Origin of the sequence: Pseudoalteromonas ardens, from assembly GCF_030125445.1 — a bacterium.
GTDB classification, from domain to species: domain Bacteria; phylum Pseudomonadota; class Gammaproteobacteria; order Enterobacterales; family Alteromonadaceae; genus Pseudoalteromonas; species Pseudoalteromonas ardens.
The window spans coordinates 1-57,671 of sequence record NZ_JASJUV010000001.1 but is presented as its reverse complement, the minus strand read 5'-3'; the positions used below and the strand labels follow the sequence as shown (position 1 = coordinate 57,671).

Annotated in this window: 51 protein-coding genes (1 of these 51 running past the window's edge); 19 read left to right on the top strand and 32 right to left on the bottom strand. The window is 47.3% G+C overall.

The features are described 5' to 3' along the window. Positions 1-203: the start of a DUF4920 domain-containing protein gene (locus QNM19_RS00255; protein ID WP_284026147.1), read on the bottom strand. 256 nt of this gene lie to the left of the window's left edge; only the first 203 of its 459 coding nucleotides appear in the window; the start codon lies at positions 201-203; its stop codon lies beyond the left edge, outside the window. A 227-nt stretch (positions 204-430) separates the two neighbouring features. Here QNM19_RS00255 and QNM19_RS00250 point away from each other — a divergent pair, with 227 nt between their 5' ends. Next, positions 431-949, top strand: a complete 519-nt coding sequence (locus QNM19_RS00250; protein WP_284026146.1) for a hypothetical protein — start codon at positions 431-433, stop codon at positions 947-949. A gap of 297 nt (positions 950-1,246) precedes the next feature. Here QNM19_RS00250 and QNM19_RS00245 read toward each other — a convergent pair whose 3' ends face one another. After that, positions 1,247-3,223 (bottom strand): hypothetical protein, encoded by a 1,977-nt coding sequence (locus tag QNM19_RS00245; RefSeq protein WP_284026145.1) that lies wholly within the window; start codon positions 3,221-3,223, stop codon positions 1,247-1,249. A 134-nt stretch (positions 3,224-3,357) separates the two neighbouring features. After that, entirely contained in the window at positions 3,358-3,819 is a 462-nt protein-coding gene (locus QNM19_RS00240) for a flavodoxin family protein (RefSeq protein WP_049863993.1), read from the bottom strand. 68 nt (positions 3,820-3,887) lie between these two features. On the opposite strand from QNM19_RS00240, the gene soxR reads away from it, so the two are divergent. The 4 genes from soxR (at position 3,888) to QNM19_RS00220 (ending at position 8,267) form a co-directional block, all read left to right on the top strand. Continuing rightward, positions 3,888-4,415: a redox-sensitive transcriptional activator SoxR gene (gene soxR / locus QNM19_RS00235; RefSeq protein ID WP_156202226.1), complete on the top strand. Its 528-nt coding sequence runs from the start codon at positions 3,888-3,890 to the stop codon at positions 4,413-4,415. Continuing rightward, positions 4,412-6,199, top strand: a complete 1,788-nt coding sequence (locus QNM19_RS00230; RefSeq protein ID WP_049863994.1) for a DUF885 domain-containing protein — start codon at positions 4,412-4,414, stop codon at positions 6,197-6,199. The genes soxR and QNM19_RS00230 overlap by 4 nt, the downstream gene beginning before the upstream one ends. Before the next feature lie 172 nt (positions 6,200-6,371). Further along, positions 6,372-7,346 (top strand): hypothetical protein, encoded by a 975-nt coding sequence (locus QNM19_RS00225; protein WP_156202227.1) that lies wholly within the window; start codon positions 6,372-6,374, stop codon positions 7,344-7,346. A 459-nt stretch (positions 7,347-7,805) separates the two neighbouring features. Beyond that, complete coding sequence (locus tag QNM19_RS00220; RefSeq protein WP_049863996.1) at positions 7,806-8,267, top strand: GyrI-like domain-containing protein; 462 nt, start codon at positions 7,806-7,808, stop codon at positions 8,265-8,267. Here QNM19_RS00220 and QNM19_RS00215 read toward each other — a convergent pair. Further along, positions 8,264-9,757, bottom strand: a complete 1,494-nt coding sequence (locus QNM19_RS00215; protein ID WP_049863997.1) for a DUF3612 domain-containing protein — start codon at positions 9,755-9,757, stop codon at positions 8,264-8,266. The two genes, QNM19_RS00220 and QNM19_RS00215, sit on opposite strands and share 4 nt — an antisense overlap. A 309-nt stretch (positions 9,758-10,066) precedes the next feature. On the opposite strand from QNM19_RS00215, the gene QNM19_RS00210 reads away from it, so the two are divergent. Both QNM19_RS00210 and QNM19_RS00205 read left to right on the top strand, forming a co-directional pair. Then, complete coding sequence (locus tag QNM19_RS00210) at positions 10,067-10,558, top strand: aldolase/citrate lyase/malate synthase family protein (protein ID WP_010380653.1); 492 nt, start codon at positions 10,067-10,069, stop codon at positions 10,556-10,558. A gap of 239 nt (positions 10,559-10,797) precedes the next feature. After that, entirely contained in the window at positions 10,798-12,933 is a 2,136-nt protein-coding gene (locus QNM19_RS00205; protein ID WP_197094264.1) for a cation:dicarboxylate symporter family transporter, read from the top strand. Between the two features lie 67 nt (positions 12,934-13,000). Here QNM19_RS00205 and QNM19_RS00200 read toward each other — a convergent pair whose 3' ends face one another. The 10 genes from QNM19_RS00200 to norR all read right to left on the bottom strand — a co-directional run bounded on the left by QNM19_RS00200 (position 13,001) and on the right by norR (position 26,206). Next, positions 13,001-13,381, bottom strand: coding sequence for a DUF1294 domain-containing protein (locus QNM19_RS00200; RefSeq protein WP_049863999.1), 381 nt, complete (start codon positions 13,379-13,381; stop codon positions 13,001-13,003). Between the two features lie 90 nt (positions 13,382-13,471). Then, positions 13,472-15,640, bottom strand: coding sequence for an exonuclease domain-containing protein (locus tag QNM19_RS00195; protein WP_049864000.1), 2,169 nt, complete (start codon positions 15,638-15,640; stop codon positions 13,472-13,474). Between the two features lie 78 nt (positions 15,641-15,718). Beyond that, positions 15,719-16,411, bottom strand: coding sequence for a hypothetical protein (locus QNM19_RS00190; RefSeq protein WP_284026144.1), 693 nt, complete (start codon positions 16,409-16,411; stop codon positions 15,719-15,721). Positions 16,412-16,562: 151 nt separating this feature from the next. After that, entirely contained in the window at positions 16,563-19,886 is a 3,324-nt protein-coding gene (locus QNM19_RS00185) for a response regulator (protein ID WP_284026143.1), read from the bottom strand. Beyond that, positions 19,883-21,097: an ABC transporter substrate-binding protein gene (locus QNM19_RS00180; RefSeq protein ID WP_284026142.1), complete on the bottom strand. Its 1,215-nt coding sequence runs from the start codon at positions 21,095-21,097 to the stop codon at positions 19,883-19,885. Before QNM19_RS00180 ends, QNM19_RS00185 begins: the two co-directional genes overlap by 4 nt. Before the next feature lie 83 nt (positions 21,098-21,180). After that, positions 21,181-22,437, bottom strand: a complete 1,257-nt coding sequence (locus QNM19_RS00175; RefSeq protein WP_049864004.1) for an adenylate/guanylate cyclase domain-containing protein — start codon at positions 22,435-22,437, stop codon at positions 21,181-21,183. 42 nt (positions 22,438-22,479) lie between these two features. Beyond that, entirely contained in the window at positions 22,480-23,316 is an 837-nt protein-coding gene (locus QNM19_RS00170; protein WP_049864005.1) for an ATP-grasp domain-containing protein, read from the bottom strand. Positions 23,317-23,467: 151 nt separating this feature from the next. Continuing rightward, entirely contained in the window at positions 23,468-23,953 is a 486-nt protein-coding gene (bfr, locus tag QNM19_RS00165) for a bacterioferritin (RefSeq protein ID WP_010380639.1), read from the bottom strand. Between the two features lie 3 nt (positions 23,954-23,956). After that, entirely contained in the window at positions 23,957-24,427 is a 471-nt protein-coding gene (gene bfr / locus QNM19_RS00160; protein WP_010380638.1) for a bacterioferritin, read from the bottom strand. Positions 24,428-24,625: 198 nt separating this feature from the next. Next, the gene (gene norR / locus QNM19_RS00155; protein WP_284026141.1) at positions 24,626-26,206 is read right to left on the bottom strand and encodes a nitric oxide reductase transcriptional regulator NorR; all 1,581 of its coding nucleotides are present in this window, start codon (positions 26,204-26,206) and stop codon (positions 24,626-24,628) included. Between the two features lie 168 nt (positions 26,207-26,374). Between norR and QNM19_RS00150 the strand changes: the two genes are divergently transcribed. From QNM19_RS00150 to QNM19_RS00130, 5 genes are all read left to right on the top strand, one after another. Next, positions 26,375-26,599, top strand: coding sequence for a hypothetical protein (locus tag QNM19_RS00150; protein WP_049864007.1), 225 nt, complete (start codon positions 26,375-26,377; stop codon positions 26,597-26,599). Then, complete coding sequence (locus tag QNM19_RS00145) at positions 26,599-27,816, top strand: NnrS family protein (protein ID WP_284026140.1); 1,218 nt, start codon at positions 26,599-26,601, stop codon at positions 27,814-27,816. The genes QNM19_RS00150 and QNM19_RS00145 overlap by 1 nt, the downstream gene beginning before the upstream one ends. Before the next feature lie 60 nt (positions 27,817-27,876). Further along, positions 27,877-29,055: an NO-inducible flavohemoprotein gene (gene hmpA, locus QNM19_RS00140; RefSeq protein WP_284026139.1), complete on the top strand. Its 1,179-nt coding sequence runs from the start codon at positions 27,877-27,879 to the stop codon at positions 29,053-29,055. A gap of 96 nt (positions 29,056-29,151) precedes the next feature. Next, positions 29,152-29,640 (top strand): low molecular weight protein-tyrosine-phosphatase, encoded by a 489-nt coding sequence (locus tag QNM19_RS00135; protein WP_049866271.1) that lies wholly within the window; start codon positions 29,152-29,154, stop codon positions 29,638-29,640. Positions 29,641-29,885: 245 nt separating this feature from the next. Further along, complete coding sequence (locus QNM19_RS00130) at positions 29,886-31,478, top strand: hypothetical protein (RefSeq protein ID WP_049866270.1); 1,593 nt, start codon at positions 29,886-29,888, stop codon at positions 31,476-31,478. Positions 31,479-31,531: 53 nt separating this feature from the next. On the opposite strand, the gene QNM19_RS00125 is transcribed toward QNM19_RS00130, so the two are convergent. Then, on the bottom strand, positions 31,532-33,340 hold the full coding sequence (locus tag QNM19_RS00125; RefSeq protein WP_284026138.1) for an ATP-binding protein: 1,809 nt from the start codon (positions 33,338-33,340) through the stop codon (positions 31,532-31,534). A gap of 122 nt (positions 33,341-33,462) precedes the next feature. Here QNM19_RS00125 and QNM19_RS00120 point away from each other — a divergent pair, with 122 nt between their 5' ends. Beyond that, positions 33,463-33,813, top strand: coding sequence for a hypothetical protein (locus tag QNM19_RS00120; protein ID WP_049866459.1), 351 nt, complete (start codon positions 33,463-33,465; stop codon positions 33,811-33,813). On the opposite strand, the gene QNM19_RS00115 is transcribed toward QNM19_RS00120, so the two are convergent. The 6 genes from QNM19_RS00115 to QNM19_RS00090 all read right to left on the bottom strand — a co-directional run bounded on the left by QNM19_RS00115 (position 33,775) and on the right by QNM19_RS00090 (position 41,145). Further along, positions 33,775-35,091 (bottom strand): sensor histidine kinase, encoded by a 1,317-nt coding sequence (locus QNM19_RS00115; RefSeq protein ID WP_049866460.1) that lies wholly within the window; start codon positions 35,089-35,091, stop codon positions 33,775-33,777. The two genes, QNM19_RS00120 and QNM19_RS00115, sit on opposite strands and share 39 nt — an antisense overlap. Next, on the bottom strand, positions 35,092-36,429 hold the full coding sequence (locus tag QNM19_RS00110; protein WP_284026420.1) for a sigma-54-dependent transcriptional regulator: 1,338 nt from the start codon (positions 36,427-36,429) through the stop codon (positions 35,092-35,094). Positions 36,430-36,625: 196 nt separating this feature from the next. After that, positions 36,626-37,831, bottom strand: coding sequence for an ABC transporter permease (locus QNM19_RS00105; protein WP_049866610.1), 1,206 nt, complete (start codon positions 37,829-37,831; stop codon positions 36,626-36,628). Positions 37,832-37,843: 12 nt separating this feature from the next. Further along, positions 37,844-39,157, bottom strand: coding sequence for an ABC transporter permease (locus tag QNM19_RS00100; RefSeq protein ID WP_284026137.1), 1,314 nt, complete (start codon positions 39,155-39,157; stop codon positions 37,844-37,846). A gap of 1 nt (position 39,158) precedes the next feature. Then, positions 39,159-39,872: an ABC transporter ATP-binding protein gene (locus tag QNM19_RS00095; RefSeq protein ID WP_058798225.1), complete on the bottom strand. Its 714-nt coding sequence runs from the start codon at positions 39,870-39,872 to the stop codon at positions 39,159-39,161. 16 nt (positions 39,873-39,888) lie between these two features. After that, the gene (locus QNM19_RS00090) at positions 39,889-41,145 is read right to left on the bottom strand and encodes an efflux RND transporter periplasmic adaptor subunit (protein ID WP_284026136.1); all 1,257 of its coding nucleotides are present in this window, start codon (positions 41,143-41,145) and stop codon (positions 39,889-39,891) included. Between the two features lie 336 nt (positions 41,146-41,481). Here QNM19_RS00090 and QNM19_RS00085 point away from each other — a divergent pair, with 336 nt between their 5' ends. Further along, positions 41,482-41,955 carry a SixA phosphatase family protein gene (locus QNM19_RS00085; RefSeq protein ID WP_049866438.1) on the top strand — a complete coding sequence of 158 codons (474 nt, stop codon included), beginning with the start codon at positions 41,482-41,484 and terminating at the stop codon, positions 41,953-41,955. A 31-nt stretch (positions 41,956-41,986) separates the two neighbouring features. On the opposite strand, the gene QNM19_RS00080 is transcribed toward QNM19_RS00085, so the two are convergent. The 3 genes from QNM19_RS00080 to pdxR form a co-directional block, all read right to left on the bottom strand. Beyond that, positions 41,987-42,358, bottom strand: a complete 372-nt coding sequence (locus QNM19_RS00080) for a hypothetical protein (RefSeq protein WP_049866439.1) — start codon at positions 42,356-42,358, stop codon at positions 41,987-41,989. Between the two features lie 96 nt (positions 42,359-42,454). Then, on the bottom strand, positions 42,455-42,826 hold the full coding sequence (locus QNM19_RS00075; RefSeq protein ID WP_049866440.1) for a hypothetical protein: 372 nt from the start codon (positions 42,824-42,826) through the stop codon (positions 42,455-42,457). Between the two features lie 328 nt (positions 42,827-43,154). Next, positions 43,155-44,594 carry a MocR-like pyridoxine biosynthesis transcription factor PdxR gene (gene pdxR / locus QNM19_RS00070; protein ID WP_049866441.1) on the bottom strand — a complete coding sequence of 480 codons (1,440 nt, stop codon included), beginning with the start codon at positions 44,592-44,594 and terminating at the stop codon, positions 43,155-43,157. 130 nt (positions 44,595-44,724) lie between these two features. Here pdxR and QNM19_RS00065 point away from each other — a divergent pair, with 130 nt between their 5' ends. Together QNM19_RS00065 and QNM19_RS00060 are read left to right on the top strand one after the other, a co-directional pair. Next, positions 44,725-45,300, top strand: a complete 576-nt coding sequence (locus QNM19_RS00065; protein ID WP_284026135.1) for a GNAT family N-acetyltransferase — start codon at positions 44,725-44,727, stop codon at positions 45,298-45,300. Beyond that, entirely contained in the window at positions 45,297-45,872 is a 576-nt protein-coding gene (locus QNM19_RS00060) for an FMN-binding negative transcriptional regulator (protein WP_284026134.1), read from the top strand. The genes QNM19_RS00065 and QNM19_RS00060 overlap by 4 nt, the downstream gene beginning before the upstream one ends. Here QNM19_RS00060 and QNM19_RS00055 read toward each other — a convergent pair. After that, entirely contained in the window at positions 45,856-47,073 is a 1,218-nt protein-coding gene (locus QNM19_RS00055) for a serine hydrolase domain-containing protein (protein WP_284026133.1), read from the bottom strand. The genes QNM19_RS00060 and QNM19_RS00055 overlap by 17 nt on opposite strands. A gap of 105 nt (positions 47,074-47,178) precedes the next feature. Between QNM19_RS00055 and QNM19_RS00050 the strand changes: the two genes are divergently transcribed. From QNM19_RS00050 to QNM19_RS00040, 3 genes are read left to right on the top strand one after another with little or no spacing between them, the layout of a single operon-like run. Beyond that, on the top strand, positions 47,179-47,562 hold the full coding sequence (locus QNM19_RS00050; protein WP_049863743.1) for a DoxX-like family protein: 384 nt from the start codon (positions 47,179-47,181) through the stop codon (positions 47,560-47,562). Further along, positions 47,559-48,083, top strand: a complete 525-nt coding sequence (locus QNM19_RS00045) for a GNAT family N-acetyltransferase (RefSeq protein ID WP_082225372.1) — start codon at positions 47,559-47,561, stop codon at positions 48,081-48,083. Before QNM19_RS00050 ends, QNM19_RS00045 begins: the two co-directional genes overlap by 4 nt. Then, entirely contained in the window at positions 48,080-48,484 is a 405-nt protein-coding gene (locus QNM19_RS00040; RefSeq protein WP_049863742.1) for a hypothetical protein, read from the top strand. Before QNM19_RS00045 ends, QNM19_RS00040 begins: the two co-directional genes overlap by 4 nt. Before the next feature lie 35 nt (positions 48,485-48,519). Here the strand turns inward: QNM19_RS00040 and QNM19_RS00035 are convergent, their stop codons facing one another. The 7 genes from QNM19_RS00035 to QNM19_RS00005 form a co-directional block, all read right to left on the bottom strand. Next, positions 48,520-51,126 carry a serine hydrolase gene (locus QNM19_RS00035; RefSeq protein WP_284026132.1) on the bottom strand — a complete coding sequence of 869 codons (2,607 nt, stop codon included), beginning with the start codon at positions 51,124-51,126 and terminating at the stop codon, positions 48,520-48,522. A 236-nt stretch (positions 51,127-51,362) separates the two neighbouring features. Beyond that, positions 51,363-53,891 (bottom strand): ABC transporter permease, encoded by a 2,529-nt coding sequence (locus QNM19_RS00030; protein WP_049863739.1) that lies wholly within the window; start codon positions 53,889-53,891, stop codon positions 51,363-51,365. Then, entirely contained in the window at positions 53,882-54,544 is a 663-nt protein-coding gene (locus QNM19_RS00025; protein WP_049863738.1) for an ABC transporter ATP-binding protein, read from the bottom strand. Before QNM19_RS00025 ends, QNM19_RS00030 begins: the two co-directional genes overlap by 10 nt. Before the next feature lie 112 nt (positions 54,545-54,656). After that, positions 54,657-55,013 (bottom strand): hypothetical protein, encoded by a 357-nt coding sequence (locus QNM19_RS00020; RefSeq protein WP_284026131.1) that lies wholly within the window; start codon positions 55,011-55,013, stop codon positions 54,657-54,659. A gap of 55 nt (positions 55,014-55,068) precedes the next feature. Further along, positions 55,069-55,404 carry a hypothetical protein gene (locus tag QNM19_RS00015; protein ID WP_049863736.1) on the bottom strand — a complete coding sequence of 112 codons (336 nt, stop codon included), beginning with the start codon at positions 55,402-55,404 and terminating at the stop codon, positions 55,069-55,071. Between the two features lie 103 nt (positions 55,405-55,507). Beyond that, a complete protein-coding gene (locus QNM19_RS00010) occupies positions 55,508-56,728 on the bottom strand; it encodes an ABC1 kinase family protein (protein WP_284026419.1) in 1,221 nt (406 codons plus the stop codon). Between the two features lie 186 nt (positions 56,729-56,914). Continuing rightward, complete coding sequence (locus QNM19_RS00005) at positions 56,915-57,295, bottom strand: VOC family protein (protein WP_049863735.1); 381 nt, start codon at positions 57,293-57,295, stop codon at positions 56,915-56,917. Positions 57,296-57,671 lie beyond the last annotated feature (376 nt).

Sequence of the window (57,671 nt, the reverse complement as noted above, 5' to 3'; positions counted from 1 at the left end):
CAGCAGCCGCGCTTTTTACACACTTTCGTCACGACCCCTTTCACCGTGACATCTGTTTGATGATATTGCTGCGCCTGAGCCAATAAACGTGTGGCATCAATAATGTTAGTTTTGTCAGCACCACCGCCAAACTCTATCGGCTGCGCCAAACTGGGCATCACACACAGCAAAGCAAACAAGCTCAGCCAGAATTTAATTAACATACAGTCCTCCAGGTTAGAGATTCTTTGTAATTCGCTGTTCAGATAATTCAATCATAACAAGATCTTACTAAAAACAAAGCAAAAAACATTTTAATATACACAAATTAATTACAGATGAAAACACCCCAGATGCAAGCCATTTACAATCCATTACATACCGTCTTGCATCTTAAAAAAGATGTAATTACCTTGAATGGGTAAACCACACTAACAAAAAGGAAAATAATATGAATAAGATGATTAAATCTTCTCTAGCACTCTCGGTTTTGGCAATACTGAGTACAACGGCCCAGGCTTCAGCTGAGCAATGGCAAGGGTATTACAAAGGTCAGTGTGAAGTGATCTCACCGGCTCGCGGCACGCTTTATCAATTTCCAATGTCACTGGAGATTGGCGCATCCGTCGATAACAAGGCTGACTGGATAGTCACCTACGGAGAAGGCGCACGCAAAAACGTTCGCAACTACAGCTTGCTAACACTCAACGAAAACCTGGGCCATTATGCCATTGATGAAAACAATGGCGTTGTCATTGACCAATACCTGCTAAACGATGAGTTTTTAAGCCTGTTTGAAGTCGGCAGCACCAAATTGCAAGTATCCTATAAACTGGATAGTAACGGGACGATTGACGTTAACATGAATACGTTTAGCTTTGATCCAATCCGTGAGTCAAAAGTTGGGCACGTGGTTGTTTCCAATTATCAGGGTAATACCCAGCAAAGATGTAAACTGTTTAAGTGGTAATCACACCAGGTAGTCGGCCTGTTATACCAATTCTCTTAATTAAGTGTTCTATTTTGAGGCGAGAAAATAGGGTCGATAACACCGCTCTCGCGTCCTGCTATCGCTGAGGCACCTACATCCATGTAGGCGAGGCAAAAATTTTGCTATTTAGTTGTTCTAAATGAGAAGTTTTTAACGCTGTTAGCGTCCTATTTGCTACTTCAAATAGACCAAGTATTAAGTGAAATTGGTATAAAACCAGACCAACACATAAAAAGATAAAGCGGGCCCTCACCCGCTTTATCACAGTTTACCTGATTAGCCACCGCCTCCACCAGTAACGGTACCTTCAACAGTCACCATAACATCTACCTCATCTTTCAGGCTACGATATTGAATACTGGTGATGGTGTTGCCATCTGCTGATAAGAATAAATTAATTAACGGATAATCGTTATCTGGACCGTAATTAACCTGTATACGCTTCTCTTCCTCAAGATTAGTGCGGTCATAAATAACCATGATATCACTTTGGGCATAACTGATACCTGTGTCAAAGTCGATAGACCCATCTGAGCCAATCACCACAGTGCCGCGTGAATGGCCTTCACCTACAACTCTGTACTCCCCGGCTCTTGCGGTAACTAATTCAAGATTAGCGATTTCATCGCCCCCGTCAGCAGTGAATGAACCAAGAAACATATTTTCCATGGTAAACAGATTGATTTCATTCAGCCCCGTTTCAGTCACAGACACTTTGTAGATAAACCCGTCATCTTTATAAACGTATTCGCTGCCTTCCATCATGACATCATCGAGCGACATTTCGTCACCATTATTGGCTTCTGGATCTGTATCTATGAACATCATGCCTGAACTGGAGAATGTGAACCGTACTTTTTGCCCATCGGCATAGCTGCTGCCGCTTTCCGAAAGCATAAACACCATATCAAACACCTTACCTTTGAGCACTTCAGGCAACATGACATCATCATCCATATCATCGTCGTCATCGTCTTTTCCGGTCAGCGTCCAGGTGTAAGTCAGGTCTGATGTCACAGTGACCCCCTGAGTGGTAACAGAGTAACGCACAGAAACCACAATCTCAGTATCCGAGCTGCTCACCAGCTCAAACGCCAGATCATTCACCGTCAGCTGTTGCTGAACAAATGAGTCTTCAATCTGTTGTTTGATGGTTTCGAGATCGTTGGGATCAGGCGCAGGCACGTTGTGAATTTTAATCTCTTCAATACCAGTCGTAACGCCGGCCACAGTCGTAGAGCCAGTAATAGTTAAGGTGTTACCTTCCCCATCATTACCGTTGTTATCATCATTGTCGTCATCATCATCAGAATCTCCGCCGGAACCAGATGATAACCCACCGGGAACAAAATCCAATTCGAGAGACCCAAGATCCAAACTGGCAAAAATGTCACTCAGCCCTTCCAGAGTCTTTTTAATGTTGTCCAGGGAAAACGTCGCACTCAGGTCGTCGGTTAAACCCACTTGCTGCGCGTACGCCTGAATTGCACTGGTATACTCACTGATAAAATTACTGGCATTATACAAAGGAGATTCAAAAGCCTGATCGCCTACCTTGCCATCTATGGTGAGATCTAAAAAGTCAGCACGCAAGGCATCAACGATCGCCAGCGCTGGTGAACTCGCAGAACTGCCCATTTTTGCCAATGCAGCCAAAGAAACCGCGTATATACCAGCCTGATCACTACTCGCAGTGACTCCACTGGCTGCATCAATGAGTTGAGGGGGTGTTGTAATATCTGTCAGAGCCGGGGCCAATGCCACACGAACCTGTTCATTGACAAGGTTAATGGCTTCAGCGCTGGTCGCGCCGGTATTTAAAATGGCTGTTGCGGCAATTTCTGTAAGTGTCGTCACGCCCACTTCAGACTTAAAAGAACTCAGTACAGCGCGAAGCGTCGTATCGGCGCCAAGAGCCAGAAAAACGCCTTTGGCTTCATCGAAGTACTCAGCGTCGCCTCCTCCCAATACCTCAACAATAAACGGCTCGGTAATGGCAGAAGCCAATGTGATGGTAGCAACACCTGTCTCTCCGGTATTGCCCGTAGCCCCTTCAATGGGCGTGTTAGTGGCGAGTAAAATGAGCCTGACATTTGCATTTTTGGTTAATCCCAATGCCGGGCTCACTTTGATTTCAGTGGTTTGTGCAGTTTGATCTGGCGTGTTGTTATTGTCGTCATCATCTCCCAGGCAGGAGGCAAGTATGAAAACAGACAATATGACAAGCCAGTTGCGCAGCTTGTATATCTTCATGGTAGTTCCTGGTTTAGACGGTTACTGATAGTTACTCTGGCACAGCAAGGGTTGACACCTTCACCATGCCACAGCAACAACAGTTTAGTTTAACGAAATAGTTAACGCCTATTTTTTAACCAAAAAATCCTTTTTTATTTGTCACCCTCATACGGGTATTGATGGTGAATGCTTTCACGGCAGGTCATCCCGAGATACTCACAGGTTTTCTGGATCATCTCAGTGAAGCACGCTGGCGCAGTCTCATTAATCGAGTTAGATAATATGGAGAACTCTTTGGTACGCAGCTTTCTCAGCTCAGGTCGCAGTGTTTCATCATCCATAAAATCGGTGATGCGATCGAAAAATGCCTTCATTCTCGGTGTAACGGCATACCAATATACAGGGGATGCAAAAACAATGTGATCATAGTTCAGCAATGCGCGAAATAATGAACGAAAGTCATCACCACGATTGGTGTGATTATAGCAATAATCTCCAATATCATAGTCATCAAGAAACAAAGTATCGGCCTGTAGTTGCTGCGCAAGCGCTCTTACCGACTGTGCAGTGTTACCCTGCTTGTTTGAGCTGGAATAAAGAATAATGGACGTCATTGTAGTTCTCCTTTGTGTTATTTGCTGCTAGTCTAAAACCTCAACCAATATTGAGGTAAAGCATTCAGATGAGCGTAATAAACACATCGGAACGAGATGAGCCCAGGCTCAGCGTCGGGCAAGTCGCTAAGCGTGCAGATGTTGCAGTCTCTGCACTTCATTTTTACGAAAACAAAGGATTGATCCGAAGTTGGCGTAACAACGGTAATCAAAGGCGTTACAAAAAAGATGTGTTGCGACGTATCGCCATTATCAAAGCGGGTCAGAAAATGGGCATCACACTGGCTGAAATCAAACAAACCTTGATGTCTTTGCCACACAGCGACACACCCAGTAAAGATGACTGGACCAAAATGTCCAGCATTTGGCGCACCCAGCTTGATGAAAAAATTGCCTACATGCAGCGGGTTCGCAACATGATTGATGGCTGTATTGGCTGTGGCTGCTTATCTATGAGCCGCTGCCCAATGTATAACCCGGACGATATGGTTGCCCAGGCGGGAAATGGGGCAGTACTCATAGACAACCCTGAACAGGCAAAAAACGCGAAATCTTGTTATGATATGAAAAATCACAATAAAGGAACAAGCGAATGAAAAAAACGGCGCTCAGCCTTTCTCTGGCAGCCATTTTTGCACTGACTGGTTGTGCTCAGACAACGACACAAACAGATGCCCAGCAAGCCAGATCAGTAGCCAATCAACAAACCAATGAAGCAGCATTCAAAGCGTTCTCAGATCAGTTTATTGAGCAATACTGGCAACAGTATCCCGAACAATCTATGTACTATGGCTACGGTAAATATGATGATGTTATCACCATCCCGGATGCTGCGAGTCGTACAGCCAGCCTGGCCTTTATAGATACGCAGCTGACAAAACTGCATGCTTTTGACTTAACAAGCCTCAGTGCTAGTCTGAAAATTGACTATCACCTGATAGAAAACAGACTCAAAAGTACCCGATGGGAAATCGAAAAGTTCAAAAGCTGGCAATGGAACCCCAGTCGCTACAATGTCTCGTACGGCTTCGCGACCATTCTGAACAGCCGCTTTAAGTCTGAAGATGAAAAACTTCGCCTGGTCTTTGATCGACTCAATTATGTACCTGCGTACTATCGCGCTGCACAGGCCAATATTAGCGACCCTACTTTGGAATATACCCAACTTGGGATCCAGCAAAATAATGGGGCATTTAGCGTTTTAACTGACGACTTATTGACTCGGGTCGATTCGCTGAGCACCTTTAGCGAAAAAGAAAAAGCAGAATTCAAACAACGCTTCGCCAATGCCAAAACAGCCATTCATGGCTACATAGATTTTCTGACTGCGGTTGAGAAAAAGATGCAATCTACCGGCGAAGCCCGAAGCTTCCGGATCGGTGAAGAACTCTACGAAGAGAAGTTTGCGTTTGATATTCAGTCGGGTTACACGGCAAAGCAAATGTACCAAAAGGCACTTGCGGACAAAGCCCGCGTTACAGCACAAATGATCAAGTTAACCGATCAACTTTGGCCCAAGTATTTTCCTAATACAACACGCCCTGAAAATGACCCCGAAGCCATCGCCACCCTCATCAAACACCTGTCTCAGCGCCATGTCGAGAAATCTCAGTTTGTTGACGAAATCAAACGCCAGATCCCCGAACTGGAAAACTTTGTGATGGAAAAAGACTTACTGACATTAGATCCTGAGAAACCGCTGGTTGTGCGCCAGACACCAGATTATATGCGTGGCTTTGCGCTGGCGTCGATTTCGGCACCGGGACCTTACGAGAAAAAAGAGAACACTTACTATAACGTTGAACCACTGGATGGACTGACGGATGAGCAGGCAGGTTCAATGCTACGTGAATACAATCACTGGATTTTACAAATTCTGAATATTCATGAAGCAGTTCCAGGTCACTACACCCAGCTGGTTTACTCTAATACCTCTCCATCCCTGGTGAAAAGCATTTTTGGTAATGGTGCTATGGTTGAAGGCTGGGCTGTGTATACAGAACGCATGATGCTGGAAGAAGGATACGGCAATTTCGAGCCTGAAATGTGGCTAATGTATTACAAGTGGAACCTGCGTGTTATCTGCAACACTATCCTGGATTATGGCATTCAGGTTAAAGGGTTCAGCAAAGAACAAGGTCTGGATCTGTTAATGAACGGGGCGTTTCAGGAGCGAGCTGAAGCCGAAGGAAAGTGGCGCCGGGCAACGCTCAGTCAGGTTCAGCTTACCAGTTATTACAGCGGATTCCGCGAAATTTACGATCTGCGCGAAGAACAAAAGAAACAATTGGGCCAGGATTTTGACCTCAAAGCCTTCCATGAAGAGTTTCTCAGCTACGGCAGTGCGCCAGTTAAGTTCATACGTCAACTGATGAACTAAACCCTGATGCCGGGTCGAAAGATCCGGCATAAATCATTGATTTAATAAATAACATTTCCTGACTATTAGTCTTCAGCTCGGGGCTGCCAAATAAATTAGTCAAAATAATTGACCAACCACATCGCTGGCGCTACATTTTATTTTCATTAAAACAACATGTAAGGCCACAGGAATGACCCCAGTAAATACACTTACCCGAACTTTGCTCCCGCTATTTCTCAGTGCATGTACCATTACCGCGCATCCAATCATCGCCGAAAATATCCCAGAACTGTCACTCAATGGCACCGACCATACCGTCACCGTAAACTGTGGACATGATCAGCTGGCACTCAGGCGTATGCTCGACTACCTTCATGCCCTGTCATTTGACATGACAATCGAATTTTCGGGCCAGTGCATGGGACCAATTATTATCGAACGTGATGGGATAACACTGGCGGGCCTGGATCAACAAGCAGCGTCGGTCAAGCTCAGCGACAGCGATGAACAGCAAAGTGCAATACGCGTCAAATCAGCAGTATCCACACTTAAGAACTTTGCAATAGACACACCAAAAAACGCGCTGTCATTGCACGTTGACGCCAATGCAACCGTCGCTATAGATGGGCTTACAACAGCGCATGTTTTTGACCCAAAAGCTCCTTTTTACCCCTTTCTTGCGGATGAAAACAGTACGATCCATGTGAAGAACCACAGAGGGTTACAGTTAAAAGTATCCGGCAGTTCAGCTGCAAACCTTATAGAAGGCAATCGTCAGGTGGCATTGAATGTCACCGATACCTCCATGGCCCGTTCAACCAGCAGTAATCAATTTGATGATGTTGAAGTGTCTGGTAACGGCTATTTTCTGGGTGACAACCAATCGAGCATTAAACTGCTTAAAATCTGGAGCAAAGGCGTGGCTGAAGTAAACAACCAAAGCTCGGTTAATGAAATCATGATGGGTGGTCAAACTCTGTTCGCAGCATATAGACAGTCGAACATCACAGGACCCTACAGACTATGGGGTAATGTGGTGTTCGAGCTGGAGCACTCCTCAGCGACTGGGTGGCAGCCCGTTGACAAACCAAACTCCATCATCTCGGGTCACAATGCAACAGTGAACGGTGTTTTTTATCCGGATTGGGATTGGCATGGTCAATAGTATTGAGTGACAAAATTATCACTATGGGGACCCTTGCGGTCCCTGGTCAAATTATCATTATGGATATTTTATTTCCCAGTTGCTTGCCTAAAACCCACACTATGGTACTATTCGACCGCCTTATTAATAGTCTAAGTGACTATTAAATATACATATAATACTAATCTATCTGAATGCGCGACCAATATCAGGGGTTAAATCTGTTGCTCACTGTGTAAAAGCGTCCCAGTTTTAACTTGTCTTACAAGCCTGGATTCGCCACATTTTTACCCGGTTGTCACAAAGAGTGCCTTGGCTAAAATTGGTTATTTCATTACGTGGATTGGTTTAAATTGCACTCTCCGCCTCTCTTGGGAAAGGCTAATAGTCATGCTAAATGGGTGACTGTGTCAGAAGACAAGGACAGATATTCGGAGTAAAGCAATTTTCGCGACATACGACGAGTAACCAGGGAATCTAATGGAAGTTAAAACGTTCACTTCACGCCAATTAGTGGGGATAAGTACCCGCACCAATAATCACCATGAACAGACCGAAGGAGAAGGTCAAATAGCCCAGCTTTGGCAAACATTTAGCCAACAATACGCCCCTTTATTACCAGAAGGCAGCACACTCTATGGCATCTATTCAGGCTACGAGTCAGATCATCATGGAGACTTCGACGCTATGGCTGCCTGCGATGCCTCTTTATTGACGGCACAGGCTGATACAGATAAAACACTACAAGTCCAGCAGCTAGATGGCGGACGATACCTGAGTTTTGCGGCCCAGGGCGAAATGCCACAAACAGTTATTCGCCTGTGGGAGCTTGTCTGGCGCTACTTCGAGCAAAGTGACTGCCCATATCAACGCGCCTACCATCAGGATATAGAAATCTATCACCAAAGTGATGAAGTAGAGATTGCTATCTCTATCCGTTAGTCATAGCAACCAGGTTGTCGGGGGCAAGCTTTACCACGTGTACAAATCACGCGTACATCATTCGCAATCCCCCGCTCTATCCAATTGATATTTAAGATTTTAGCCACACTTTGCAATTGCTTTTTCAAATGCCAGGGTACCACACTCGCACCGCCCTGCTTAATACACAGTGCCTGTAGCTCTTGTACCACTTCATTCGCATCCAGCCCCTGTGCTGCGATCGCCGGATTTAAGTCTATTCCGGCACAAAGTACATGGGGATTATCCGCCACGTCATTCACTTTGATAGACTCACAGCAATAAAGCCGGGGTTGATTATTCACATTGAGCACAGACAGTTGCGCGCTGGCTTGCATGGCCTGCTCCTGAAATTTACGAAACACAGCCCAGTGCTGGCATGGATCTGCAACACTACGCATATTTCCCCAGGGCAAGGGGATGCCATTGCCGCGATATACCGCTTTGAGTTTGCCAGGCAAATAGGCGTCAAAGTAATGCCAATGTGGGTAAGGCGAAGCAACGGTCATCCTGCGCATGGCCACCGAGGGAGAGATCCCCAGCGCCTGATGTATGTGCGTTTCATAGCCATATGAATCTAACAATTGTCGATAAGCCACTTTAGGGCACAGCAATGCACCGGCAAAAAAGCTGGACTCAAAATCATGCCATGCAGAGAGGATGTCCTGCGCATTTGGCGCAGACTCATCCGCATTGGTCCCGCCACTCACTCCTCCAGAGCCGAGCACACATTGCAGTCCATCTCTGTTGTGTAACACCGCATGACCCAGATGCACAGCCAAATCGTATTTAAGTCTGGGCTGATTTTGCAACAACATACGATTGACATGCACCTCATTCGGCGGGGCAAAATAAGAGGTAATAACACGCTGAAACATATGCCCACTTTCATCGATAACTTCTCCCGGCGCTTCATCAAACCAATGCACCACAAGACCTTGTGCTTTGAGCATGCTCAGCAGAGTATCCACATTCAAATAGAGATCTTTACCGCCAACCTCTTCTGCGGCACGTTCAAGATCGGGAAAGTGATTCTGGTGATGTTCCTGATGAGCGCGGATCAGCAGATGAGCAAACTGACGCCCGCTGATCCCGGTCTGAGACAACATTTCCGGGATGGCTATTTGTAAAATTTCATTATCAAATAAAAAGTTTGGCTCCAATGCCATGCCACTGATCCCACCATGGCGACCTTTTTGTGGCGTGATTTCATTTACTTCAGGCTCATTATCCAAAAACCACTCTACTGGCTTTTGAAACACCTCAGCCAGATTCTCAAGCATGTCGCTGCTGGGCGTGCGTTTACCTCGCTCAATCATAGACAGATAGGATACCGATGGTGCCGATTGTGGATCAAAGCGAATACATCGGGCAGATAAATCCTCAAGTGTTAAGTGATTTCGCTTGCGTAAATTACGAATTTTGGTGCCCAGAAAGTGTGACTTTCTCATGAGTTCTGAATTTTTTTTCACCGCTTCATTCCTGTTTACGTCTGTAGGGTGCCTGAACGCTTATGCCTCACTACTATGCCACAGCACATGGTCAGACCAGTTTTTGTAAAATTTACACTGTAAAATTCTTTTTGTGAAATTTATCGATTTTTTTTCATACACTGAATTTGTCAACAGAAGCTTCTGCGCCCCACCGGGACTAAGCAGGTAATTAATAATAGTAGCGATATTTTGCCTTGTGACGACAACAGGTGATTCGACCAACAACTAAGTCATCACCGCACACAGGCAAGCTTATATCGGGTAACATTGGTAACTGGGAATACACACATGAAAGCACAAATTCAGCAAACAGAATTAGAAAACACCAGCACAGAATGTCAAAAGCTGACCGTCGCAAAGCAGTATCTGGATCAGCATTGTCCTTTAGAATTCGGCTCTCATAAAGAAGTAAGCTCTTACGTCGTTTACTACAACCATTTAATGGTATTCTTTGCCGACGGCCAACATTGTGGTCTCAAAAACTCCAAGCAATTCGTTGCTTTATGTGGTCACCGTGAATCTCCCAGTGCGCTATTATTGAAAAAAGCGGACGGCATGCACATCGAACTGAGCTTTGACACAGGCTGTGAGCCTCGCCATCATGACCGCGCCCACCTGAACGATGTTCAGTACGAAACACCACTCAGTGCCGTAACCGGAGAAGGTGAAGCAGGCAGTCGAATGTGGATGAGTTTTGTGTCCGGCGTGCAATATACCTTAGTGACACAACAAGACCGTAAATGCTATCGCGCCAAAAATGGCGAGGATTATCAGCTGTAACCCAGTGAGGTTAGATTTTCCGCCAGATCGGACGTAAGTAAGGTGCTCGTAATCATGCGAGCACATGACCTGTAGCCTTCGTTAATCCTGCCTAAAGCGTAGCGCTCATTACAAAAACCTCAGATGTCAGCAAAGCATTCAGATTAATTTCAGCTAACCTCAATATAATCTCGCTCTTTTTTATTGCGCACATGGGGATTATGAAACTCGTTATCGATTGGTTAAGAAGCATTAACTGGATGCTCTGGGCATTGTTATTAGGTATAGTGTGTGGCCTTATTTTTGGTGAACGGGTGGCATTTTTAAAGCCACTCGGCGAAGGGTTTGTCAAACTCATGCAGATCACCATATTCCCTTATATCGTCGTCAGTCTGGTAGTGGGCCTGGGCAAATTTAACCCGGACCAGGTAAAGTCTATTTTAATTAAAGCAACCACAGTCATGATCAGCCTTTGGCTGGTTGGTCTGGCTGCTATCTGGGCATTTTCACTTACCTTACCCAGCCATGATGCGGGCACTTTTTTCTCTCCAGCACTGGTCGCCAGTGCCCCCGACGTTGACTTTGTCAGCCAGTACATTCCCGCCAACCCCTTTGCTTCTATGGCTGAAGGCAATGTGCCTGCACTGGTCATATTCTGTATTGCGCTGGGGCTGTCATTAATTTCCAACGGGAAAAAGAACAATCTGCTGGATGTTTTAGAAGTTGTTGGCCAGGGGTTGTCCTTGATTTCGAAGAAAATCATTAAACTCTTTCCTATCGGGATCTTTGCGATGACCGCCAGCACTGCGGGCACCATCAGCATGGAAGAGCTGAACAACTTACAGATTTATCTGGTTCTGGTCACCTGCCTGGGTGTTTATCTGATGTTTGCCTTGCTGCCTATGCTAGTCGCGGCGTTAACCCCGGTAAAATATCGCGACCTCATTATGGTGATGCGCAATGCCTGGATCACCGCATTCAGTACGGGCAATGTCTTTATAGTCCTCCCAGTGATCACTGAAGGGATAAAAACGCACCTAGCAAAGATAAAACGCAGTGATGAAGAGTCAGACCACATTGCAGAGGTGCTGGTGCCCATCGCCTATACTTTTCCGAGTCTAGGCAAACTGACGACATTGATGTTTGTTACCTTTGCAGCCTGGCTTACCGGCAGCCCGGTTACCCTGGAACAGATCCCCAACGTCACGCTGTCTGCCATGCTGAGCTATTTTGCAAACGTACATATCGCGATCCCTTACCTACTGGACAGCCTGAAAATTCCGGCAGACAGTTATCAGCTTTATTTGTCGATGTCAGTGCTGACAGCTAAAATAGTGTCGCCAACAACTGTGATTTACATTTTTTCGTTTGTACTACTGAGCATCTTTTATACTAAGCGTCAGCTACATTTGAAGCGGATACGCTCCCTGTATTACCTGACTTTGCTCAGCGCCCTGCTACCCGCTTTTATGCTGCTGAGCTTCACGGCCAATAACCACCTGGCCCGTGATACTCAGGCAGCGGATGAAATCATTGCTAATATGGTGGTCTCTGATCGGGTTCCCGCCGAAGTACTCAATCATGTGCCTAAAGCCTACCAAAGCGGCGAGCTGTCTTTAACGAACATAGAGGTGATCAAGAAACGGAATTTATTGAGAGTGGGTTACCTGGTCGATAACGTTCCATTCAGTTACTTCAATCAAAAAGGTGAACTAGTCGGATTTGATATCAGTCTGGCACACAAACTGGCGGCTGATCTGAATGTCAAAGTTGAGTTTATTCCCTTTAAAAAAGTCCAGCTTGCTGAATATCTGAACAAAGGCTTCTTTGACATTGCTATGTCGGGGCTGGAAATCAACGTGGCGGATCTCAGCCAGATCAGGTTTAGTGATCCCGTCCTGGAATTACAGTTAGCCTTAATAGCCAAGGACCATCGGCTTAAACAGCTAGCAACCCGGGAGCAAGTGATAAACTATAATGAACTGCGCCTTGCACACGTTGAGTACACCCCGTTAATGGAGGACCTGGCAAAAAAATATCCGCACATTCAGGTATCCGCATTATCTAATCACCAGGCCTTCTTCGAGTCTGACGGACAGTTCGATGCCATGGTGATCAGCGCAGAGGCTGGATTTGCCTGGAGCATGTTCTACCCCGAATTTGGTGTGGTTGTGCCTAAAGGCGCGCAGCTAAAATACCCAGTGGGCTTTGCTGTTGCGAAGCGCAATCTGGATATTCTGAGTTATGTTGATGCCTGGCTGACCATACAGAAAAGCCAGGGACAAATAGACAAAAGCTATGACTACTGGATCCTAGGAAAAGGCACCCAAAACAAACAGCATCGCTGGTCTTTAATGGACGAGCTGGACTACGACTTTGACTTGAAACTCAATTGATCAACTGGTGACAGGCCTTTGCCTGTCACTCTCCTGACATCAGACAGATTCAATTCAGCGCTTGTCATTACATCAAATAGCTGATCAGCACATATACAAAAGCAATCACCTGAAGCAGTTGCAGGGTCAATAACTTTAATAAAAACGAGAGCTTAATGGTTTTATGCCTTAAAACCGACATGATCTGCAAGGTCGCCAAGTGTAAGGAGCTGGCAGACACGATTAAAAGCAAACGCTCCGAGATTCGCTCTGCGCCTTTTTTAGACAGCGCTTTGTCTCTTCCATACACCCCAAATACGATAGCACTGGAGAGCAGCAGATATACAGGGACAGACCAGGCAGGTAAGGACAGCGCAATCACATTGGGCGTAATGGCGAATACCATTAGTATTGCCGACACCCCCCAGGATACCTGCAACAAAGAATACACAAAATACTTTTTATACATGCTAACGACAGCTCACTCAGAACATGGCGAGAAATTTACACGAAACACCTTAAACAAACATCCCCTGCACGCCTTTTGTTATGAAGACTGCTATTGTTGAGCAAGCCGTTGAGCGTTAATCATAATAAATAATTCTGCCGTTGCCTGCGCATCAGCCATGGCTCTGTGATGTTGAGTCAGCGAAATCCCCAGTTCAGCACAGACTTTGTTTAATGCGTATGATTTCAGCCCCGGCAACCACTTTCTGGCCTGTTGAACGGTGCACAACTTCGGCTTTTGAAAGGATTGTTCAAGACGGGCAAATTCCGCTTTAACAAAGCCCATATCAAAATTCACATTGTGCGCCACAAATATCGCATCCTGCATAAAGTTCTCTACCTGCTTAGCAACGTCAGAAAAATAGGGCGCATTTGCGACCATCTCGTTACTAATACCCGTTAACTCAGTGATGTATTTAGGGATCCGACGTGTTGGATTAACCAGACTCTGCCATTGATCAACGACCTGACCATCAATTACCTTCACCATGGCAATTTCAGTAATACGATCAAACTCTTTCTTACCTCCAGTGGTTTCAACGTCGATCACGACATAAGCCTGTTGTGGTGCAATCTGCCAGCAAACTTGCTGAATATCCACCTTAAACCCGGACTCCATGAGCCGCCTTATTGTCACCAGCTGATTTCGTCTGAGGCTATCTCCGGGTGCTTTGATCTCAATAAATGAGACATCATCGCCATTAATACAGATCAGATCCGGATAACCATCCCTGAGCATTTTAAAATCTTGACACATTGCACGCAGATGCGCTTTGAGTGCAGTGACAGGAATAATCCGGGCCACCATCAACAAGAGGTCCAGTGTTGAGCGATGCCAAAAGACCAACCTGTTCGGCTTGCCAAAGTGCGCAGTGGCCTGACGCAGCAGCCAATCAAATAAACTCTGGTTATCCAGGATTGCGCCGAGGATCTGCTCAATCTCCTCGCTATGTACCTCATAAAACTGATTATATTTCAAACTTATCGGCGTTAAATCAAATTCATTACTCGCAGCACTGGCTGTGGATTCATAAAGCACAGGCCAGAAGGCTAAAACAAATAACATGCGCCAGAACTGATTTTCACCATGATAAGCACTGCAGCCCTGACGGTGATACCAGGCAATTGCCCCTTGTTCAGGAAACCCGACATAGGCCTCATCGAGTGCGATAGGTAGGCCACTTTGGCGCAGCATATCTGTTAATACAGAGGTACGCTTGGTAGTAAACTTCAGCGCCGAGAAATCTTCGGCAAACAACAGCAACTCTTCATTTTGAGGGCAGGACAACACCGCCTCCAGCTGAGTCCGGCAAGCATCATGTTCCCCGGCGGCATATAAGGCACGAATATACTTTTCTTGTGACTTTGGATGATTACTGAGCGCAAGCATGGTCATTGCAAGCTCAGGTTTATCTGGCTCCAGCTGGCAAGCCAGCTTGTGTGTCAGATCATCTCGCCTGGCATGGGCCAATGGCCCCTCAGCAGCTGGCACCCGCGCTTGACAGATCTGCTCAGCCAACAGCGCTTTATCCTCTAGGTTTAGATTATTTAAATGTTTACATTGGCTTAAATAAAAATAGGCACTTTGTGCCTCAGCCAGTTCAGAGAAATGTGCATTACCTGTCGATATGCCTTCACGTGTTTGCATAACACCCAGATCACGTAATGAAAACTGCTGTAAAGTGCCTCCGAGTTTGCCAAAAAACAGGAACAACCAGTATTCAAACTCCGCTTTGATTGGTGCACACATGTGCGATTCAAACACCGATGTGCCAGTCAGGGCAACGTTTGCACTCAGTGTCTGGACAAATTCAACCCACAGCGCTTTTTTTGCAGATTTAGTCGGCGCCGTACCCGATATTTTTCCTGATGATGTCAGCTCAGCAACAATGCTCTGCAACTGCTCTTTAGTCAGTTCATCTAGTAGTACACCGGTATCGGCCGCTTGCGCTGTAATAATCAATCCCTTACTCTGCAATTCTCTCAGCGCCGCATCAATATCCTTAATTTCTGCGTAGTTCAGCTGCGCTCGGGTTACAAATACCCGCTTGCGATTAATAATACGCAGCAGCAAACACAGGCAATTCTCATCAAGGGCGTGTAGTTCTGCAAACAGCGCCTGCTGCAATGAAGTTAACAAGTGAAGACTGGTTTTTGAAATAAATTCCTGCAATTCATAGAAATGAGTGAGGTAATACTTTTCTGGTAACGCTTTTAACATAAATTCCCTACCCCAAATAACCTCGGCGCGATTCCATTTATATGCAGAGGAAAGTGGCGCTTCAAAATTAAGTAATCATCAAAAGAGTTCGTTAAAAACGTCCTCAAATTGTTCTCCATTATTCAATCTTTCTAAGCCACTGTACATAGTCTTTGGGTTCATCGGTTTAACGGCCATAAGCGATGCCTGATAGTACTCAACCTTGGTATTTGGGAAGTCACTCAGATAAAACACCGACTTAATCTCATCAACTTCATCATGTTTCAGGTCGATGTTTTCCAATAAAAACGGAGAACGAAAATCCACCTGGATCCCTGTCCCTTCAATAAACCAGGCAGGTAATTGAGTGAGCTCAACAAACAGGTTTGTTCGGTGTCTGACTTCAGCATGGACAAGCTCATGGGCGACAACATCTGCATTGAGCCCCTTGGGACCCAGAAAGATGCACTCTCTAAAAAAGCCAGTACTTTGCATGCCTGTCGGGTTAAACCCAAATTTTGCATATTTGGTTTCTGCGGTCGCGATTATTCTGGGGTCAGAAGTAGGTGTGCCATACACATTGGACACTCTTTGTACAGCATTCTGGATAGCATGAGCCAGGTTAACTTGTTGCTGGCTATCGATGCTTTGATCAATATATAAATTGGATGATACTTCGTTGAAATGGGAAATGCCTATGAGTTCACAAGCAATCGACTCTTTCTTAAAAAACCCACAGGCGGCAACAAACAATGAGATTAAAACAACAGCGACTAACTTAACTATGTTCACTTATTTTCTCACAACTGATTGCAATATCGTGACCAGAGTAGCCACTTAATTAAACTACCCAATGCTCCTAAGCCGTATACTATTGTGGTAACTTAACAAGAGTCAAATCACCATGCATGCTACATAAGTATATTGGCAGGAGGCCATTACATTATTCTTCTACAACGATATGTTCATAGTCGAGGTGCTTTTTCAGACAAGTCAGTAAAGCCTCTATTGATACAGGTTTACTTAAATAATCATTCATACCCGCTTCGAGACACTTCTTCTCATCACCCACCATCGCATTGGCGGTAAGCGCCACTATGGTAATGTCTGTGTTTGACTTACCCGCCTGCCCTTTGCGAATGGCTTTGGTGGCATGAAAGCCGTCCATTTCAGGCATCTGACAGTCCATCAAAACCAGCGAATACCCCTCTGAGTATTGGTATTCTCTTAGATTACGCAACGCCTCATTACCATCACTAACAACATCAACAGATTCAATGTCGAGCTTTTGCAACATGCTTACCGTCACAATTTGGTTAACCTGATTGTCTTCTGCTAACAAGATGCGTGGCTTTGGTGCCCATTTTACCGGTGTTGTATCCTGATGCGGATCTTTCATGCTTTTTAGATAATGCGTTGTAACCAAAGGCTTGGCATTAGCGAGTGCCTCACCATCATCAGCAACCACTGACAGCGCATTAAACAGGTCTTCGGTTGTTGCTGGTTTAGGAAAATATCCAGAAAAGCCCAAATCAGCAAAAAAGGACGCATCTCCCTGATGACCTATCGACGTCATCATAATGAGTTTGATCCCCTGGAAGCGTTTATCTTCTTTCATGGTTTTGCCCAATTGCGCACCGTCCATATTGGGCATTTGCATATCCAGTAATGCAATATCAAACATTCGACGCTCACCATCATGATGGCGTTTTTCGCATTCGGCTAATGCGGCTATTCCTGAAGAGGACTCAAATACCTGGGCCCCCCAGTGCCTGAGCTGCTGACCTAAAACTGTGCGGTTGGTCTGGTTATCATCCACAACCAGTAACTCAAGCTGGGACATGTCCAGATCCGGAAGCACCTGTTTTGACTGAGCACTTTTCTCCAGCAGTACAGTAAAAGTAAAGGTGCTGCCTTCACCTTCAGTACTTTGAACCGAAACATCACCACCCATCAGCTGACACAGTTTTCTGACAATCGCCAGTCCGAGCCCCGTTCCACCGTACTTTCTCGTCGTGGACGAATCAACCTGAGAAAATGAATCGAACAAGGCCGCGCTTTTTGCTTTGGGGATACCTATGCCAGTATCCGTAATAGCGCACTCGAGGCGCAGCACATTATTATCCTGCTCAATCAGTTTCCCCTGAATGATGACTTCACCCTGCTCAGTAAATTTAATGGCATTACCGACCAGGTTAGCGAGGATCTGGCGGATCCGGCTCGGATCACCTTTGGCCATGCTTTCTTCAATATCTAACGTGTCCAGCACAAGCTCAAGCCCTTTACACTGGGCCTGAAACGCAGCAGCTTCGGCGAAGTCTTCAAACATACCTCGCAAATCAAAGTCCAGCATTTCCAGTTCAAGCTTACCCGCATCTACTTTAGAAAAATCGAGTATGTCGTTAATCAGGTTAAGCAGCGAATTGGCACTGCTCATAGCAAGTTTAACTCTGTGTGTTTGTTGTTCATCGAGCTCATTGCTGAGCAGTAAATTGAGCATACCCAGCACCCCATTCATTGGGGTACGGATCTCATGGCTCATAGAGGCAAGAAACTCACTTTTTGCCCGACTAGCCTGCTCAGCCTGACTTTTAGCCTCTGCAAGCGCCCTTTCCTGTGCAATTTCCTCAGATATATCCTGAATAATCCCTACGTAGGCCACCAACTCTCCCTGATCGTTGCTCACCGGAGCAATGTGCAAATTATTCCAAAATGGCTTACCCAGCTTAGTGTAATTAAGAATAACGGTGCGATGTGCTTTACGCTCTTTAATCGCCTCAACCATATTGGCGACCACTTCCGGCGCTGTTTCATCACCTTGCAAGAACTTGCAGTTAGTCCCCAGTACTTCCTCGCCATAACCGGTAATAGAGGTAAACGCGCTATTGATGAAGGTCAGTGGCAAACCCGGTACTTTGGCATCCGAAATAATAATGCCCACATCGCAAGACTCTATAGCATAAGCCAGCAGGTCATTGTGCTCTTTTGCCTGACTTAATGCTTCCTGATACATTTTTTGATCTGTGATGTCAGTCAAAGAGCCTGACATACGAATGGCTTTTCCTGAGTCATTTCTCAGTGCCAATCCCTTTGAGCGAAAATAACGGTAATCGTTCTGTTTAGTCCGCAAACGAAACTCCACATCAAAGCCGCCATTGCCATTCAAATGCTCCTGCAATGCAGAAAATGTGGTGCTTCTGTCTTTTGGGTGTAAATGCTGCTCTAGCACTTCAAAACGATCGGGAAAACCAGTGTGGTCAGACGCACTGTAACCTAATAACTCCCTGTAGCGCGGCGAATAAAAGACATCGCCACTTTCGATGTCCCAGTCCCAGATCCCATCGTGACTGCCTTCAATTGCTAATTTAAAGCGCTCTTCGCTTTTCTTAATCATTTGCTCTGACGTCTGAAGTCGCTTAAACGGATTAAGGAGTAACTGACGACCAAAAAAGAGTAACAACAGAAAAGACAGAGACAAACCAATAAAAATGGCCTGACCGAGCTCTACGATAAAATCAAAGACGCTGTCATCTATGGTTGACTGACTGATCATCAGACTGACATGAATGTCTGTACCCCGTATTTGTGCATTGTGCAGCTCAACGTATTCAGCGCCGGGCGCCGCATTACTGTAGCCAACCCATTGTCCGGACAACTCAACTGCCAGCGCCTGATTACTCAGATCCAACGCCAGAAGATTGGCCAAATCCGTATCAAACTCTGCAACCAGCACGCCCTCCGTGAAACCGTTATATTCAATAGGCACAGCAATAACAAAACTAAATAACTGCTCATTACGGTGCAAAATCACGGCGTGAGACAACCGGCCATCCAATAACTGCTCCAGCCATTCACGCTCTTCTTTCTCTGCGGTTAACACCTGACTACTACGATACACCGGCTCGCCAAGGACATTGTATAAAGAGATAGGCTCCTTTTTACCCAGGATACGATACTCAGCCAGAAAGTCAGACAAAGAAGCCCGAGAGATGTCTGACCCCATAACGCCATTGGCAAGGATAGGATATTGCGCCAGATCTTTAAGGAGTACCAGGCGGGTACGTAAAAACTGTCCCAGATTACTGACCCCTAACCGTGCTTCGGTCTGACGGACCTCAGTTTGCACCTGCCTAATGGCGGTATCAGCATGATTACTGAGCATAACCAGGCTTAAAGACACAGACAAAACCAGGCTACACAACAAAAATGCGTAGAATGCTTTGTCGGAGCTCATTTTAAATAGCGACTTCACGGCATTGTTATTCATTGATTGTTTAGCACCTTGATACTACCGTCAGCGTTATAGCTGGCCATACAGATATCATCGAGGCCCAATGCTTCATGCGCGTCAGGCTGTGTCTTAGTCCAGCGAGAAAAAGGCTGTTTGTACACTTTAACCAGACCCTGGACTGGCTTCTTCAAATTCTCCAGCGCATCACGCAACGCCGCCCTGTCTTTTTTGACATCACCACTTAAGGCAATTTTATCGAGCGCGCTAAGCATCACCCGGCCTAAATCATAGCCATGAATGAACCCGGCGGGTGACTGAATAAACTCATTATTGATCACTTTGTCGGGATATGAAGCCACTAACTGCTGCCAGACCTTAGCCGCAAACTTAGAGTGTGGTTTTTGCTGGAAAGAGAAACAGCTTTGCAAAAAATGTAAGTCGGTACCCGCGCGCAACTCGTCAGCGACCTGCGCAAAAAAGTTACCGCCTGTTATGCCCCAATGACTGATAATAGCCGGGCGCTGCGCCTGTGGTATTTGCGCAACGGCTTTAACTAACTGTTTGCCTTCCAGCGCGTTACCGACAAAAATCACACAGTCATGACCTGCTGCCACAATCTCTCGCAACATGATCTTGGTGGCATTCATTTTCATATTCCAGTTAAACCAGGTCACAGGCGCTTCCGGTTGCCCCAATGTGCGGGTTATGGTCTGATAATTTGACTTTCCCCAGGGCGTGCGCTCCAGCAACATATGTGACGAACGACATTGTTTTTGCTTAGCAAACTCTACCAGCCTCACTCCGGCTTTGGTGTCGTCAATCGACAATCTAAACACCCAGTTATTGGCGTGCGGGTAACGCGTTACCGACCCACCTGCTGCCCAGGGAACCAACAGCAAAATACCCTGCTGATTTATGAATTCACGATGCTTAATATAAGGAGGTGAATGTAAGCCACCAAGTACCAGTAATGCACTGTCATCTTGCAAAAAGCGCCGCATAGTCAATAAACTGCGGTTACTGTTGCCACGGTGGTCTTTTTCGAGCAACTGTAGTTTGAAGCCCTGAACCTCAAAATCGCGCTCCCTGAGCGCGCTATTAAAGCCCATCTTCATGGCCTCAGCCGACGCGCTATGGCTACTGTAGTCAGAGTCGTGATAAATACGCAGCACTGGCCGCTCAGCCGCGTTTACACACGTACTGACAGACAAGATGCAAAGTAGAATAGCTAACAGTATCCGTTCCATATAAATTAGCGCGTTAAGTGACTGATTATTTAAAGTTAGACTATTTCAAAAAGATTGCTTAGTGCAACACCTTATCAATCTTTTTAGTCGGGATAATGGTATACCTCTATCGGCTGACTGCGTCCACTGAGTTCCACCTTAGCAACCCGCTTGAGTTGCGTTAGCTGCGACTGTTTTACACTTTGCTCGCTGATAAGCAGTGGATGCTTCAGCTCTTTGGTTTTACTCTCAATGCGTGCAGCGACATTCACGGTATCGCCAATCACAGTGTAGTCCATACAACTGCTGCTCCCGACATTACCCGCTATGGCAACACCACTGTGTATACCAATGCCAATTTTAATGGCAGGCAGCCCTTCTGCAATAAACTCTTGGTTCAGCAGCGTCAGTGCCTCAAGCATTTCCCTGGCGGCCTCAATGGCATTTTTAGCATTGTTCTCTTCTTCCTGAGGTGTGCCGAACACGGCCATAATCGCGTCACCAATGAATTTATCTATCATGCCTCGATGGATAAAAATCACACTGCTCATCCGAGAAAAATAACGATTTAGCAGTTGCGTTACCACTTCCGGGTCATGCTGTTCGCACAGCCGAGTGAAGCCCCGAATATCGGCCATCAGTACTGTGACATTGCGCTTCTCTCCGCCAGGTTCGATGTCTATATCACCGCGCTCAACGGCTTTAACCAATTGCTCAGGCAGATAGCGCAGTAACCGCTCACGATGGCGTAATTTGGTATAAGTTCCGGTGATATAACTGGACAGAGACCAAGCAAGAAACCCGGAACAGATCATGATTACTTGTTCATGGATTTCAATCGCTCTGGCAGTGTGACTGTGCTCCAGCACCAAGGTTCCGGTAACGACACAGCACAAAGTAGAATAGTAGATAATCAACTTACCCTGACGAAACGCACTCATAATATTGAATAGTAACAGTACGCTCACCAGCATTAGTTCAAATTCCGTCTGGTGCAGGTCTTGCAAAAAATGCTTAAAAACGTCTAAAGACTCAACCTCGAGAGAAACGACGAGAATGATCGCGTAATCAAACAGAATAGACACATATTTTAACCAGGGTTTATATCCTTCAGAACTGGCCCAGCGCACTACCAAGGCACACCAGCAAACCACCACCGCAATGGTGGCTAAGTCGACTACCACCAACGTCGTGTCCCAGCCAATACTGTATAAACCGATCACCAGCTCTGTAACAAACAAAGCAATCAAGCCATAAAAGCGCAGCTTGTTCACATGGAGTTCCATCTCCATTTCGCGTCTTTGATAACAATCGGTCAGCAGCTTGTCAAAACTACTGTCTATGTCCTTTAACCATTTCATCAATCAGCTCGGCACGTTGACAGGATTACCAACAGTTTAGCCTTAAGCGTCGCGATTATTTAGCTTGAGCAGCATGTTTTTGTACATGCTGGCAACCGCCGAGGAACCAAGCTCTGGATTATCTATGATCAAGTGATTGAATCTAGGGGAGGAGTTCAGCTCAATCAGATAAAATTGGTCATCCTGACCGAGAATAATATCAAAGCCAACAAACCCGATATTTGCCAATTCAAACACCGGCTTAACAAACTCGAACAAAGCGGTGATCAAAGCCTCGTCTTGCTCAAGTGTGGCCACTTCATTCTTTTCCCAGTAACGCACATTAAATGTCTGCGCCATCCCTCTTTTATATGCCAGTAAAGGTTCGCCAAAACCACAAACCAGACGATATTCGGCCTTGTTCTCGACATACGCCTGCGCCAGGGCAAGGTAATCATAATGCTTTGACTGGCCATTAAATATCTCAGTAAAGGCGGCAATAAGTGATGTCTGATCGTGACACAAATGGACATTCACGCCCAGTGCACCACTGTTACTTTTCACCACCACCGGGTAACCAAACTGGCGCTCGACGGCCACAACAATCTCATCCATGGTTTGATATTGCAGATAGTGCTTGTACTCATCCGGTACATTTGGATCGAGAAATGAAAGTGTTTCAGGGATAGATACAGCTTGATTAAACGCCTGATATGAGTGCATTTTATCTCTGCATATACCGTAGATGGATTCGGAGTTAAACGGGGTTTTATTTAGTTCAAAGTACTCGACGCCATGGTTAAAGTACACCCGTACCAGGTTTTGTTCGTGGTCGATGCATTCATATCTCAACCCCAGCTGTTTACATGCCTCAATCAGGCAGGCGACCTGTCTCTCCAATTTACTTCTCCATTTCGGGGCACAATGCCACCTGTTGTCATGGCGGCAAGTATCCCTGCGAATACGTCGTTTGGCAAGCCCAAGGCTGAGTTTAAATCGGTATGAAAAAAGGAGGCAAAGCCTCCCTATAGATAGCGTTGTAGCCTTATACTCAGGTAGGATCCCCACCTGACATCTGGCTCTGAATATAATTAGGTAAGCCGATTAGTTTTATCAGGCCAATATGTTGTTCCAGCCAGTAAATATGATCCATTTCCGTGTCATCAAGCAGCGCTTCAAGCATCTCGCGAGATACATAGTCCTGCTCTTCTTCACATACCGCAATCACCTTTTTCAAGTGATCTTTAACGGTAATCTCTGCGGCCAGGTCGTTTTCCAGCATTTCCTGTACATTTTCACCGACTTTGATCGGTGCCCTTGAAGCGGTATCGGGTGTGCCTTCAAGGAATAAAATGCGTTCTGTAATGCGCTTTGCATGATCCAACTCTTCTTCGTATTCATGCGCCAGCTTATGGTGCAACCTCGACAGGCCCCAGTCTTCGTACATTTTAGAATGAGCCAGATACTGGTCCATTGACGATAATTCCAGGGTCAGCTGCTTATTGAGTAAATCAATTACTTTTTGAGAACCTTGCATGTCTTACTCCTCAATTTGCGATTGCAGATAGTTTTCTATGCCGCAGTTTTTGATGAGGAATTGCTGAGTTTCCAGCCAGTCAACATAGTCTTCCTCATATTCCAGGATATCTTCGAGCAGCTCGCGACTGACGTAGTCCTGCTCTTTTTCACACAACTCAATGGCGCTGCGTAACACCGGAAGCTGTTCCATTTCAAACGCCATATCACAGCTGAGCATTTCTTCGGTATGCTCACCAATACGGAGTTTTTCGAGGTGTTGAAGGTTTGGCAGGCCCTCGAGGAACAAGATCCGCTCGATCAAATCATCAGCCTGCTTCATGTCTTTGATGGATTTTTTATAGGCTTTCTCATTGAGCTCTTCAATGCCCCAGTTTTTCCACATGCGTGCGTGCAAAAAGTACTGGTTAATAGATGTCAGCTCGAGTGTTAAAACCTGATTTAGTGCTGCTATTACTTGCTTGCTACCCTGCATAGGGCCCCCTCAATAAGGAATAGTTAGACGCCTTATAAAACTAGAACAAATTCACAACTTAGCAAGACCGATTAAAACTAATAAATTACTTAATATATTCTTTTAAAATAAACAACTTATAAACTTAGTAAGAACAATTTTCATTGCGAATAACAGTCCTTATTCTGTTACTTCATTTTTAAAAACACCCGTAGATGGTTAATTCAGCTTTTTGACTGTTTCTATTCCCAGACGTTTTGCCAGACGCACCAGGTTAGTCCGATCAACCGACAGCTCACGCGCAGTTGCAGCCCAGTTGAGTGCATTAGCCTGCAAGCGGGCCTTGATCAGATTCTTCTGGAACGCCTCTGTAGCTGCCTTGAGCGTTTGTGCTGAGGAAAGTTGCACAGATGCGACGTCCTTATTCTGACCACCTGCCAGCACATCTGTACCATTTTCACGCCACTGAACACTGTGCGTGACATCGACCTCGACAATAGCCTCCTCCCGGGTAAGATGCTTTGCCTTAAGCGCAGCACGGCTAAGGACATGTTCCAGCTCACGTACATTGCCAGGCCAATCATGCTCTCTTAATTGCTTAAGAAAGCGCGCAGAGAGCACTAACTGGCGTACACCCAGCTTTTTACGCAGTTGTTCAATAAAGAACCCCGCCAGGGGCTCGATGTCCTGCGCTCTGCTTCTAAGAGGCGGAACCTGCAACGGATAGACGCTCAGGCGATGATATAAATCGGCCCGAAAGCGGCCTTCCTCGACTTCCTGACGCAAGTCCCGGTTGGTTGCAGCAACGATCCGCACATCAACATACTGGGGCTTGTCCGTGCCAACGGGTTGAATTTCACCGCTTTGCAGTGCCCGCAGCAATTTACTTTGCATACTCAGAGGCAGCTCTCCTATTTCATCAAGAAATAAGGTGCCGCCATGGGCAACCAGAAACTTACCTTCGCGGTGTCTGTCAGCACCGGTAAACGCCCCTTTGCGGTGACCAAAAAATTCGCTCTCGGCCAGATTTTCACTTAAAGAGGCACAGTTAACCTGTACAAACGGACCCTGACAGCGTGACGAGTGCTCATGAATACGCCGTGCCACCAGCTCTTTGCCTGTGCCAGTTTCCCCCTGGATCAACACACTCAATTCAGAATTAGCGACCAAATCAATATCCTGCTTGAGCCTTTGCATTACCTCACTCTCACCTACCATAGTAAAGCGCTGATGACTTATCTCTCTGAGCATCGCCATACCATGTCGGGCCCGCTCAGAGAGGGTTGCCAGGTTCAGCGCAGTTGCAAAATGCGCCGCAACCAGCGATTGCAACATAGCTAACATAGGCAGTGCAACGCCTTCAAAAGCATTGGGGGTAAGACTATCAAAGGTGATCATACCCAGTAACTGTTCATCCTGATAAAGCGAAAAGCCCATACAGGCGTGTACGGGCAAAACTCCGGTGGTGGCCAGTAAAAGTCCGTCATAAGGGTCCGGCAAGTCACACCCTGCCGCAAATACCTGAGGCTGTGTTGCGCTGGCTATGGCCGCCAGCCTGGGGTGGTCATTGATCACAAAACGCCTTCCCGTAGCCTCAGGCGCTAGCCCAGAGCATGCAAGCGGAAAAGCAACCCCCTGCTCGCAACGTAATACTGCGACGGCATCGGCTGTGACCACCCCTTGTACTGCGCGTACCAAAGCGTGGCTAAACACGCTGAGATCTCCCTCATTCAGGCGGGGGAGTTGCTGTGCCAACTCGGTACTGATGCCGAGCAAATGTGACAATGTCCGCTGATCCAAGTCAAAATGACCTAATAAAGTTTTATAGACCCATACAGTTTAGGTTATTTTGACCTACAAAGGCAAACACCAAATAAGCAACACATTGTTTTAATTGAAAATTAAATCTGGCACGCTTCATGCCATTTATATAACCAGTTTGACTCACTCTGCTATGTAAAGGTAACTATGAAACATTATCGCCAAACACTCCCCTATGCCAACCAGTGCCTGATACTCAGCCTGACTGGTTTTTTACTTGCAGTACTTGCCAGCTATGCCTTCGACCACTACCTGTCTTTGTCAGCTCAAATTACGGCTCACGTCAGTACAATTGTTTTCGCAACCCTGCTTAAAATCAGCTACGTAATACGCTGTTTGTGCCAGTACAACCTTGGACTGGAGGTGCGCTAATGGCCCTGCTTAACCTCGAAGAGCCAATGTCAGACACGGCAAAATGGTACCAGCTTCAGCATGCCCCTTTGCTTATGCTGGCATTTAGGCCGCTGTTTTTACTTGGCAGCCTGTGGGCCTGTATCGCTATGCTACTGTGGTTTGCCATACTAAATGGCAATCTAAGCTGGTCTAATTCCTTCCCCGCTACGCTTTGGCACGCGCATGAAATGCTGTTTGGTTTTGCCAGCGCCATTGCAATCGGCTTTTTATTTACGGCAGCGAAGAACTGGACAGGCGTCAGCACACTGAACGGCTGGCCTTTGCTGGGGCTTTGCCTGATATGGATCAGCGCCAGAATTGTCGCATTCAGCGCTGATCAGCCACTACTGTGGCTGATCATCTTACAAGGTGCATTCTGGCTGATTGCCATCTGCCATTTTAGTTGGGTGGTGCTTCAGGTACATAACAGCAAAAATTACCTGTTTGTGCCTGTACTGGCACTGCTAGCAACACTGAACCTGGTGTTTATTGTGATGCTCAGTCAGCACGCTTTTGAACTGGCAGGCCTGCTTAGTCAAATGGCTGTGTTAGGTTTTACATTGCTGATCAGTATACTGGGTGGTCGCGTCGTGCCATTTTTTATCTCTCGCGGTTTGGGATTACCGCAACAGCAGCGCACACCAAAGCTCGATAAACTACTCATGCTCGTGTCACTGACTGGTCTTGGCGGTTTTTTTGCTCACCATTTTCTTCAGCTCACTGTTGTACCTGGTTATCTGCTTATTCTGGCTGGACTGTTACACCTCATACGCGCTGTCATGTGGTTTCAGCACCGCATATTCACGGTGCCCTTACTCTGGTCCCTGTATCTGGCTTATCTGATGATGGCTGTAGGTCTGGTTGGGTTCGGCGCAGCCTACTTTAGCAGTGTCTGGCAGGCCAAAGATGCCCTTCATCTGATCACTGTGGGCGGTATGGGCATGATGATTCTGGCAATGATGTCTCGGGTAGCACTGGGCCATACGGCCCGCCCTTTAACACCGCATCCTCTGATGTCAGTGGCATTCCTTCTTATTGCACTCAGTGCACTGATCCGAAGCCTGCTTGGCGAACACATTGGCCCACATATGGCCTGGCAAGTGAGTGCCCTGATTTGGTCTGCCGGTTTTGCGCTGTTTGTCTTTTTCTATGGCCCCATGCTGATGCGCAAACGCGCAGATGGACGTCGCGGTTAATTTTCTCATTTTTATGTATGTATACCACTTCACTGTGAAGTGAATTCATTAGGAGTTTTTATGCTTTCTCAACGAACAATTACCCTGGTTAAACAGTCAATTCCCTTACTGGCTAACGCTGGTGTTGAGGTTACAGAACACTTTTATCAGCGTATGTTCGCTCACAATCCTGAGTTGCTCGATATTTTTAATCTCAGCAACCAACGTTCAGGCAAACAACAGTTTGCGCTTTTCAATGCCCTGGCCGCCTATGCAACCTACCTGGATCAACCTGAGGTCCTGACTGAGGCTATTGCCCGGATCAACCATAAACATGCCAGTCTCAGCATACAACCACATCACTACCCCATTGTTGGAGAGCATTTGCTCGCCACTTTACGTGAGATGTTTGTGCACCAATTTACAGCAGAGGTAGAGCAAGCCTGGGCTGAAGCCTATGCGTTCCTGGCCGATTTGTTCATTACTCAAGAAGAAGGCATTTATCGACAAGCTGAACAGCTCAAAGGTGGCTGGCGAGGCACACGTCGTTTTTGCATCAGTAAAATTGTCAGCGAATCTGAGCTGGTGAAGAGTTTTTACCTAAAGCCCCTCGATGCACGGCCTGTAATGCCCTTTCAGCCAGGACAATTCCTCGCCATTCAATGTCGTATCCCGGGAGAAAATCATCAGCAGATCCGGCAGTACTCTTTGTCGCATACCTCCAATTCGCAGTTTTACCGCATTTCCGTCAAACGGGATAATCTGGTTTCAGGCTATTTACATCGTTTGCGTGAGGGTGATGAGCTGGACGTTATGCCGCCTGCGGGGGACTTTGTACTCAGGCAAACACATGTACCTAAGGTATTAATCAGCGCTGGGGTTGGTATTACGCCCATGATGTCGATGTTACATACACTGGCAGAGCAGGCATTTAATCAACCACTGTACTTCCTTCATGCGTGCCGCAACCCGGCACAGCAAAGTTTTCAAGCAGAACTGACCAGCGCGGCTCAATCGCTCTCCATGCTCACTATCCATACCTGGATGGAAGAAAATGGGAACGACCTTGTCTGTGCAAACAATCATGCAGGGCGTATACGCCTTGCGCCACTGAGTACCTCACTGCCCCTTGAACATGGAGAGTTTTACCTGTGTGGTCCAACGCCTTTCATGGCTGACATTAAACAACAACTGATTGCGCTGGGTGTTGATAACTCACGGATATTGTATGAAGTATTTGGCCCGCATGAGAGCCTGTGATTCATCCAGGTATTGCCATAAAAGTCTGATATGATGGAGGACACTTGGGGCTGCTGTGCTCTGGCAGCCCTTAATTAACTGTAAAAGGACCCTTCTATGAGTGATTTCCTTCATGATACTAAGCCGGCCAGAGTATTAGTCGTCTGTATGGGTAATATCTGCCGCTCTCCCACGATGGAAGCGGTATTAAAGCACACAGCAACGCACCAGGGACTCAATCTTGAGGTTGATTCTGCGGGCACCATTGCCTATCACCAGGGTAACCCACCTGACAGGCGCAGTGCGGCAGCTGCGCATAAACGAGGGTACAACCTGTCATCAATCAGGGCCAGGCAAGTTCAGCCACAGGACTTTGAGTATTTTGATTTGATCCTCTGCGCCGATGAGCAAAACCTGACCGATCTGCACGCTAAATGCCCCGAGCAGTACCAACACAAACTGGCGTTGTTTTTACGCTACGGTGAGCAGCCGCATGACGAAGTGCCAGACCCCTATTATGGTGGCGGAGACGGATTTGAGCTGGTGCTCGATTTGGTTGAACAAGCGAGTAATAATATTATCACCAAATTAAGCAAGCTAGGTTAAACAAGCACACGCAGTAACTCATCAGCAAAGTGCACCGCCCGGTGGCTTTGCTGCCAATCAACACGCAATTCCTTCCCCACCCGCATTGACTTAAATCAATGATTAATTTGATTATATTATTTCTCATTGTAAGTTTGTGGCACATCAAACTGAGCGCTGAATCAAGACGAAACCACTCCACAAAATACCCCTTTTAAGTACACTGAATACAACTCTTAGCGTTAACTCATTAAAAGGAAATCGCCATGAAATTTACACTTTCAGCACTGACGTTTGGCATTTTATCGGGCTTGTCTTTTTCTCATCCTTCAATGGCCCAGAACACCGGCATTGAAGCTGCGCCTTTACCCTATACAGACATCGCCCACAGCGCAGAGACACAAAATTATGACTATTCAGACAACCAACCATGGAGCCAGATGCCACCCGCGGCCCTACGTCCAGTTCAGGTCCCTTTGTTTGTGTCTATCGGTTTTGATGATAATGGCTCTAAGGAAGGGATGGACTGGGTAACCGGCTATACCCGTCACATGCAAAATGCACCGGGCAGTAATAATGCCGCCACCTATGATGGGGCACCAGTTCGTTTTAGCTTTTTTAACACCGCAGCCTACATTCACTCGTCTGCCAATGATCCTGTGGGTATAAAACGTGCCTGGCGTAATGCCTGGCTGGATGGCCACGAGATAGGCAACCATACCTGGAGTCATCATGATGGCGGACCAGATACGGGGAACTTTTCAGAGCAAATGTGGGAAGAAGAAATCCTCGTGACACGGACCTGGCTTAACAAACCTTTTGATCCCAATGAGCAAGATGACGCACCAAACGACAACGCAGGCCCCGGGATCCCCATTAGCGATATGACAGGGTTCAGAACACCGTACCTTAATCACAATAACGCCTTATTTTCTGTGTTAAAAGCCAACCAGTTTGTCTATGACACAAGCATCGAAGAAGGCTGGGGGCAACAATATAATGGCACCAATAACCCCTGGCCCTATACATTAAATCAGGGTACGCCAACCAAACGCGTTGGCAAACCAGATGTTGGCCACTTCGCCGGGCTCTGGCAACTGCCATCCAATGTCTTTGAAAAGCCACAGGGCGGTAAGATGGTGGGCTTTGATACCAATATGTGGGTTGGTGGCGCCATGAGTAAACAAGAGGTGCTGGCAATACTCAAACATAACTTGCACTTGCGCCTGCAGGGCAACCGGGCGCCATTAATGTTTGGTGCCCACGCCGACATCTATGCATCAGCCTATGACAATGGTGATCGCGCCACGCTATTTCGTGAACGCCAGGAAGCGATCGAGGAGTTTATTCAGTACGCCTTGAGTCTGAAAGTAAACGGCCAGCCTGTCGTGCGGATTGTACCATTTAGAGACATTGTTGAATGGATGCGACACCCCGCGCCACTCAATGATGGTAAGGTGGTAACAGTACAAAGCGTGGGCGCCAGCCCAACATACAGCGCAGGCACCATTTACTACAAAGGAGACCAGGTTTACCACAACGGACAATATTTCGAAGCTAAATGGTACGCCAGCAGCACGCCTGGCACGCAGGAGCCTGACTATGATCCCTGGAAACTGATCACACGCGCACAAGCAACTAAAGTTAAACACTTAGGTGAAGTGTCACCGCAAGGAGACACCTATGGCGACGTCCTCATCGCGCCAAACGAAGGAAAGACCTTCTACTTTACGCCGGCAACCGGTGCGCACATCAGCAAAGTCATCATCAACGGTGTTGATATTGGCCCTGTCAGTGAGTACACCTTCCGCGCATTGAGTGCCAATCAGACACTACGCGTAGAATTTGCGGCAAATTAATCTCTAACCATTCGACTAACAAAATGAGTCGCTGTCTGACGGCGGCTCTGTTTTCAGACACAATTGGTGAGAATGGTATCAGTCAGTTCAGACTGAGAAATGGGTTTGGCCACAACGGCGTCAAAGCCCAGATCCGCATAGTGCGAAATATCGCTTTCAAACACATTAGCGGTTACCGCTATCACAGGCACGATAGGCCACTGGTTTCTGATAACCTGAAACGCTTCTATGCCGCCCATGACAGGCATCTGAATATCCATCAGAACCAGACGGACATCTGAATTCATTTTATCTATTGCATCCTGACCGTTACTCGCTACGGCCGTTTTGGCACCCTGACTCACCAGCATTTTCTGAAGGATGATTTGATTCACCGCATTGTCTTCAACAATCAGCACAGATAAGCCCTGCAACAAGCCTTCTCCATTTACATTCTGGCCATAATTACGGCGCCCATCTTCCTGAGCATCAACCAGCGGAAGTGGCAAAGACACTTTGACACTGGTGCCTACCCCAGACTGGCTGGTAATGTCAATTTTCCCCTCCATGGCATCGACCAGCGACTTAACGATTGCCAGGCCCAGCCCAGTCCCCCCGTTAAGCCGGGTAGGCGATGCATCACCTTGTTCAAACTGCTCAAAGAGTTTAGTGATCTCACTCTCGCTCATACCAATCCCGGTATCACGGATCACAATATCAACCCACTCTGAATCCGACACTGCCACCACAGACAGAGAGATACGGCCCTGCACAGTAAACTTAACCGCATTACTGAGCAAGTTTATCAGCACTTGCTTAAGACGCAGCTCATCACCCACTCTCAGTGTTTGCGCTACATCGAACTTATACTCAAAGCGCAGTTTCTTCTGCTCACATTCGTGGCGAAATATATGCTCCACAGACTTGGTTACTTTACTCAGCTCAAATTCACCGATATCCAGTTGCAGCTTGCCCGCTTCCATCTGAGTGAAATCGAGAATATCGTTTACCAGGGTCGAGAGCATTTCACTGCACATAGTCGCCGTATCCAGCAAAGAGCTGCTTTCAGCTGAAAGCTTTTCTTTACGTAACAGCTGAAGGGCCCCATACAAACCGTTGATTGGCGTTCTGAATTCGTGAGACATGTTCGCCAATAGCTGCGACTTAGCTTTATTTGCCAATATCAGCTCTTCCGAAGTCGCCTTTAATTGCGCTATCGAGCCGTTAAGTGAGCTAAGCAAAGCTTCCATCGTTGCGTCCGCTTGTTTGTTGTGCCGGTATAAATAAGCAATGAAAGCCAAAAATAATAGGGTCAATACAACCAAAGAGGAGAGCAAAATGCTGGTTTTCATTTCGTTTTGTTTTACCAGTTCAGTCTCACTGAGTGCCCTTGTTTTATCCAGTGCGGCAAAAACGGTTGCCTGATACTGCGATTTAAGCGCAAAATAAGTGTCATCTAGCAGTATTTTTTGAGCTTGAAGCTGCCTACCGGCACGGCTCAACGCAAAAGCCTGAGTCTCAATTTCTATCAGTTGTGTGTTTATCTGCACGGTCTGCGCTATCGCGTCAGCAATCGCCGGATCCAACGCCTTGGCTTCTAACAAGGTTTTATCGAGCGTGTTGGCGATATTGAGATAGCGCTGTGACCATTTTTCATCCCCGGTAAAGGTATACATCCGCGATGACATGGTCAGGACTTCATCATAGTAGATGATTTCACTGGTTATTTTTTTGATTGAATCGATATGTGAATTCAGGTCATTGCGTTCATTTAAACTGGAGATCACAAACGGCACGATGGCTACTAGTGCCACAAACACAATAACTAACAATAACAGCAACTTGATTCTAAGTTGCTTTACCTGTTTGAGCGGATCAACCATAATCTGTCAAAACGTCATTCATACCCTACTTATTTGAGTATGTGCATTTTTCAATCTAGTTCAAGCCAGGCAATACGATTCCTGCCATACTTTGGCATGACTTTCACCCAATAGAGGTCCACGTGACACGTTTAAAACCCCTTGCAGGCTTGTGGTTGCTGAGCACATTATTTGTCGGTGGTTGCATGTTTGCCCCACAGGATACGCAATATTACGACCCCAAATGCAAAATGATGTTGCGCAAGAAAACACTAACCAGCACACAAATGCACGCTGTCAGTCAGTGCCGCGGGGATGCCTGCGCGCTGGTTTTGGCGGGTTTCGGGTTAGCCAGTGCTGCCAGCCTGGTGGTATCGGGTACCATAGTCATTGCCGCTAACACAGTATCCTGGCTGGAAAAGGCAAAGGGCTGTCCGGCGCGCCCAGCTCCCCAATCAGATGGTCGTGAGCGGCAAACGGATCTCGACACATAAGCCACCTTGCGCACGGTTTTTTAACTGGATGTGGCCATGATGTGCTTCCACGATTTCGCGACATAATGCCAGGCCTAAACCCGTGCCACTTGATTTGGTAGAGTAAAACGGAATTAAGGCATTGGCCATAATATGTTCTGTCATACCCTGCCCGGAATCCACAACACGGATCTGAACATGCTGAGCCGAAAAGCCCACCTCAATTCCGACCTCATCCGGGGCACTGCCTGATTCATGAGCATTCTTAAGTAAATTAATCAGGAGCTGCTCCAATTGAGCTGCATCAGCAAGCAACTGGCGGCTCTGAGACTGGGCATCCGCCTGCGTGCAACTAAATTGCCAATGGGCTTGCAATTGTGCCAGTAGTTCAGGCAATACCACAGGAGCCAGTCTGGGAGAAGGAAGTTTGGCAAATTTTCCATACCCTTGTACAAACTCGGTCAGATGGCGGATCCGCTCGTCTATGGTCGAAAATACCCGCTCAAGCCGTGTATCTTCCAACTTGTTGGCTAGTATTTTACCACTATGCAGCATCGAAGAAATTGGCCCCAGCGAGTTATTTAGCTCGTGACTGATGATACGGATCACCTTCTTCCATACCGCAACTTCCTGTCTATTTAATTCACGAGTAAGCTGCTTAAAGATATACAGCCGATGAAACTGATTATTAAGCAATAACTCACCATTGGATAGATGCCAGGTCTGCTTGTCGTCTTCGTTGCGTTGCAACTCAAACAACCCATCCGTGGCTTCTGACAAAGCATTGTACAAAGCCGGGTTTGCTTGCAGAGCAAGTTCTTCCAGTTTCATACCTTCCAGGTTGTGCTCGCAATTAAGCAAGGCCTTTGCACTGTGATTTGAAAACACCACAATGCCCTTATCATCGGTCAGTAGCAATACCTGAGGCGCACTATGCAGCACTTTATCCAGCATTAGCTCACGTTGATAAATCCACTGTTTTTCATTTCGGAGTTGCGCTGCCGATTCGTTGTATAATTGACACAATCGGCCCAGCTCATCGTCATTCTGATACGCCAGTAAAGTCGAAAAGTCGCTGTCTTTAAAGTTCAGTAAACCACTTTCCAGTGCCTGCAAACCGGCAAATAGCTTTCGGGTTAGCAGTCGAAGGATGGCGAATCCTAACAAAATTGCCGCCAGTAAAGCCGCCATCCAGGATTGCCATGCCATTAAGCTCAGCAGCGGCAGGCTGACGACCATCAGGGTCAGAGCCAGCGCCAGATAAAGTTTATGCGCTATAGAGAGTCCAGGTATCTTCATTTAATAGTCAATACCATGTTTTTGCAGCCGCCGATACAAGGCTTGCCGGCTCATACCAAAATGGCGTGCTACTTTCGCTATCACCCCTTGAAATTGTCGCATCGCCGCCTCAAGTTCAGCTTTTCCCGGCTCTTGTTTGCCTGGCTCTGGTGTCTGAGCAGGCGCGCTTATGGGTTGTAAGCCAAAGTCACCGACTTCCAATACCCCCTGCGGATTAAGCACTGCGGCACGCTTACAGGCATTTTCCAGCTCCCTGACATTACCGGGCCAGTCATAACTCAACAGTGCGCTTTCCGCACTCAGGCTCAGTTCACGATCAGGTAAAAAATGTGAGATAAGCGGTATAATATCGTCACTGCGCGATTTCAGCGGGGGTAAATTCAGTTCAATGACATTGAGTCGATAATATAAATCCTGGCGAAACCGGCCACTTTGGATGTCAGTCAACAAATCTGCATTTGTGGCTGAGATAACCCTGACATTCACACGGCGGGTTTCAACCGAACCCAGTCGTTCAAACTCTCCTGTCTGAAGTACTCTAAGCAACTTCATCTGACCCGATAACGGTAAATTACCAATTTCATCCAGAAACAAAGTACCACCATCGGCGGCTTCAAAGCGCCCGATACGTTGTTTATTTGCACCGGTATACGCGCCCGCCTCTGCACCAAACAGCTCTGCTTCTATAAGCTCTTGTGGCAGAGCACCGGCATTTACTTTAATAAATGGCGCCGTTTGAAGCGCTGAGTTGGCCTGAATAATCTCTGCCACTTTTTCTTTACCACTGCCATTGTCTCCGGTGATCAACACCGCCACATCGGATTTCGCAACTTGCACCGCCATGTCCACAACACGCTGCATCGCGCCACTGCGGAAAATTAAACCACGCAAGTCGGCACCAGCGTTAAGGGCTTCACGCTGTTGCGCAATACGTTCATGCTGTTCATTTTTTTCTTTTGCCTTACCCAAGGCAATCAGATTGGCAACCGATGTAATGAGCTTTTGGTCATCCCAGGGCTTGGCCAGATAATCCGCAGCGCCAGCTTTAACCAGCTCAATGGCCATTTCCAGCTCGGTCCAGGCAGTGATCAGGATCACAGGTAAGTGCGGATTAATCGCACGCAACTCCTGAAACAGAGCTTTGCCTTCCTCTCCGGACGTTGTGTCGGCAGTAAAGTTCATATCCTGGATCACCAAAGCGATGCGCTGGTAGCGCACTATCTGAAGCGCTTCAAAGGGTGTTAAAGCCGTTTCAACCTGATAGTCATGGAGTTCCAGTAACAGTGAAAGTGCATCTAACACAGCCTGGTTATCATCGACGACGAGTATTTTATTCATCATTATTATTGTGCTCGCATAATATCCGTGGAGTCTGTCATTTCCATTATTGTGACGCCTGTCTGCCAGTGTAGCATGTTCCCTTTTAATATCAGCAGGTAATAACAAAACATATGACCCCTACCTTGTCCTTTATACAAGCTCCGACAATCAGTATCTGATCGCCGGAAGCCTGGTTTATACCAATTTTGCTTAATTAAACACTCCGTGTCGCGATGCTTGGGGAAATATTAGCCGCACGCAGCGCGGGCATGAGCACCGACAGCAAACTCATCACTAACAGTAAACTTGCCGTTACGACAATGAATGAGTAACCCAGCGCTGGTACGGAATACCACTGCATTAGCTTCTGCCCCAGGAGCACTGCTGCCGCGCTTCCCAGCATGAGCCCCACTGTACATATCAGTGCATTCTCCACGACAAAGTAGCGTACAATCGCTGACTTTCTGGCGCCCAGCGCGCGACGTGTGCCAATCTGCTTAGTTCTTTTGCTGATATTAAAGGTCGACAAGCCAAAGATGCCTAACGCAGTGACTACCACCAGCACCACAATCAGCGTCATCAACATGCGCATCATCAATACATCCTTGGCATCGTAACGTGCTTTTTTCTGATCTAATCCCGTGATATCACTCACCACCCGGTCGCGATGACTTAGCAGCATTAATTCTTCAATCTGACGCATTACCTGGGCGCGCGCTCCCGGCGCGGTTCTGACCAAGTACTTTTGGAAATTACCCACGCGGATCATCGGAATAATGGCCGCTTTCTCACCAAAGCTACTTTTAGGCCACTGATTAGCCATGGTTTCGACAATACCGATGATGCTTAGTGGATCGGCTCCCCAATAAATGGTTTCACCCAATCCCTTACCAGCCCCGAATAGCTCATCAGACAGCGCACGACTGACAATGACAACGGAGGGGCGGGCATCGCTTTCATCAATTACGACCACATCCGCCTCATTAAAATCACGTCCCTCTGAGACAGACAAACCCAATGTATTTAGAATGTGCTCGTCGCCCGTAACATAGCCCATAGTTGACCTTTTACTCTCTTGGGGTTCGGGTTTGAGCTGCATGGCACCGGAGCTGCCACTGCCGGACAAGGGTACTGAGCTGATGGCAACGGCGTCGATGACACCGCTAATACCACGCAAGCTTTGCTCATCCAGTTCCACCTGTTGCAGCAGGTCTAATTGCTTATCAAAATTCAGTGAATTGAACTTAAAAATGTCGTCTTCCGGATAACCTGTCTCTTTATTGAGATAGGTCATCCTGTCCTGAATAATGGATACCGCGTTACTGACAATTGCCAGTGTGATTGCAAGCTGAAGGATTAACAATACAGCCCCCAGCTTAGAACGCATCAGTGCGTTAATGGTCGGTTTTAATTCAAACATGTGACACTCCTTTTATTGCACTTTCAGATGGGTAGCAGGTGTGGTTCGGCAAACAAGCCAGGCCGGATAAAGCCCAGCCAGAATGCAGGCTGAGATTGCGATAGCAGGCGCACTGAGCAGCATCACCCAATCCATATTGGCCAGGCTTTCATAATAGTTATAGGTCTGACGTACTCCCAGCAAACCCAATTGTGCAAATAATACCCCCAGCGCGCCACCAAGCAGGCCTAGCAAGCCAACTTCTACCAGGTGTTGATAAAACACCTGTCGCTTACTGGCGCCCAGCGCTCGCCTTACACCCACATCAGCGGCACGGCGCATAAACTTGGCCAATAGCAATCCCAAAATATTGGCCACGCACACAGCGAGAAACATAAAGCTTAACCCGACCAGTATTTTATTGTCTTCACTGATGACATCGTTGTAGTTCATCCAGGCGTTGACGTCCTGCAATGAATACGCCAGCGTGTCACGATTAAAACGCCCCTGATTTTGTTGCTGTTGCATATAGGCCATCAGCATGTCACCAAAAGCCTGACGTTGCTGCGGTGTGTCTAACTGCACCCAAAACTGGATCCACAGCATTTCAGAGTTCATTTTATCGTTAAAGTCCCGGGTTTCTTCAAATTTCCAGCCATTGGTATTGCCCCAGGTATCAACGTCATAGGCCTTCACATGGCTAAAAGGGACAAATAGTCGCTCTGCCTTACCAAAGCTGCCATTGTTCAGGTCATAGAATTTAATGGTTGGCCGCCATTTTTGTGTCACGCCCACGATTTCCTGGCGACGCTCACCAAGAAACAGCGATTCCCCTACAACGTCTGTCCTACCAAATAACTGTTGTGCCATTTCCTCATCTATCACAACCACAGGTGCTGCATCACGAGATTGTGCTTCTGTCCAGGCCCCGCCATGAATGAAAGTCAGGTCAAACATACTAAAAAAGTCGCGTCCGGTTACGCGTGCATTTTCAATGAAGGGCTTACTCCTTGGTGTATTAAGGTGAACGGAAAACCCGGCGCGGATCATTGCCGCACGCGCAAACTCACCTGGTAACGCCGCAAGATTAATGGCATCCGGATAAGTTAACTGATAAGGAATGTCGTCATCTGTTAGCCAAGTTTCACCGTCATCCATCGTTTGTAATTGCACCGCAAATAAACGATCGCTCTTATGTGGGATCGGATCCATAGACATCATGTGATATACAGACAAAGTCGTCATCGTCACCCCAATGCCAATTGCGATGGCTAAGATCATCAAGAAGGTCACCATGGGCGTTTGGCGCAAACTGCGCCAGGCCAGATCAATGTAATGAACAAACATATTAACCTCCTGCTGCTATCGGCGCTTCAGATGAACGGCCCTGATACAGGGTAAAGTCTGTCACCCGACCATCAACAATTTGAATATTGCGCGGTGCCCGACGTGCCAGTTCAGGATCATGGGTTACCATCACAATGGTTGCACCCTCGCGGTTAATTTGCTCCAGTAGCTCCATAACCTGACGTGCCATCAGGCTGTCGAGATTACCGGTCGGCTCATCCGCCAGTAAAAAGCGCGGTCGCCCTGCCAGCGCTCTGGCAATCGCAACACGTTGTTGCTGACCCCCAGATAATTGTTGAGGTAAATGCTTGGCCCGCCCAGCCAGGCCTACCAGCTCAAGACACTCCTCTACCCGACGTTTACGTTCTGCCGATTTAATACCACGGTATCGCAAAGGTACTTCTACATTTTCGTACAGGTTAAGGTCTGGAATAAGGTTAAAGCCTTGGAAAATAAAGCCAATTTTCTGGTTTCTTAGGTCAGCTCTGGCGTTATCATTGAGTTTTCCGATATCGACCCCGTCCAGACAATACTGCCCACCACTAAAAGGCTCCAGCATGCCTGCAATATTCAAAAAAGTGGTTTTGCCTGAGCCCGATGGACCGGTCACTGCCACGAACTCTCCTTCAGCCACATGCAAATTAAAATCCCGAAGTGCATGAGTCTGTACCATGTCAGTTTGATAAACTTTACTGATCGCTTTCATATCTAGCATTGTTGTTATCCTTTTTTTATCTCAGTTGCACTAAAGGTGCTTGTTCAAATTGTTCGTAATTAGACACTATGATTTGATCGCCAGGTTTCAGGCCATCCAAGATTTCCACTTCATTGACACTGGATGCACCAGTGCGCACATCCAGACGCGTCGCGACTTCACCTTCAATGCGGTAAACAACGTTTCCGCCTGCATTCATAAATGACCCCCGGCGCACTTTCATTACATCTTCTTTGTGATCCAACAGGATGCGAGCAGACAAACGTTGATTCTGACGGATCCCACCAATATCGCTTTGATCAAAACGTACTCTGGTCGTCACTTCCCGATTGCTGACCTCCGGAGAAATCGCAGAGAGCTTACCATACACTTCGCTGGCACCAACTTGCAGTACCACACTCATGCCCAGACCGAGCTCATTAGCATAACTTTCAGGCACTTGCAGTTGCGCTTCATAGGCGGATAAATCAACTAAAGTCATCAACGCCTGCTGGGCTGAGACCGCAGCCTTAGTCTGTACTAGTAAATTACCGACTAATCCACTCACCGGCGCATTGATATCCAATGCATTCACCTTACGTTGTAGTTCATCCACAACCAGTTGCTGTCGCTCTACCAGGTTACTCGCCGCAGCCAACTCAAACGCCAGGGTATCTTTACCCAGCGCAACTTCCTGCTGAGCATGACGGTAATTCAGCCTGGCACGTGCTAAATCATCCACCGCTTCTTCAAGGTCAATTTGGCTGATCAGGTTTTTCTTTATGGAAAGCTGGGCCCGACGGTTCTCGCGCTCAGCAGCATCCAGTGTCACCTTAGCCAGTTCCAGACTGCGATTAAGTGCCAAAGTCTCGCGCCTGACCTCCAGTTGCTCCCGTGCCAGGCCATCGCTTAAACGAGCCAGCTCAGCCTGCTGTTGTTTTAGTTCATTGGTCAGCGCCGGACTGACTACTCTGGCAATGACGTCACCGGCTGCCACGGTATCACCCGCTTTTACCAGTAAATCAACAAAGCCTTCTTCGGGGCTATAAACTTGCGGAGCATTCGCGGCGACAATTCTGCCACTGGCCAGGATATCGCGTACAAACTCTCCTTGCGATACCGTTGCTACCTGCAAAGCACTGAGTTCAAATGAGCGACCTGAGGTATCAGCCATAGAAATGGCACGTGCGGTGACGCCTAAAGCACCAATCAGCGCAATCGCACCAACGGCCTTTTTCCAGCTCACTCTTGCGGGCTTCACCACTAAATCCTGTTGACTGGTGTCTTTAATCATGAGTACTCCTTAGTCTTATTCACTTCGTCACTGTCAGGTTCTGCTTTCAACATTGCTCAATGGCAAAACCATAACCCTGTGCATGTCGAAGTGTCCTGTCATCGGTTTGGTAAAATAAATACCAGAGTCGTGCCAACTTTTAACTTATTGTTTTTAAATGATTTGATGAATTTTATACATGAAGGGATGTGTCCGCGGACGGAAAAAGTGTCCGCTATTTTAAGCAAAACCGGACAGATCACCGAAAGCGGACAGGACGGCCCTGGCTGGCGCAATTTGCTATCAGGGACAAAATTAGACACACTGTTGGCTTTAGTTTTAAGGATAATAAATACAATGAAAACCCTACTCCTGATACTGATAACGCTCGCTTCGGTTACTGTATATGCGCAGCCAGAGCAGATTGTTTTGCTGCGCCACGCAGAAAAAATGAAGGGCAAGGATCCTGAACTCACGCCACAGGGCCAACTAAGGGCACAAAGGCTCGCCATCTTGCTGGCACCTTTGAACCCGGACCGTTTATTTTCAACCGATTACAACCGGACAAGACAGACGCTGGCCCCTTTGAGCAAGGCGACCTCAGTACCAGTGCAATTGTATGACCCACGGGCATTGGCTGATTTTGCTACGCAACTCAAGACCTACTCGGGGACTATTGTGGTTGCGGGTCACAGTAACACCACACCGGAGCTGGTAAAGTTACTGAGCGGAGAGGCTGTTAGTATTCGCGAGGATGAATTTCATAAGGTGTTTATCGTTAGCTGGCAGGATGGTAAAGCAGTATTGGAAGAGCAAGATTCAAATGAATGAGACCCAGTAGCACTGGGCCTCTCATCAGTGGTTAATGACCTGTTTCGTAGTACGCACTGGCAGTCTTAGTGCGCTCCCAGGTACCATCTTTGTACAGGATCAATGCCGAAGCAGACGTGTTGCTGTATGCACGAATTGTGACGTTACAACTTGTGCCTCCAGAACAGCGTGCATCTCCACTCCAGCTTACTTGTTCGATAGGCTTAGTGACATTTTTCAGGTAGAAGCGTCCACCCGTAGAGCTGCCGAATGAGAAATCAATGCCTGAGCAGTTAGCTGTGCCGTTACCCCAGCTGTGGCCGCCGCTTTTAGGGTAAACGTCGCATACCAGTTGTGCAGAAAATGCAGAGCCCGCAAAGAATGTTCCCGCTATCAGGGCAAACGCTTTTATTGTTGTTTTCATTAATATATTCCTTATCTATAGTAGAACAAGACAAAACAATTAATTGCCGCATTGATCGGTGCTAACCGTATTAGTGCGACAACGTCAGGCAATACCCTAGTGGCCCGTTTCGTAAAACGCGCTTGCCGAATTAGTTCTTTCCCAGGTGCCGTCTTTGTATAGGATCAGTGCAGATGCGCTATTACTGGCATACGCCCGAATGGTCGCGTTGCAGCTAGTACCGCCAGTACATCGCGCATCGCCTTCCCAGCGTACTTCCTGAATAGACTTAGTAACGTCTTTCAGGTAATAACGACCATTGGTTGATCTGCCGAATGAATAGTCAAAACCAGAACAGTTAGCTGTACCATTACCCCAACTGCTGCCATTAGATTTTGGGTAAACGTCACATACAACCTGTGCTGAAAAGGCAGAGCCCGCAAACAGAGTACCGGCTACGAGCGCAAAAGCTTTTATTGTTGTCTTCATAGTTATTATCCTTATCATTATTGTGAACCAATTGATATTGAAATGAAACAATCATTGCAACATCCGTTAATAAAACTAGCCGCAGCGACGCACAAAAGTCAACATTCAAAAAACCAAAAGACACAATAAAAACAAAATAGTTACACTTTGGTTATATTTTTACTCGTCTGTTGCACCCCCTCAAACACTTAAAATGGGCAGAATTGTTTTTCATTAAATTACTGTTTGGTATGAATATATTAATCATGACACAAATAATTGAGCGCTCCGGGCTGTGATCCGGGTCTGCATTTCAAATGCCAACGATGTATTGAACGTCATTCAGAATTCAAAGTAACGAGATGATGCGCGACAACCCAATACGCATTTTTTGTTCATTTTGACCGGCAAAACCAAGACGAATATGGGTATAGTGTTGTTGTGGAAACCGCCAGAATTCAGCTTCGGTCTGAACATAAACTCCCAGCTCTGCGGCACGGGCACTCAAACCAGATACGTCCTGGTGTGTATTCACCCAAAATGCCATACCACCATCTGGCACAGTAAAGGTCAATGGATACCCGGACTGCTGATAGCGTTGGAGTTCAGAAGCCAATGCATCGCATCGAACCTGATAGCGCTTGGTCATACGTCTTAAATGACGTTCAAACTCGCCGCTGGCCATCCAGTTTGCTAGAGCCATTTGCAGTAGGATGTCGTTTTTGTGATTCATCAATTGCTTAAGTGATGTTAGTTCACTCAGTACATCTGCTCTGGCCACCAAATAGCCCATTCTGGCGCCGGCAAACATGATTTTCGAGAATGTCGAAACATAAATGACAATCCCGTGAGGGTCACTCGCAGCCATTGGCTGCAACGGTGGGCAACGATAATGAAACTCATGGTCATAATCGTCCTCAATGATAAACACACCATACTCTGCACATAGCTGATATATTGCCATCCGGCGTCCAATGGATAAGGTCACCATAGTCGGATACTGGTGTAAGGGCGTTAAGTACAGCAGCTTAATCCGATTCTGTTCGAAGCAGGCGCGCAGGCTGTCAACATTCAGCCCTTCTTTATCCTGGGCAATGCCGTGCAGTGTCGCACCGCATGCCTCAAACGCCCGATGTGCCGGCGGGTAACCCAGTGATTCCACCGCTACGCCCTCGCCGCTTCTGATAAAGGCTTTGGCAATCAAAAACAACGCCTCCTGAGAGCCATTACACACCAGCAGATCATCACATTCTAAAGCGCGAGCACGGCGCAGATAGTGCCGCAGCTGCTGCTTCAAAGCCGGCTCACCGCTGCAATTACCGTAGTGCAGCTGTGCAACATTCACGGCACGGCAAGCCTGACTAAGATGACGGCGAAATTCATCGTAGGGAAATTCCATAAGATCGGCCAGGCCTCCGGCAAAACTATACTCATACGCAGTATTTTCTCTGTCACTTAGCTCACCTGCCGACAGCGATAACGCAAAATCAGCTTGTATGTCCCTGACCTGTGCGCTTGGCTTTGCAATGTGCTGACTGGACTCAATCGGCAAGGCCTGATTAACCCGGTAACCGCGCCTTTGCTCAGAGGACAGCCAACCCTGAGCCACCAAATTTTGCAATGCGGTCATCACGGTATGGCGATTAATGCCATATAACTGCGCAAGCTTTCTGGCCGATGGCAGCGGATCGTTAGGCCGCAGATGCCCCTGCTTAATTGCAACACAGATCTGTTCGGCCAATTGTATGTGTTTAGGTGAATCCTGAGTCAGTGGTACACCGGTCAACATGCTTTCTCTCCCAACCAGGTCTGGAACAAACCAATCTGGTCTAGTTAAAAATAGAGTTCTGGTTGTTTATAACCTACCAGAAAAGATTAAGCTGAGCCTAGTTGAAACACAGTTATTGGAGTAAAGACTTATGTTGAAGCAAATTACGCTGGGATCAGACAAAGTACGACTAGAGCCACTTTCTCGTGAACATCTGCCACATTTACGTGGCTTCGCTGAGCAGACCAAGTTATGGACCTGGGTACTGGACAATTACTGCAAGTCGGATGAAGCCCTAACACACTGGTTTGAACACTCTGCGCAATTTGACCCGGATGTTCAGCTACCTCTGGTGATCATCGACAAACACAGCAACCAGGTAGCAGGCAGCACCCGCTTGTTCAGATTACACAAAACCAACCTCAGTGCTGAAATAGGCCACACCTTTATTGGCGAGCAATGGCAACGTAGCCATATCAATACCCATGCAAAATATCTGTTACTGAAACATGCCTTTGAAACACTGGGTCTGGTACGCGTGCAACTGCGTACACACGAACACAATCAGACATCGCGCTCAGCAATCTCCCGCCTGGGTGCACAGTTTGAAGGAATTATACTCAAAGATCAGCGTGTCGCGCCTGATGCTTTTCGCAACACCGCTCAGTTTGCGATCACGGATGACATGTGGCCTGACGTAAAAAGTAAACTGGAGGGCTGGTTATGAGTTATCCACGCCGCGCCTTTTCAGAGCAAAATACCGAACGCCTTTGGCAACTGATAGATGAACACCCACTGGCAACCTTGGTTGTGCCAAACTCAGACACTCCTTTTGTTCACATGTCTTTGAGTTTGAACCATGACAAAACCCACTTGTTAGGGCATGCCAATCCAGCGAATCCGCTCACGCAACTGGATAAAGCCCATCTCCAGGTGTTGTTCAGAGGGCCGGATGCATATTTATCTCCCAGCCAGGTGAAAGGCCTGCCGCTGCCAACCTGGGACTACGCCACAGTGCATATTAGAGGACAGCTCACACAAATCACCAACCCAGAGGAGAAACGCTCAGCATTGCGTCAGCAGCTAAAACAATTTGAGTCGCCCGTTAACCCCTGGGATATGTCCATGCTCAGTGAAAATCAAATCACGAAGTTATTTTCGCAGCTGTTTTTTTTCAAAATTGAGATTGAGTCAATCACAGGGACATTTAAGCTGAGCCAGAATAAAAGTGACGAAACCCGGCAGAGCATAGCACATCTACTGGAAACTCAGGGGAACCCACTTAGTCGCTATTATTAGCGAAAAAATGCGTGATCAGTGTCTGAGTCAGCGCAATAACAGGTTCATCGCACTCATCCTGCGCACCGCAATTGGCGATCAACCCAATCGCCACGTCCTGCTCGGCCAGATAAACACTTTGTGTGATAAAACCAAACTCATTGCCGCCATGATGGTATAAAACGCCGCCTTCATGCTTTTCAACCATCACCCCTAAACCATAATACAAAGCCCCATCCATAAAACTCGGCAACCAACGGGCCGTTTGTAAATGCCTGTCACCGACCATATTGCGATAAATACGTTCGTTAACAGGCTGCTTTTTGACAATAATGGATTTGAGTAGCTTTGCCATATCCTGCGCACTGGATGCAACCGGTGCATCTGCTAATGCGGTATTCACAATCAGTTGCCTGGTGTTGTATCGCTGACGGTATGGCAGCACAAAGTCAGGTTCATCCATATTGAAAAAATAGCCAGCTGCTACGTCATCAGCCGCACAGTCATACCCTTTAACAAAAGTTTCGCTGAGCCCCAGCGGCTCAAGTACATGCTCGTGCAGTAGTCGACCAAGAGGCTGTTTTAACTTGTTTTCGATCACTACGCCTGCCAATACATAGCCGGAATTTGAATAGGCAAAACCCTCACCTGGTTCAAAATAAGGTGACTGATCCAGAACAAATTGCAGTGCAAACCGGTTGCCTTTGCGATGTGCTTTGTCTGCAAGTTGCGCCCGAATAAAATCCAGCTCCCCCACATCATTGTATTCATAGATTCCAGTGCTGTGATTAAGCAGCTGACGCAATGTCATAATTTCAAGATTCTGAATGCGACCTGCCATACCTTTTGGCACCCAGGGTAATACCGGCTCATCGAGACTAAGTAACTGCTTATCGTCCAGTATGGCCCCCAGTAATCCAATCAGCTTTTTTCCCGCACTCCCGTTAGGGATCCGGCTCTGGCTGGTCATAGGCGTCAGAGTATCCAGATCTGCATACCCTGCACTGGCAGCGTATCCGCCATTCGGCGTTTCAATATAAACGCTCACGCCGGGAATAAAGTCCGATACTAAACCCGCGAGCAAAAGATCCATGTGTTGATATAAGTTACTGTCAGCATATTCTGCTTTAACAGGCTCTATCGTCTGACCCCTACTGCAACCACTGACTAACAAGAGCAGTACGACAAGCCAGACGCTGATAGGTAACTTTTTAATATCCATTTATTTGGCTCCCTGCGTAGTAAAGTTTGTCCAAATTACTTTAAATTCCGGAACAAATACATACACTGGGTAATATATCTATATGAATTTTATACGTTACTCCCCATGCCCATTACTCTATTAGCCCGTTTAACAATCGCTTTCGCCTGGTTTTATCACGGCTTAGTCCCCAAATTACTCCATATTGCGCCACTGGAATGGCAGATTTCTTCCAGCCTGGGCCTGGAAGACGATTTAACGCACCTGCTGATACGCTGTGCGGGTATTGGAGAAATAATCTGGGCCGTTGTGTTCTACATCTGGTATCGAACACCAGCCATTATCTATCTGAATATTTTGGCACTAGTTGGGTTACTACTGGCGGTTGCAGTACTACAACCTGTAATTTTGTTTGAAGCATTTAATCCGGTAACCACCAACCTGTCCCTGATTGTGCTGAGTGTTTTGTTATTACCTATCCATCCGTCGAAACAGGTCAAGGAGCAATGAGTAAAGACAACAAAGCGGCCCTGATGATCCGCAATGCAACAGAGCAGGACTGTCAGAACCTGGCCCAGCTGTCTGCAGAGGTTTGGTTGGACACATACGCCACTGACGGGCTCCGATCAGAGTACCTTGAATACGTAAACAGCACTTTCAAAGTGTCCTATTTTCAGTCATTACTCGAACAGCCTGATTATCGACTACTTGTTGGAGAAAAAAGTGGCCTGTTACAAGGCTATATTCTGCTTAACCTGGCCAGCCACTATCAGACGCCGCACAATGGCTATGAAATTGACACGCTTTATGTGCTCAAGTCATGTCAGGGCACAGGTGTAGGACGTGCCTTATTAAAGGAGACCGCCAGGAAATTTGGTACGCCTGTGTGGCTTTACACCTGGACTGAAAACGCTGCGAACCAGTTTTACCATCGGCTTGGCGCGAAACAAATTGGTACACTCAGTTTTGAAGCATTTGGCAATACAATCAATAACAACGTCTATAAATTCACCACAGGAAATTTGATATGAAATATGCACTCTTCGTCATCTTTTTCGCGCTGTTAAACGGTTGTCAGAGCACCTCACGCGACTTAGGCATCAAGGGAGAGGCTGCATTTACCGCAAGCGATCCTCAATATGGCTATGTCGCCCATAAACCTGTCAAACTTGGCGGCTTTTTACGTGGCTCTAAGTACGAAGGCAGCCATATAGAGTATTTTCAGAGCCTGACGGGCCCCAATGGTGAGCCTGTAAAGGTAAAACGGCTTGGCAGCTGTTGCCCGTTTGACGATCAGTCAATGCCATTTGGCGGTGGTATGTTGGATAAGTATGAACTCAGCTATCCGGGCCAGAAAAAGCCGGTGATCATTTATGTCAACCTGTATCAGTTTGAAGCGCCAAAAGCTCCGCAAGGGTTTACCCTGCTATAGTAATAAGGAGGGCATAAGCCCTCCTTATTCAGGTATCACTCCCGATGTGCTACACCGGCACGGTAAAACGCAGCCAGGTGAGTCTGTAAACGTAACATATTTGAGCCATCTCCATAGTGACCGTCTTCGGCATTCGACAGCGCCACAATCCCCGTTTTAGTGTAGGGGTTATAGGTCATGATTGTATGGGTGCCCGGATCTCCTCCGTCATGACCCATAAATGGGCCTTGCCAGAACCAAAAGAGCCCTTGTGTGTCCATCCAGTAAGTCGGTACCTCTGTTTGTACAGACAGCATATTTGCAACACTTTGCTCACTCAACACCCTGACATTATCCAGTGTGCCACCCTGACTGATAGCAATTAACAAGCGTGCCAGGTCGTGAGCTGACGAATTCAGGTCTCCGTCAAAGAAGGTAGGATAGCTGAACTCAGGTACGTACTGCGCAACCCCATCACCATCTATCGTATACTGAGGCGTTTTAGGATTCTCCTCTGATAACTGAGTGTAATCCCAATGAGTATTATTCATCCCCAAAGGCGCAAACAAGTTCTGCTTCATCTGGTCAACCAGGCTGATATTAAGCAGATGTTCGACCGCATACCCAGCCAGACCTGCGCCTACATTGCTGTAGCTATGAATGCTGCCCGCCGGCACACTGCCTTCACCAAGATAGACATCCTCCGTGAAATACTGGCCGCCTGGCAGTAAATATGCCTGGTAGAACTCAGTCGAATCTGTCAGCGTGGTTTCTTCACATAGCTCATGTCCGCCCTGCGCATACAAAGACAAGTTGGTGCCGTGGATGTAGTAGCTACAATTGTATAGCTGTGTATCACTAATGCCTGAGGTATGTGTCACTAAGTGGCGCAAAGTGATATCGCGCTCTGCATTCGGGTGTGTAATATCAAATGGCAAATTCATTTGCGCCAGCGGCGTGTCCAGACTGAGCAGGCCTTGTTCTATCAACTGCATGAAGCCTGTCCCCATCACTGCTTTACTGGTTGAGCCGACATTCATTGGCGCATGGACGGTCATGGGCTGATTGGTCTCTAAATTTGCGATACCGTAGCCTTTTTCAAAAATGATCTGGCCATCTTTAATAACCGCCACAGCAACCCCTGGAATGTCCATATCCGCCAGGCCTTGCGTAAACGCCTGGTCAACTGAGGTGAAATCGAAACCCCGGCCTGGCGTTGCGCCCATTGCCTGAATAGCGTAATCGAGCACGTTATCCGACGACCATTCAACTTCTTTTGTCGTATAAACGGGCACCGCGATATCCGGCACAACCCCAGCGGCTTCAAGTACCTGGTTATTGAGGTCGGAATAGGTTTGGTGGCTCAACGACCCAGTCCACCCATTTGGCAGCGTAAAATCCAACGCATCAGAGACCGCACCGTTAGTTGCCCCGCCGACTAGCGTTACATGCTCTAAGGATTTGAGAGTTTGAGTTAACACTTCACCTGCGCTGTAAGCCAACTCGCCAGTCAGTACATAAACGGGTTTAGTATAAGCCTGATCGGGTGCGGCTTTAAGTGTTAGCGCCTGTTTATCCTGCTGATGATCAGCATTGAGGATTTGCTTGTATGCCACTGTCTGCTCTTTGGCATTAAAGAAGCGTGCGATTTCCAATGACACCCCATCAAATCCCCCATCGTTAACCCGCAGATCAATGATAATGCCATCGCTGTCAGCCAGGTCTTTCATCACTTCACGCATTAACGTTTGGGTGTCTTCGATATCCTGCTTTGCCTGTGAAATGACATCAAAGAAACTGTCTGCATCGGTTTCTTCACTGGCCAGCATAGCAGACTCACGGTCTATACGAATATAGCCCAGGTTACCATCCAGTTTACCCCACCCAAGCGCATTGCTGTTTTCATATCTTGTTAGTTGTTTATCGGACAGATACAAACTAGTTATTTCAGCAAATGCATTTAACTGATTGTTGTAGGCCAGATCAATGTGCGCCTCCCAGTCATCTCCATGGCGTTGCTGCATAAGCCAGGCTAAGTCTTCATACAATTCTGTATCGCCTTCACCTGAAGCCTCAAAGCGCTTGTCATCAGTCAGTGACACATGCACATCATCGAAGTCTTCGAGCATGGCTTCAAACACGTCTGCGAGCTGCTCTGGCGTGGTATCAGCATTGATCTGTGGCCGATATGCCGAATACGCCGCCTGCCAGTCGATTTCTCTGAGTTCAAAAAACGCATAGTAATCATTAAATGTGTGCCAGAAGTACTCAAAGTTGGCAATGGGGTCGTCACCGCTGAGGCGTTGCTTCGGCTTACACTGCTCACGCATTTCAGATTGCTTTGCAAACACCCAGTCATTCGTCGCATGAGTGGTCAGCGTCAGAGTACTCTTATCACTTTTTAGATACTTATCCAGGTCATCCAAATCTTTGTATGGATGCGTTTCAATCAGCACACATCCATGGTTGTTGTACTGAAAACGCCGTAAATTATCTGTATCAAACTGCCACAGATTACCCGTACCCTGCTGCACCCACACACCCCGATGTTTAGCAAGCGCATGATCATCATTACTATTACCACAACCAGCCATAAATAAAGCTGCACTCACCAAGCTCAGAGGTTTCCACCCCGTCATTTTCTTACCCATCAAGTCAAGCATACCTTCGTCCTTTTCCATTTGATTGTCTTCCAGCCCAGACAATCCGGGCCAGTCCTTATGAGGAGACTTAAGGCTAGATGAATGCGTTGCTCGATTCTGTAGTATGCTTGTCCAAGGTTGTTTAACCCTGTTGCGAACTGTCAGTAAGTGTACCTAAATGTGGGGCTTCCCCTGGTTCGCTTGCATTTCTTCACGCTTCGTTCATCTTTTTGTCATAGCCGCTGTTAACCCTGGAGTTAACCGCCTTCGTTTAGTAATTCCATGGCGCTGCTACGCAATTGCTTACGACTAAGTAAAATGCCACTAACGGCGACCACCAATGCAATAGCGAGGGCCTCAGCCAGCATCATTATCAGACTGCCCTGATAAGGCATAGCCAAATTCTGTTGATAAAATGCGTCTATAAAGCTGTAGATTGCACCAACAGCGCATAAAGCCGGGATCAGGGTCACCATCAGCCACTCAAACAAGAGGATCTTCAGGCCTTGTGTTGGTGACAGCCCAAAGCTAAGCAGCAGTCCGTTGCGTATCTGGTCTTTTTCCATATGGGTCTGAATCGCTGCCACCATCAGCAAGTTACTAAGCAACACAATAAACGCAGCGTAACTCAGAACCAGTGTTATCAATGCCTGAACCTGCGCCCGGATCTTCTCCAACAAAGCGTCCACCGTAACAAGGCGCAACTGCGGGTGTGCACGCCACAACGCGCCGATTGCCGCTACGCCCTGCGCATTTAGCTCGACACCGCCCATATGATAGATGGGCTCTGCGGCACTGGGCGGCCTGCTTTGCTGCAATACAAACCAAAATGTTACTGAGCTGCCACCGGGCTTATACCGATGAACAGCAGTGACACTGGCTTCAACGGACTCACTACCAACGACAAGCTGCACCCTGTCACCCATTGAGAGCGCCAAATCTTCAAACACTTCCTGATCGACAGAAACCCCCGTCTGGGCAAAGGCATCAGTCCATGTCCCCTGTGTGATCTGCACATTTTCAGGTGCTTGTGCCCGCCAATGCAGATTTACAGGTTGCTCCAGACGGCGCAAAGTATCACTGGGCTGAACATCCCTCGCTAATATTGCTATGCCATTGATGTGCGTTACCTGTGCCAACTGAAAGGGCTTCATCTCTTTAATGTGGCCCTGATATCGACCAACAAAAGATTCCAGCGCTGCTTTTTGCTCATCATCCGCCCGGCTAACAAACACATTGCCCTGATTCTGATAGAGATACAGTGACAGCATGCTGGTCACATCTCGCCCCATGTTGAAACACAGCAGTAACAAGGTGACGCTCAGGCCCAGCGCTGTGATTTGCACCAGCTTGACCGACATGCGCTTACGTAACAGCAACAGACTGAACTTTGACAGCACCCAGGAACTTGGCAACAGATAACCACCAAACCGCAGCACCAGCCAGGTCACGAAAAGCACCAGTAGCACGCACACCCCCAACCCACTCAGCAACATACCACTGAGCAACCAGTTGTCGGTGTAATTGACCACCAGGGCTGCCAGCAGCCCCACAGGGCTTAACATGGCCAGCCAACGCCAGCGCTTAGGCTCGGTCCGTTGCTCCAGAAGCAAACGAATGTCTCCCTGAAGCAAAGACAGCCACACAGGTAATGCGATGAAAACATACACAACCGTGGCCAATGCGCAGGCAGCCAGTAAATCTTGCCACTGCCACTGCAGACTAAACCCGTCAATGTATACCTGCGCGATATGGCTGACCCCATGGCTTGCCAGTAGCGACAAGATAAGCGCAGGAAGCAAACTCAGCATTAAGATCATCGCGCCCGCGATGATCGCCAGTACCGGCAGCATGCGCCGTGACATGCCACAGGCCAGTAAAACCGATACGCTTTTCTTCAGCGGCTGAATTTGTACCTGACTACACAGCCACAGGATCAACACGCTCAGTAAGACGATAATCAGGCTCAGCAGTCCGAGAAAATTCTGCACCCGCTCCCAGACCTTTGCCAGTGGGTAATTATTGAGCGACTTGCTGACTATCTGCGCTGTGGGAGAACTGGATTGAAATCGGGTAATTTCCTCTTCAGACAACCTGGTGTGTAACATTAACGCTCTGCTGAAATGAGGAGTAAGTTGTTCGGGGCGCAAACTGGCGTCAGATACCATGGCACGCATATCGCTGCCAAAGCCTTCTAATATTCGGTCGGGCTCAAGCTGCAACAGCGCAGAGACACGTAATTGCGTGCCCCCCAGCATGATGGTATCACCCAACTCAGCCGCCAGAGCAACCGCCAGCCTGGGTTCCAGCCAAACTTCTCCGCGTGACGGCCCCTGTTGCACACGCTGTGTATTGAGCGCTTTACTCAGACTGATATGAATGTCGCCCTGAAGCGGGTAATTGCTATCAACGGCTTTGAGAAGCACAGGCTGATGATGCGACTGATGACTCAGAGTAACACGGTATTGAGACTGCAAACTGTGGGAGTCGCTGTGTGCCCTTATCCAGGTTAGCTCCGGTTCCTGCCAGGTTCGCCGCACCGTCACTTGGGTATCGGCACCCAAAGTAGCCTGGAGATTGTATGCCAAAAACCGCTCAACGCCCTGACCCAGTAAACTGCTAAGCAGCAAGTAAAAAAACAATATACTCAGGGCGCCCAACGTGAGCCAGTATTTGCCTTGCAATACCTGACGCCAAAGCACCAGGGCAAATGCACATACAGCATAGCCGGGCGCAACTTGTTGCTGCCTTGCCAGATAACTCGTTGCTGCCTGCTCTATTGACATAACATAAGCCTCCCGTGACTGAGACGAAACGCTTTGTCTACCCGCTTTGCCAATGCCATATCATGCGTTACCAACAGCAGTGAGGTACCGCTTTGCCTGGCGCCACTTAGCATCAAATCAATCACATGCTCCGCAGTGGTTTCATCGAGATTGCCGGTGGGTTCATCCGCAAACAGCACCTGTGGCCTGACACACAAGGCACGGGCAATGGCCACTCTTTGTTGCTCTCCGCCACTTAACTGAGTCACATTGTGCGTAAGACGCTGCTCCAGCCCCATTTGCGTCAGCCAGTGTGTTGCTTGCTGAGCCGCATCACGATGACCTCGCAGCTGTAAAGGCAGTGCAACATTCTCAAGCGCATTGAGCTCAGGTAACAAATGAAACTGTTGAAATACAAAGCCGCTGTGCGCGAGTATTTCGCTGGAATTCAGCGCCTGGCTTTTAGCGCGATAAGTTACTTGTCCGGACTGCACAGGTGTCAGGCCAGCTAATAAAGACAGCAATGTTGATTTACCGCACCCGGAAGCCCCCACTATCGCAATGTGCTCGCCGGCTTCAATGTGCAGCGACAGAGCTTCTATTAATGCCAGCTGTGTACCATTGTGCAGTTTTATACTGTGATTAAGGTCACTGACCTCGAGTGACAAAGCCATATCTGGATCCCTGAATGATTTAACATGGGATCCAGCTTGAACTCATCGGTGTGAAAGGAACGTGAAATAGTAACAGCACTTTGTTTTGCACTCGCGCTGCTATGAATCCCGTCTACTCGCTGACAATGGACTTTATTTTACACTCCTTAGAACGCAACCCGCTCCAGTCAGCGGTTTCATCAGCGTAAATAAGTACTTTTGTATTTGCGTGATAAGCTGCAAGTGCAGCACTGAAAATATTACCATTGGTCGTGGACGATTTGTCCAGCCAGTACCCAAACGGACAATTTTCTTGTGCAGAGGCACTTTGCGACTCCAACGTGATTAAAAAAACGTTATCAGTGTAGTCTGCCCACGTGTAAAGCTTATCAATTTTATAATAGCCACCACTTGTCACTGTAGCCTGAGCCCCCAGAGACACAAGCGCCAGCATACCAGCAACCAAAGCGTTTATGTTCATTTTTTTCATCTGTCATAACCCTATTTACTAAGAATTACACACTTGTCATTTTTATTCAAAAAGACTAGAAACGCGATTCCTGAAGTGACATCAGACTCACTTCACAGGTATCTGAAGCCGATGTTAAACGCACTTTTTTACCAGACATGTAAGCGGCTAAAGCAAGGCTCAAAAAGTGATCCATTTTATCCGCACTGTGCTTGCTGTACGTTATTGTTGCCGTTTTGTTGCAACCTGCCATCTCGTACTGTACGTCATTACCAAAATACAATCGAATCTCTTTACTGCTGGCAAAGTCATAAACCTTAACGCCTTTTAATGTACCAAGCCCAATATCAGTGACCGCAGTAGAAGCAAATGAGGCAATCAGCAGTGTCGCTCCCATCATCCGTTTAATCATAATAGTTCTCTTTGTCGTCAAAATGAGGACTATAAGATATCTGTAAAGTAGACTCAATTGCTTCTTTATTACAAACAACCCATAAACAATACGCCGGGGTATGTTAGTGACTCAACACACTCAGCAAAGGCCGAAGATCAACTCTCGCTTTCAACCTGGCAGCTATCAGATACAACCCCGCCAGCTTCCGATGAATAAACAAAGCATCTACCGGTGGCGTATGCCACTGCCTGGACTGCATGCTCAATTGTCTGCCCTGTTCACTGATCTGCTTTGCGAGTCCACTGGCAGCAAAGTCAAACGGAGCTTCGGCTCGCAATGGTGAAATTGCCAGCTCAAACAAAGACAACACGGCTTGTTGGTAGGCCGGATCTATGTCCTGAGAAAAATACCCGATCTCACAGGCTGCTTGCTTTAAAGCCTGAAGGTCGCCCTCAGCACCGGCCAGAAGCAAAGCTTTGTAGCTCTGACTCAATGCCGGCGAAATGGCTCTGGTTGCACCGAAATCGAGCAGAATAATCTGCCCAGTGTCTGGGTTGTACTGGTAATTTGCCAGGTTCGGATCGGTCTGGATCATGCCCAACTCAAACATCTCGGTGAAAAACAGCTCAATTAATCGAAAAGCCAGCTCATCACGGGTGGTTTGAGGCAAGAAGGTCATGTCTTCAAGGGGCTTACCCTCCACAAACTCCATAGTCAGTAAATGCTGAGTACTCAGAGCAGGATAGCTGTTTGGCACCTTGAAGTGAGGATTACCTGCCAGCGCCTTTGCAAACGCCGCGAGTGAATTGGCTTCTTGCACGTAGTCAGTCTCAGCCAGTAGCTGTACTTTGGCTTCTTCAACTAAAGGCGTTATGTTTAGGGTTTTTGGCAACAAGCCTGACAGTTTAATCAGGCTCACAACATTATCAACATCGCTATGAATGCTATCGGCAACGCCGGGATATTGCACTTTAATGGCCAGTGCCTGACCCTGCTCAGAGGTCGCCTTATGTACTTGTCCTATTGAAGCTCGGGCGAAACTGTTCAAATCGAGATGACTGAATTTGTCCAGCCAATCTGAGCCGAGCTCTTTTTCAAACGTCGCAACCAGCTGTTTATGTGGCATAGGCGCGGCATCCGCTCTGAGCCGTTCCAGCAAAGCAGCTAACTCAGCAGGTAACAATTCCCCGGCATCCATTGAGAGCAGTTGCCCCAGCTTCATAGCCGCGCCGCGCAAATGGGACAATTTATCAGCAACTGCCTGTATGTTACCCGGCTGGAGTAACAGCTCCGAACGGCTGGCTTTTTGGCCACTCAAGGCCTGCCTGGCGCCAGCAATCATGACATTGGATGCCACTTTTCCTGCCAGCCCGCCAAAGTGAGCTAGCCTGCTCAGACGACTGGACGGAACTCGACGCGATTTGTTGTTCAACACGCTACCCCTGTATTTGGATTTATCCTTACAATACGCACAGTTTACCTATTTCGTTCAGGATAGCAGGCAAAATCGGCCTATTTGTTGATACTCCTATCGCGTTTCAATGGGCGATGAGATATCACAGAGCGTCCCTTCAGGGGCTAAAAGTAACAATCGCATTTGCCCATACTCTGTCGCCTCGGGAGCTTGAACTACCTCATAGCCAAGCACTTTTGCTCTATCATAGATGGGATTAACCATGTCCACGACAAAAGTCAGATACATGCCAGACGATCTTTGTCTTGCCTGCTCGGGCACGATGGGGTGAGACTTTAAAATAATCCCGAGCTCAAGGCCCGATTTCTGTGATACCAGATGAATAAACCAGTCACTATCATACCTGACATCAAACGCGAACAACGACGTGTAAAAATCACGGGATTCGGTCAGGTTGGTTGTACAGACGTTAGTAAATAGTCGGTTTATCGTCATTTTCCCTCACTCAGCGCATGGTTTGCAGATGTCCCTGTCACGCTTACACTAGCAGCAATTCGTGAACGCCATATTAAAGCTATCCCGGTGCGATCTCGCTTGTCTCTTTAGGCATACAAATACTCTAAAAACCGAAATGATTTTTTTGGTTAATTTTAGTACTTTTATTTCCACATCTTCGTAACGGCGTTATTATCGTGTAAATCACTTTGCAAAACTCGCCAAAACAAGGCCTGCACCCATGACGAATATGACCACAGTATCTGAACACACATTGCTAGAAATGAACTTTCAGGCAATGCAGTCTGCCTATAGCCGCGATCCGGCACCCGACTATGCGCAGCGCATAGCTGTACTCAAAAAGCTGAAACGTGCA

Coding starts and splice junctions, on each gene's coding strand:
- QNM19_RS00210 (WP_010380653.1), top strand. CDS start 10,067: ATGAAAGCACAAATTCAGCAAACAGAATTAGAAAACACCAGCACAGAA.
- QNM19_RS00250 (WP_284026146.1), top strand. CDS start 431: ATGAATAAGATGATTAAATCTTCTCTAGCACTCTCGGTTTTGGCAATA.
- QNM19_RS00095 (WP_058798225.1), bottom strand. CDS start 39,872: ATGCTAGATATGAAAGCGATCAGTAAAGTTTATCAAACTGACATGGTA.
- QNM19_RS00060 (WP_284026134.1), top strand. CDS start 45,297: ATGAGTTATCCACGCCGCGCCTTTTCAGAGCAAAATACCGAACGCCTT.
- QNM19_RS00195 (WP_049864000.1), bottom strand. CDS start 15,640: ATGTTAAAAGCGTTACCAGAAAAGTATTACCTCACTCATTTCTATGAA.
- QNM19_RS00065 (WP_284026135.1), top strand. CDS start 44,725: ATGTTGAAGCAAATTACGCTGGGATCAGACAAAGTACGACTAGAGCCA.
- QNM19_RS00225 (WP_156202227.1), top strand. CDS start 6,372: ATGACCCCAGTAAATACACTTACCCGAACTTTGCTCCCGCTATTTCTC.
- QNM19_RS00005 (WP_049863735.1), bottom strand. CDS start 57,295: ATGACGATAAACCGACTATTTACTAACGTCTGTACAACCAACCTGACC.
- QNM19_RS00115 (WP_049866460.1), bottom strand. CDS start 35,091: ATGAAGATACCTGGACTCTCTATAGCGCATAAACTTTATCTGGCGCTG.
- QNM19_RS00025 (WP_049863738.1), bottom strand. CDS start 54,544: ATGGCTTTGTCACTCGAGGTCAGTGACCTTAATCACAGTATAAAACTG.
- QNM19_RS00085 (WP_049866438.1), top strand. CDS start 41,482: ATGAAAACCCTACTCCTGATACTGATAACGCTCGCTTCGGTTACTGTA.
- QNM19_RS00045 (WP_082225372.1), top strand. CDS start 47,559: ATGAGTAAAGACAACAAAGCGGCCCTGATGATCCGCAATGCAACAGAG.
- bfr (WP_010380638.1), bottom strand. CDS start 24,427: ATGCAGGGTAGCAAGCAAGTAATAGCAGCACTAAATCAGGTTTTAACA.
- QNM19_RS00230 (WP_049863994.1), top strand. CDS start 4,412: ATGAAAAAAACGGCGCTCAGCCTTTCTCTGGCAGCCATTTTTGCACTG.
- QNM19_RS00145 (WP_284026140.1), top strand. CDS start 26,599: ATGGCCCTGCTTAACCTCGAAGAGCCAATGTCAGACACGGCAAAATGG.
- QNM19_RS00110 (WP_284026420.1), bottom strand. CDS start 36,429: ATGAATAAAATACTCGTCGTCGATGATAACCAGGCTGTGTTAGATGCA.
- bfr (WP_010380639.1), bottom strand. CDS start 23,953: ATGCAAGGTTCTCAAAAAGTAATTGATTTACTCAATAAGCAGCTGACC.
- QNM19_RS00240 (WP_049863993.1), bottom strand. CDS start 3,819: ATGACGTCCATTATTCTTTATTCCAGCTCAAACAAGCAGGGTAACACT.
- QNM19_RS00100 (WP_284026137.1), bottom strand. CDS start 39,157: ATGTTTGTTCATTACATTGATCTGGCCTGGCGCAGTTTGCGCCAAACG.
- hmpA (WP_284026139.1), top strand. CDS start 27,877: ATGCTTTCTCAACGAACAATTACCCTGGTTAAACAGTCAATTCCCTTA.
- QNM19_RS00175 (WP_049864004.1), bottom strand. CDS start 22,437: ATGAAATGGTTAAAGGACATAGACAGTAGTTTTGACAAGCTGCTGACC.
- QNM19_RS00180 (WP_284026142.1), bottom strand. CDS start 21,097: ATGGAACGGATACTGTTAGCTATTCTACTTTGCATCTTGTCTGTCAGT.
- QNM19_RS00010 (WP_284026419.1), bottom strand. CDS start 56,728: ATGATTGCTGGCGCCAGGCAGGCCTTGAGTGGCCAAAAAGCCAGCCGT.
- soxR (WP_156202226.1), top strand. CDS start 3,888: ATGAGCGTAATAAACACATCGGAACGAGATGAGCCCAGGCTCAGCGTC.
- QNM19_RS00125 (WP_284026138.1), bottom strand. CDS start 33,340: ATGGTTGATCCGCTCAAACAGGTAAAGCAACTTAGAATCAAGTTGCTG.
- QNM19_RS00105 (WP_049866610.1), bottom strand. CDS start 37,831: ATGTTTGAATTAAAACCGACCATTAACGCACTGATGCGTTCTAAGCTG.
- QNM19_RS00030 (WP_049863739.1), bottom strand. CDS start 53,891: ATGTCAATAGAGCAGGCAGCAACGAGTTATCTGGCAAGGCAGCAACAA.
- QNM19_RS00075 (WP_049866440.1), bottom strand. CDS start 42,826: ATGAAGACAACAATAAAAGCTTTTGCGCTCGTAGCCGGTACTCTGTTT.
- QNM19_RS00050 (WP_049863743.1), top strand. CDS start 47,179: ATGCCCATTACTCTATTAGCCCGTTTAACAATCGCTTTCGCCTGGTTT.
- QNM19_RS00055 (WP_284026133.1), bottom strand. CDS start 47,073: ATGGATATTAAAAAGTTACCTATCAGCGTCTGGCTTGTCGTACTGCTC.
- QNM19_RS00205 (WP_197094264.1), top strand. CDS start 10,798: ATGCTCTGGGCATTGTTATTAGGTATAGTGTGTGGCCTTATTTTTGGT.
- pdxR (WP_049866441.1), bottom strand. CDS start 44,594: ATGTTGACCGGTGTACCACTGACTCAGGATTCACCTAAACACATACAA.
- QNM19_RS00220 (WP_049863996.1), top strand. CDS start 7,806: ATGGAAGTTAAAACGTTCACTTCACGCCAATTAGTGGGGATAAGTACC.
- QNM19_RS00135 (WP_049866271.1), top strand. CDS start 29,152: ATGAGTGATTTCCTTCATGATACTAAGCCGGCCAGAGTATTAGTCGTC.
- QNM19_RS00150 (WP_049864007.1), top strand. CDS start 26,375: ATGAAACATTATCGCCAAACACTCCCCTATGCCAACCAGTGCCTGATA.
- QNM19_RS00035 (WP_284026132.1), bottom strand. CDS start 51,126: ATGCTTGACTTGATGGGTAAGAAAATGACGGGGTGGAAACCTCTGAGC.
- QNM19_RS00090 (WP_284026136.1), bottom strand. CDS start 41,145: ATGATTAAAGACACCAGTCAACAGGATTTAGTGGTGAAGCCCGCAAGA.
- QNM19_RS00020 (WP_284026131.1), bottom strand. CDS start 55,013: ATGAAAAAAATGAACATAAACGCTTTGGTTGCTGGTATGCTGGCGCTT.
- QNM19_RS00040 (WP_049863742.1), top strand. CDS start 48,080: ATGAAATATGCACTCTTCGTCATCTTTTTCGCGCTGTTAAACGGTTGT.
- QNM19_RS00185 (WP_284026143.1), bottom strand. CDS start 19,886: ATGAATAACAATGCCGTGAAGTCGCTATTTAAAATGAGCTCCGACAAA.
- QNM19_RS00200 (WP_049863999.1), bottom strand. CDS start 13,381: ATGTATAAAAAGTATTTTGTGTATTCTTTGTTGCAGGTATCCTGGGGG.
- QNM19_RS00015 (WP_049863736.1), bottom strand. CDS start 55,404: ATGATTAAACGGATGATGGGAGCGACACTGCTGATTGCCTCATTTGCT.
- QNM19_RS00245 (WP_284026145.1), bottom strand. CDS start 3,223: ATGAAGATATACAAGCTGCGCAACTGGCTTGTCATATTGTCTGTTTTC.
- QNM19_RS00080 (WP_049866439.1), bottom strand. CDS start 42,358: ATGAAAACAACAATAAAAGCGTTTGCCCTGATAGCGGGAACATTCTTT.
- QNM19_RS00130 (WP_049866270.1), top strand. CDS start 29,886: ATGAAATTTACACTTTCAGCACTGACGTTTGGCATTTTATCGGGCTTG.